This window comes from Cohnella thailandensis, assembly GCF_014212135.1.
In the GTDB taxonomy this organism is placed as follows: domain Bacteria; phylum Bacillota; class Bacilli; order Paenibacillales; family Paenibacillaceae; genus Cohnella; species Cohnella thailandensis.
The window spans coordinates 115,344-170,863 of the sequence record NZ_JACJVQ010000002.1 but is presented as its reverse complement, the minus strand read 5'-3'; the positions used below and the strand labels follow the sequence as shown (position 1 = coordinate 170,863).

The 55,520-nt window shown below is 55.4% G+C and carries 68 protein-coding genes (2 of these 68 cut by a window edge); 53 read left to right on the top strand and 15 right to left on the bottom strand.

The window, feature by feature from the left end; translation table 11 throughout:
* The 23 genes from H7B67_RS01340 to H7B67_RS01230 all read left to right on the top strand — a co-directional run.
* On the top strand, positions 1–504 hold the 3' portion of the coding sequence (locus tag H7B67_RS01340; protein WP_185118002.1) for an SU10 major capsid protein. 444 nt of this gene lie to the left of the window's left edge; the window shows 504 of its 948 coding nt (coding positions 445–948); its start codon lies beyond the left edge, outside the window; its stop codon occupies positions 502–504.
* A 45-nt stretch (positions 505–549) separates the two neighbouring features.
* Positions 550–726 (top strand): hypothetical protein, encoded by a 177-nt coding sequence (locus H7B67_RS01335; RefSeq protein ID WP_185118001.1) that lies wholly within the window; start codon positions 550–552, stop codon positions 724–726.
* A gap of 4 nt (positions 727–730) precedes the next feature.
* Positions 731–1,081, top strand: a complete 351-nt coding sequence (locus H7B67_RS01330; RefSeq protein ID WP_185118000.1) for a hypothetical protein — start codon at positions 731–733, stop codon at positions 1,079–1,081.
* A complete protein-coding gene (locus tag H7B67_RS01325) occupies positions 1,068–1,460 on the top strand; it encodes a DNA-packaging protein (protein WP_185117999.1) in 393 nt (130 codons plus the stop codon). The genes H7B67_RS01330 and H7B67_RS01325 overlap by 14 nt, the downstream gene beginning before the upstream one ends.
* 3 nt (positions 1,461–1,463) lie before the next feature.
* A complete protein-coding gene (locus tag H7B67_RS01320) occupies positions 1,464–1,856 on the top strand; it encodes a DUF6093 family protein (RefSeq protein ID WP_185117998.1) in 393 nt (130 codons plus the stop codon).
* Complete coding sequence (locus H7B67_RS01315) at positions 1,856–2,287, top strand: HK97 gp10 family phage protein (protein ID WP_185117997.1); 432 nt, start codon at positions 1,856–1,858, stop codon at positions 2,285–2,287. The genes H7B67_RS01320 and H7B67_RS01315 overlap by 1 nt, the downstream gene beginning before the upstream one ends.
* A gap of 4 nt (positions 2,288–2,291) precedes the next feature.
* On the top strand, positions 2,292–2,723 hold the full coding sequence (locus H7B67_RS01310; protein ID WP_185117996.1) for a phage tail terminator family protein: 432 nt from the start codon (positions 2,292–2,294) through the stop codon (positions 2,721–2,723).
* Entirely contained in the window at positions 2,720–2,896 is a 177-nt protein-coding gene (locus tag H7B67_RS01305; protein ID WP_185117995.1) for a hypothetical protein, read from the top strand. The genes H7B67_RS01310 and H7B67_RS01305 overlap by 4 nt, the downstream gene beginning before the upstream one ends.
* Positions 2,897–4,213, top strand: a complete 1,317-nt coding sequence (locus H7B67_RS01300; RefSeq protein ID WP_185117994.1) for a phage tail sheath family protein — start codon at positions 2,897–2,899, stop codon at positions 4,211–4,213. It abuts the gene before it with no gap.
* A 13-nt stretch (positions 4,214–4,226) separates the two neighbouring features.
* Positions 4,227–4,694: a phage tail tube protein gene (locus H7B67_RS01295; RefSeq protein WP_185117993.1), complete on the top strand. Its 468-nt coding sequence runs from the start codon at positions 4,227–4,229 to the stop codon at positions 4,692–4,694.
* 13 nt (positions 4,695–4,707) lie between these two features.
* Positions 4,708–5,118, top strand: a complete 411-nt coding sequence (locus tag H7B67_RS01290) for a phage tail assembly chaperone (RefSeq protein WP_185117992.1) — start codon at positions 4,708–4,710, stop codon at positions 5,116–5,118.
* A 233-nt stretch (positions 5,119–5,351) separates the two neighbouring features.
* Complete coding sequence (locus tag H7B67_RS01285) at positions 5,352–5,702, top strand: membrane lipoprotein lipid attachment site-containing protein (protein ID WP_185117991.1); 351 nt, start codon at positions 5,352–5,354, stop codon at positions 5,700–5,702.
* Between the two features lie 69 nt (positions 5,703–5,771).
* Positions 5,772–7,853, top strand: a complete 2,082-nt coding sequence (locus H7B67_RS01280; protein ID WP_185117990.1) for a tape measure protein — start codon at positions 5,772–5,774, stop codon at positions 7,851–7,853.
* Positions 7,850–8,539: a LysM peptidoglycan-binding domain-containing protein gene (locus tag H7B67_RS01275; protein ID WP_185117989.1), complete on the top strand. Its 690-nt coding sequence runs from the start codon at positions 7,850–7,852 to the stop codon at positions 8,537–8,539. Before H7B67_RS01280 ends, H7B67_RS01275 begins: the two co-directional genes overlap by 4 nt.
* Positions 8,532–9,497: an XkdQ/YqbQ family protein gene (locus H7B67_RS01270; protein WP_185117988.1), complete on the top strand. Its 966-nt coding sequence runs from the start codon at positions 8,532–8,534 to the stop codon at positions 9,495–9,497. The genes H7B67_RS01275 and H7B67_RS01270 overlap by 8 nt, the downstream gene beginning before the upstream one ends.
* On the top strand, positions 9,497–9,790 hold the full coding sequence (locus H7B67_RS01265; RefSeq protein ID WP_185117987.1) for a DUF2577 domain-containing protein: 294 nt from the start codon (positions 9,497–9,499) through the stop codon (positions 9,788–9,790). The genes H7B67_RS01270 and H7B67_RS01265 overlap by 1 nt, the downstream gene beginning before the upstream one ends.
* Positions 9,787–10,185: a contractile injection system sheath initiator gene (locus H7B67_RS01260; protein WP_185117986.1), complete on the top strand. Its 399-nt coding sequence runs from the start codon at positions 9,787–9,789 to the stop codon at positions 10,183–10,185. The genes H7B67_RS01265 and H7B67_RS01260 overlap by 4 nt, the downstream gene beginning before the upstream one ends.
* 277 nt (positions 10,186–10,462) lie before the next feature.
* The gene (locus H7B67_RS01255; RefSeq protein ID WP_483417629.1) at positions 10,463–11,257 is read left to right on the top strand and encodes a baseplate J/gp47 family protein; all 795 of its coding nucleotides are present in this window, start codon (positions 10,463–10,465) and stop codon (positions 11,255–11,257) included.
* Entirely contained in the window at positions 11,250–11,834 is a 585-nt protein-coding gene (locus H7B67_RS01250; RefSeq protein WP_185117984.1) for a putative phage tail protein, read from the top strand. Before H7B67_RS01255 ends, H7B67_RS01250 begins: the two co-directional genes overlap by 8 nt.
* On the top strand, positions 11,831–12,118 hold the full coding sequence (locus H7B67_RS01245) for a ketopantoate hydroxymethyltransferase (RefSeq protein WP_185117983.1): 288 nt from the start codon (positions 11,831–11,833) through the stop codon (positions 12,116–12,118). The genes H7B67_RS01250 and H7B67_RS01245 overlap by 4 nt, the downstream gene beginning before the upstream one ends.
* Positions 12,118–14,613, top strand: coding sequence for a pyocin knob domain-containing protein (locus tag H7B67_RS01240; protein ID WP_185117982.1), 2,496 nt, complete (start codon positions 12,118–12,120; stop codon positions 14,611–14,613). Before H7B67_RS01245 ends, H7B67_RS01240 begins: the two co-directional genes overlap by 1 nt.
* A gap of 61 nt (positions 14,614–14,674) precedes the next feature.
* Entirely contained in the window at positions 14,675–15,139 is a 465-nt protein-coding gene (locus H7B67_RS01235; RefSeq protein WP_185117981.1) for a phage holin family protein, read from the top strand.
* The gene (locus H7B67_RS01230) at positions 15,126–15,887 is read left to right on the top strand and encodes a glucosaminidase domain-containing protein (RefSeq protein ID WP_185117980.1); all 762 of its coding nucleotides are present in this window, start codon (positions 15,126–15,128) and stop codon (positions 15,885–15,887) included. Before H7B67_RS01235 ends, H7B67_RS01230 begins: the two co-directional genes overlap by 14 nt.
* 46 nt (positions 15,888–15,933) lie before the next feature.
* On the opposite strand, the gene H7B67_RS01225 is transcribed toward H7B67_RS01230, so the two are convergent.
* From H7B67_RS01225 to H7B67_RS01210, 4 genes are read right to left on the bottom strand one after another with little or no spacing between them, the layout of a single operon-like run.
* A complete protein-coding gene (locus H7B67_RS01225) occupies positions 15,934–16,377 on the bottom strand; it encodes a hypothetical protein (protein ID WP_185117979.1) in 444 nt (147 codons plus the stop codon).
* A gap of 1 nt (position 16,378) precedes the next feature.
* A complete protein-coding gene (locus H7B67_RS01220; RefSeq protein ID WP_185117978.1) occupies positions 16,379–16,699 on the bottom strand; it encodes a hypothetical protein in 321 nt (106 codons plus the stop codon).
* Between the two features lie 6 nt (positions 16,700–16,705).
* Positions 16,706–17,143, bottom strand: a complete 438-nt coding sequence (locus H7B67_RS01215) for a hypothetical protein (RefSeq protein ID WP_185117977.1) — start codon at positions 17,141–17,143, stop codon at positions 16,706–16,708.
* Positions 17,140–17,760: a hypothetical protein gene (locus H7B67_RS01210; protein ID WP_185117976.1), complete on the bottom strand. Its 621-nt coding sequence runs from the start codon at positions 17,758–17,760 to the stop codon at positions 17,140–17,142. The genes H7B67_RS01215 and H7B67_RS01210 overlap by 4 nt, the downstream gene beginning before the upstream one ends.
* A 248-nt stretch (positions 17,761–18,008) precedes the next feature.
* Here H7B67_RS01210 and H7B67_RS01205 point away from each other — a divergent pair, with 248 nt between their 5' ends.
* Positions 18,009–18,209, top strand: a complete 201-nt coding sequence (locus tag H7B67_RS01205; RefSeq protein WP_185117975.1) for a hypothetical protein — start codon at positions 18,009–18,011, stop codon at positions 18,207–18,209.
* Positions 18,206–18,622, top strand: coding sequence for a YhjD family protein (locus tag H7B67_RS01200; RefSeq protein WP_185117974.1), 417 nt, complete (start codon positions 18,206–18,208; stop codon positions 18,620–18,622). The genes H7B67_RS01205 and H7B67_RS01200 overlap by 4 nt, the downstream gene beginning before the upstream one ends.
* A 360-nt stretch (positions 18,623–18,982) precedes the next feature.
* Here the strand turns inward: H7B67_RS01200 and H7B67_RS01195 are convergent, their stop codons facing one another.
* A complete protein-coding gene (locus H7B67_RS01195; RefSeq protein ID WP_185117973.1) occupies positions 18,983–19,207 on the bottom strand; it encodes an alpha/beta-type small acid-soluble spore protein in 225 nt (74 codons plus the stop codon).
* 84 nt (positions 19,208–19,291) lie between these two features.
* On the bottom strand, positions 19,292–20,275 hold the full coding sequence (locus tag H7B67_RS01190) for a permease (RefSeq protein ID WP_185117972.1): 984 nt from the start codon (positions 20,273–20,275) through the stop codon (positions 19,292–19,294).
* Positions 20,276–20,765: 490 nt separating this feature from the next.
* Between H7B67_RS01190 and trpS the strand changes: the two genes are divergently transcribed.
* Positions 20,766–21,770, top strand: a complete 1,005-nt coding sequence (gene trpS, locus H7B67_RS01185) for a tryptophan--tRNA ligase (RefSeq protein ID WP_185117971.1) — start codon at positions 20,766–20,768, stop codon at positions 21,768–21,770.
* A 32-nt stretch (positions 21,771–21,802) separates the two neighbouring features.
* Here trpS and H7B67_RS01180 read toward each other — a convergent pair whose 3' ends face one another.
* On the bottom strand, positions 21,803–21,976 hold the full coding sequence (locus H7B67_RS01180) for a DUF5325 family protein (protein WP_185117970.1): 174 nt from the start codon (positions 21,974–21,976) through the stop codon (positions 21,803–21,805).
* A gap of 98 nt (positions 21,977–22,074) precedes the next feature.
* Between H7B67_RS01180 and H7B67_RS01175 the strand changes: the two genes are divergently transcribed.
* A complete protein-coding gene (locus tag H7B67_RS01175; protein WP_185117969.1) occupies positions 22,075–22,299 on the top strand; it encodes an alpha/beta-type small acid-soluble spore protein in 225 nt (74 codons plus the stop codon).
* Between the two features lie 123 nt (positions 22,300–22,422).
* On the opposite strand, the gene H7B67_RS01170 is transcribed toward H7B67_RS01175, so the two are convergent.
* A complete protein-coding gene (locus H7B67_RS01170) occupies positions 22,423–23,406 on the bottom strand; it encodes a metal-dependent hydrolase (RefSeq protein ID WP_185117968.1) in 984 nt (327 codons plus the stop codon).
* Between the two features lie 89 nt (positions 23,407–23,495).
* On the opposite strand from H7B67_RS01170, the gene H7B67_RS01165 reads away from it, so the two are divergent.
* Positions 23,496–23,777, top strand: a complete 282-nt coding sequence (locus tag H7B67_RS01165; RefSeq protein ID WP_185117967.1) for a hypothetical protein — start codon at positions 23,496–23,498, stop codon at positions 23,775–23,777.
* Here H7B67_RS01165 and gerQ read toward each other — a convergent pair.
* A complete protein-coding gene (gerQ, locus tag H7B67_RS01160; RefSeq protein ID WP_425353905.1) occupies positions 23,767–24,291 on the bottom strand; it encodes a spore coat protein GerQ in 525 nt (174 codons plus the stop codon). The genes H7B67_RS01165 and gerQ overlap by 11 nt on opposite strands.
* A gap of 338 nt (positions 24,292–24,629) precedes the next feature.
* On the opposite strand from gerQ, the gene cyoE reads away from it, so the two are divergent.
* Complete coding sequence (gene cyoE, locus H7B67_RS01155) at positions 24,630–25,487, top strand: heme o synthase (protein WP_185117966.1); 858 nt, start codon at positions 24,630–24,632, stop codon at positions 25,485–25,487.
* 6 nt (positions 25,488–25,493) lie between these two features.
* The gene (locus H7B67_RS01150) at positions 25,494–26,192 is read left to right on the top strand and encodes an SCO family protein (RefSeq protein ID WP_185117965.1); all 699 of its coding nucleotides are present in this window, start codon (positions 25,494–25,496) and stop codon (positions 26,190–26,192) included.
* A gap of 92 nt (positions 26,193–26,284) precedes the next feature.
* Here H7B67_RS01150 and H7B67_RS01145 read toward each other — a convergent pair whose 3' ends face one another.
* The 3 genes from H7B67_RS01145 to H7B67_RS01135 form a co-directional block, all read right to left on the bottom strand.
* Positions 26,285–26,641 (bottom strand): ribonuclease M5, encoded by a 357-nt coding sequence (locus H7B67_RS01145; protein ID WP_185117964.1) that lies wholly within the window; start codon positions 26,639–26,641, stop codon positions 26,285–26,287.
* 161 nt (positions 26,642–26,802) lie between these two features.
* The gene (locus H7B67_RS01140; RefSeq protein WP_185117963.1) at positions 26,803–26,901 is read right to left on the bottom strand and encodes a sporulation protein YjcZ; all 99 of its coding nucleotides are present in this window, start codon (positions 26,899–26,901) and stop codon (positions 26,803–26,805) included.
* Positions 26,902–27,020: 119 nt separating this feature from the next.
* Positions 27,021–28,226, bottom strand: coding sequence for an MFS transporter (locus H7B67_RS01135; RefSeq protein ID WP_185117962.1), 1,206 nt, complete (start codon positions 28,224–28,226; stop codon positions 27,021–27,023).
* 163 nt (positions 28,227–28,389) lie between these two features.
* On the opposite strand from H7B67_RS01135, the gene H7B67_RS01130 reads away from it, so the two are divergent.
* From H7B67_RS01130 to H7B67_RS01055, 16 genes are all read left to right on the top strand, one after another.
* Positions 28,390–28,806, top strand: a complete 417-nt coding sequence (locus tag H7B67_RS01130) for a GntR family transcriptional regulator (RefSeq protein ID WP_245363766.1) — start codon at positions 28,390–28,392, stop codon at positions 28,804–28,806.
* A gap of 8 nt (positions 28,807–28,814) precedes the next feature.
* Entirely contained in the window at positions 28,815–29,540 is a 726-nt protein-coding gene (locus H7B67_RS01125) for an ATP-binding cassette domain-containing protein (protein ID WP_185117961.1), read from the top strand.
* Positions 29,540–31,117 carry a hypothetical protein gene (locus H7B67_RS01120; protein ID WP_185117960.1) on the top strand — a complete coding sequence of 526 codons (1,578 nt, stop codon included), beginning with the start codon at positions 29,540–29,542 and terminating at the stop codon, positions 31,115–31,117. Before H7B67_RS01125 ends, H7B67_RS01120 begins: the two co-directional genes overlap by 1 nt.
* Positions 31,118–31,202: 85 nt before the next feature.
* Positions 31,203–31,658 carry a hypothetical protein gene (locus tag H7B67_RS01115; RefSeq protein WP_185117959.1) on the top strand — a complete coding sequence of 152 codons (456 nt, stop codon included), beginning with the start codon at positions 31,203–31,205 and terminating at the stop codon, positions 31,656–31,658.
* Entirely contained in the window at positions 31,655–32,776 is a 1,122-nt protein-coding gene (locus tag H7B67_RS01110; protein WP_185117958.1) for a transglutaminase domain-containing protein, read from the top strand. The genes H7B67_RS01115 and H7B67_RS01110 overlap by 4 nt, the downstream gene beginning before the upstream one ends.
* Positions 32,777–32,824: 48 nt before the next feature.
* On the top strand, positions 32,825–34,900 hold the full coding sequence (locus H7B67_RS01105) for a peptidoglycan D,D-transpeptidase FtsI family protein (protein ID WP_342592571.1): 2,076 nt from the start codon (positions 32,825–32,827) through the stop codon (positions 34,898–34,900).
* Positions 34,901–35,038: 138 nt separating this feature from the next.
* Positions 35,039–37,033: a peptidoglycan D,D-transpeptidase FtsI family protein gene (locus tag H7B67_RS01100; RefSeq protein ID WP_185117956.1), complete on the top strand. Its 1,995-nt coding sequence runs from the start codon at positions 35,039–35,041 to the stop codon at positions 37,031–37,033.
* Positions 37,034–37,358: 325 nt separating this feature from the next.
* Positions 37,359–39,059: an ABC transporter substrate-binding protein gene (locus H7B67_RS01095; protein WP_185117955.1), complete on the top strand. Its 1,701-nt coding sequence runs from the start codon at positions 37,359–37,361 to the stop codon at positions 39,057–39,059.
* A gap of 83 nt (positions 39,060–39,142) precedes the next feature.
* Positions 39,143–40,078 carry an ABC transporter permease subunit gene (locus H7B67_RS01090; protein WP_185117954.1) on the top strand — a complete coding sequence of 312 codons (936 nt, stop codon included), beginning with the start codon at positions 39,143–39,145 and terminating at the stop codon, positions 40,076–40,078.
* Between the two features lie 3 nt (positions 40,079–40,081).
* Entirely contained in the window at positions 40,082–41,011 is a 930-nt protein-coding gene (locus tag H7B67_RS01085; RefSeq protein WP_425353906.1) for an ABC transporter permease, read from the top strand.
* 26 nt (positions 41,012–41,037) lie between these two features.
* Positions 41,038–42,045: an ABC transporter ATP-binding protein gene (locus H7B67_RS01080; protein WP_185117953.1), complete on the top strand. Its 1,008-nt coding sequence runs from the start codon at positions 41,038–41,040 to the stop codon at positions 42,043–42,045.
* Positions 42,042–42,998, top strand: coding sequence for an ABC transporter ATP-binding protein (locus H7B67_RS01075; RefSeq protein WP_185117952.1), 957 nt, complete (start codon positions 42,042–42,044; stop codon positions 42,996–42,998). Before H7B67_RS01080 ends, H7B67_RS01075 begins: the two co-directional genes overlap by 4 nt.
* Positions 42,999–43,199: 201 nt before the next feature.
* Positions 43,200–43,946 (top strand): Cof-type HAD-IIB family hydrolase, encoded by a 747-nt coding sequence (locus H7B67_RS01070; protein WP_185117951.1) that lies wholly within the window; start codon positions 43,200–43,202, stop codon positions 43,944–43,946.
* Positions 43,947–43,952: 6 nt separating this feature from the next.
* The gene (locus tag H7B67_RS01065) at positions 43,953–44,435 is read left to right on the top strand and encodes a DUF456 domain-containing protein (protein ID WP_185117950.1); all 483 of its coding nucleotides are present in this window, start codon (positions 43,953–43,955) and stop codon (positions 44,433–44,435) included.
* Between the two features lie 26 nt (positions 44,436–44,461).
* Entirely contained in the window at positions 44,462–45,181 is a 720-nt protein-coding gene (locus H7B67_RS01060; protein WP_185117949.1) for a ThuA domain-containing protein, read from the top strand.
* A gap of 9 nt (positions 45,182–45,190) precedes the next feature.
* Positions 45,191–46,846 (top strand): putative polysaccharide biosynthesis protein, encoded by a 1,656-nt coding sequence (locus H7B67_RS01055; RefSeq protein WP_185117948.1) that lies wholly within the window; start codon positions 45,191–45,193, stop codon positions 46,844–46,846.
* Here the strand turns inward: H7B67_RS01055 and H7B67_RS01050 are convergent.
* Positions 46,832–48,118 (bottom strand): DUF2515 family protein, encoded by a 1,287-nt coding sequence (locus H7B67_RS01050; RefSeq protein ID WP_185117947.1) that lies wholly within the window; start codon positions 48,116–48,118, stop codon positions 46,832–46,834. The genes H7B67_RS01055 and H7B67_RS01050 overlap by 15 nt on opposite strands.
* Positions 48,119–48,210: 92 nt before the next feature.
* On the opposite strand from H7B67_RS01050, the gene H7B67_RS01045 reads away from it, so the two are divergent.
* The 3 genes from H7B67_RS01045 to H7B67_RS01035 all read left to right on the top strand — a co-directional run bounded on the left by H7B67_RS01045 (position 48,211) and on the right by H7B67_RS01035 (position 51,724).
* Positions 48,211–49,821, top strand: a complete 1,611-nt coding sequence (locus H7B67_RS01045) for a stalk domain-containing protein (RefSeq protein ID WP_185117946.1) — start codon at positions 48,211–48,213, stop codon at positions 49,819–49,821.
* 60 nt (positions 49,822–49,881) lie between these two features.
* The gene (locus H7B67_RS01040) at positions 49,882–50,235 is read left to right on the top strand and encodes a thioredoxin family protein (protein WP_185117945.1); all 354 of its coding nucleotides are present in this window, start codon (positions 49,882–49,884) and stop codon (positions 50,233–50,235) included.
* 175 nt (positions 50,236–50,410) lie between these two features.
* Positions 50,411–51,724, top strand: coding sequence for a hypothetical protein (locus H7B67_RS01035; RefSeq protein ID WP_185117944.1), 1,314 nt, complete (start codon positions 50,411–50,413; stop codon positions 51,722–51,724).
* Here H7B67_RS01035 and H7B67_RS01030 read toward each other — a convergent pair.
* Positions 51,721–52,110: a winged helix-turn-helix transcriptional regulator gene (locus H7B67_RS01030; protein WP_185117943.1), complete on the bottom strand. Its 390-nt coding sequence runs from the start codon at positions 52,108–52,110 to the stop codon at positions 51,721–51,723. The genes H7B67_RS01035 and H7B67_RS01030 overlap by 4 nt on opposite strands.
* A 247-nt stretch (positions 52,111–52,357) precedes the next feature.
* Here H7B67_RS01030 and H7B67_RS01025 point away from each other — a divergent pair, with 247 nt between their 5' ends.
* The 3 genes from H7B67_RS01025 (at position 52,358) to H7B67_RS01015 (ending at position 55,040) form a co-directional block, all read left to right on the top strand.
* Positions 52,358–53,314 (top strand): COX15/CtaA family protein, encoded by a 957-nt coding sequence (locus tag H7B67_RS01025; RefSeq protein ID WP_185117942.1) that lies wholly within the window; start codon positions 52,358–52,360, stop codon positions 53,312–53,314.
* 164 nt (positions 53,315–53,478) lie between these two features.
* Positions 53,479–54,189, top strand: a complete 711-nt coding sequence (locus H7B67_RS01020) for a Cthe_2314 family HEPN domain-containing protein (RefSeq protein ID WP_185117941.1) — start codon at positions 53,479–53,481, stop codon at positions 54,187–54,189.
* A 41-nt stretch (positions 54,190–54,230) separates the two neighbouring features.
* Entirely contained in the window at positions 54,231–55,040 is an 810-nt protein-coding gene (locus H7B67_RS01015; protein WP_185118172.1) for an SDR family oxidoreductase, read from the top strand.
* 93 nt (positions 55,041–55,133) lie between these two features.
* Here the strand turns inward: H7B67_RS01015 and H7B67_RS01010 are convergent, their stop codons facing one another.
* Positions 55,134–55,379 (bottom strand): NifU family protein, encoded by a 246-nt coding sequence (locus H7B67_RS01010; RefSeq protein ID WP_185117940.1) that lies wholly within the window; start codon positions 55,377–55,379, stop codon positions 55,134–55,136.
* Positions 55,380–55,465: 86 nt separating this feature from the next.
* Here H7B67_RS01010 and H7B67_RS01005 point away from each other — a divergent pair, with 86 nt between their 5' ends.
* Positions 55,466–55,520 carry the beginning of a YuzB family protein gene (locus H7B67_RS01005; RefSeq protein WP_185117939.1) on the top strand. The gene runs 212 nt beyond the window's last position, so only the first 55 of its 267 coding nucleotides appear in the window; its start codon is at positions 55,466–55,468; its stop codon lies beyond the right edge, outside the window.

The following is a 55,520-nucleotide window of genomic DNA, read 5'->3' as shown; positions in this document are numbered from 1 at the left end:
TACCAAATCGCCACGGCCGCAAACGTGCCTAACAAGACCCGCGGCATGTACCAAGCGGCGGGAACCACGATCGACGCGGCTGGCGTTCGGCTCTCGAAGCCGCTGCTCCAGCAGTTGTTCCGCGAAATGTACGCCAACGGAGCGATTTTCTCGAATGTTGTCCTCTGGCTGAACGCCTTCAACAAGCAGATTGTGTCGGATATCTACGGTTATGCGCCAACCGATCGCAATATCGGCGGTGTGAATATCAAGCAGATCGAGACCGACTTCGGGAACATCGGTATCATGCTGAACCGCTTCAACCCGACGACGTCGCTGCTTGTAGCTGAAATGTCCGTCGTTGCTCCGGTGTTCCAGCCAGTACCGGAGAAGGGCAATTTCTTCTTCGAAGAACTGGGCAAGAAGGGAGCTGCGGACGAAGGTCAAATCTACGGACAAATCGGTCTCGATCACGGTCCGGGCTTCATGCATGGCAGCATCACCAACTTGGATGATGGAGAGTAAGAGAGGGGCTGACCCTCTCTTTTCTCTTTCAGAGGAGGCGCAGACATGGAAGAACTGAAGCAGCAAATCGAGCAAGCGATCGGAATCGCTCCGGAGCTCCGTCGGCTGCTGATCCAGATTGTGGACGGTGTAACGACGTACAACAATACGACTAGCGGGCTGACTGCTACGACGGTGCAAGGCGCCATCGATGAGTTAGCTGCGGCATCGGCAGGAGCGTGATTATATGATTTTCAAATCCGACAAAAAGTCGCTTATCGTCTGGGATAAAGAAGCAGGCAAGCAGCTTGCAAAGTTTGTGGACGGCGAATTCCGTTCCACTGAAGCATCGGTGATTCAGAAGCTTCAGGCCGCGGGTTACTCCGGATCCTCGGAGCCGGAAGACGAGGATGAAGTTGATACAGAACTCGAACAACTGCGGGAACGGGCGCGGGAGCTCGGCGTCGCCAACGTAGAGCGTAAGGGAGCGAAACGGCTCCGCGAGGAGATCGCAGAGGCTGAGGCAGCCGCCACAGGCGGCGGGGGCGGCGACATGGAGCCTGGCCAAGAGAGCGGCAAAGGCAATGGCGACGCTTGATATCGCCGATGCGGTCGAAGTGCGGGAGACGGTAAAGGCTCGGTTCCGCATCGCAAATAACGACTTGGATACGCTGATAGACTCCTACGTACGGGAGATCGGCCGGCGTATTCGGCATTATTGCAACATCATCGATATCCCTGACGATCTTAGCGATGTTTGGGCATCGATGGTCATGGATGCGCTCCGGGTCGAGCAGTCCGACGTACCTGGTATCGCTGAAAACGTGCCTAACAACATGAGCGTGAAGATCGGGGACACATCGACGGCGCCTGCCGGGAGCTCCGGAGAGATAACCGCGACGAATAAATCTGTCATCGATGCGATCGTGCTGAACTATAAGGCTGATCTTCACGCTCATCGAAAGCTGAGGTGGTGATCAATGGTCAACCTGACCGGACATCGCCAAGCAATCGAGCGGTTGTACACGGACCGGGCGACCGTTTACCGCTACATGAGCGTCAAGGATCCGGTGACCCACGAGACAAAGCAGGAAGCGCAAGCAATCTACTCGGATCAACCTTGCCGGATTTCGCAGAAGGCGCTCGCTCAGAACAGCCAGACAGAGGCGCAGAACGACGTTCTGTATGAGACCAAGTTGTTCATCGCACCGGAGCTCGAGCTGCGGCACGGTGACATGGTGGAGGTTATCCGGGGGCGAATCGCGCCGACCGGATGGGAACCGATCGCGGCCCCGAGGAAATATGCAGCCGGCGAGCCGTTCCTCTACTCGACCCACCAAGAGGTCAGCATCCAGCGCAAGGAGTGGGCGTGATGGCCAAGTGGGGAAGCTTCGATTTTGGCGAGCTAAAACGTATGGCCGGCGCCTTCCAGAAGGCTCTTGACGAGCGCGTCATCGAGCGGTTTATCCGTGACTTTTTGCTCGAGATGGCGATGAGGTCCCTTCGAAAGATTAAGAAGCGGACCCCGGTCGATTCCGGGGACCTTCGCCGCAATTGGCAGGTCGGCCGCGTAGAGCGCCAAGGCGACGCCTACGTTGTCGAGATATACAACAACACGGATTATGCCCAGTTCGTCGAGTTTGGCCATCGGACGGGCGCCGACCTCACGCAATGGGTCGAGGGCCGCTTCATGATGACGATCAGCATGCAAGAGATTGAGCGAGAGTTGCCGCGGTATCTGGATAAGCGCATGGCTGAGCTTCTGAACGACCTCATGAACGGGCGACCGCCGAAGAAAGGATGATACGATGCCGCAGGTAACCATCAATGACGTGCGATACGCCGTCAATGCCGCCCTGAACGCAGCGTTCCCGGATGTGCCGATCTTCGGCGAAGAAATCAAGCAGCAACTGAGCCCGCCGGGCTTCTTCGTGCGGCTGCTTGAACCAGCTCACACCCAGGAGCTAGGACGGCGCTATCAGCGGACCCATCCGTTCGACGTTCACTATTTCGCGCCTGAGCGAAAAAACGATGATATGTACGCGATGGCCGAGCAGCTGACGTCCGCGCTGCAGGAAATCCATGTCGCCGGCCGTCCGGTCCGTGGGACGGGAATGAGGTTCGAAGTTGTCGATGAGGTTCTCCACTTCTTCGTTAATTACAATTTTCAAGTTTGGGCGTCGCCGCCGGATGTTCCGGCTATGCAGACCCTAAACGTACGGGAGGAGATTAAGCTTTGACTGCTAAGAAGCAAGCCGAGGCGACCTATACGAAAGCGCAGTTCCTCGCGTCGAAGCAGTTTACGCCGGCGCAGAAGGACGTACTCCGGGCTCTGATGCCTGATGGCGAAAGCCTTACGGTTGATCAGGCCCAGAAGTTGATCAGCGATTACGCGAAGAGGAAGGTGATATAAATGGCAGGAGGAACATGGACGAGTCAAAACAAAGTCCGGCCTGGCGTCTACATTAACACGGTAAGCGAAGCGAAAGCGTCCGGAGCGATCGGCGACCGGGGCGTCGTGACGATGCCGCTCTCGCTCTCGTGGGGACCGGCCAAACAAGTCGTCACGGTTAATGCCGGCGAAGATACCTTCGAGACGCTTGGGTATCCCATCACAGATCCAACTCTGCTACCAGTCCGGGAGGCCCTGAAGCGCGCCAAGACGGCGCTGATTTATCGCCTTGCCGGAGGCACGGCGGCAACCGTGACGGTAGATGTTCTGACCGCGACGGCTAAATACGGCGGCGTGCGCGGTAACGACCTCAGCATCGTCATCCAGTCCAACATCGACGATGGCACCAAGTACGATGTAAAGACGCTGGTTGCCGGCGTCGAGCAGGATGCACAGACGGTCGCAACTGCGGACGAGCTAATCGATAACAATTGGGTCATCTGGTCCGGGACGGGTGCGCTGACGGCATCCGCTGGAGCTCCGCTCACGGGCGGCGCAGACGGGATCCCAGCCGCGCAGGACTATCTCGACTACCTGGAGGCGATCGAGGTCCACGACTTCAACACGCTGGGACTGACGGTGACCGACGCTTCGACGAAGTCGGTCGTTGCTACGTTCGTGAAACGCATGCGGGATGATGAGGGCAAGAAGATCCAGGCCGTCGTCGAGAACTATCCTACGGCCGACCACGAGGGCGTGATTAGCGTCAAGAACGGGGTGGTGCTTTCGGACGGAACAACGCTCACAGCAGCGCAGGCGGTCGCGTGGGTGGCCGGAGCGACGGCTGGGGCAGCTGCGAACCAATCGCTAACCTATGACGCTTATGACGACGCGGTAGACGTGACGCCGAAGTACACGAACAGCCAGATCGTATCGGCGCTGCAGGCTGGTGAGTTTTTTTTCACGGCCAACAATGGTAGAGCTGTCGTCGAACAAGACATCAACACGCTGCACACGTTCTCGCCAACCAAAGGCAAGGCGTTTTCCAAGAACCGAGTCCTGCGCGTCGTGGACGGCCTGGAGAACGACTATATGCGCGTGTTCGCCTCGTCGTACATCGGCAAGGTAGGCAACAACGCAGATGGCCGAAACCTGTTCAAGGGCGAGATCATCAACCTGACGAACCAGTACGTGGGGATCGGAGCCATCCAGAACTTCGACAGCCAATCGGATCTCGAAGTGCTTCCCGGTGCCGACTCCGACGCGGTGGTCGTCAATCAATGGATTCAGCCGGTTGACTCGATCGAAAAAATCTACATGACCGTAACGGTCCGCTAAGGGGTGAGACAATATGGCTTTCATGCGCGAATCTGACGCGATCAGCGGCAAGCAGGCGAAGGCATACGCCACGATCAATGGTCGGGTCGAGGAGTTATTCTACGCGAAATCCATCGAAGCCACGATCGAGAAGAATAAGGTCGATGTCCCGGTTCTGGGAAAGACGAACACGGGGTCTCGGTCCGCGGGCTGGAAGGGTTCCGGAACGTTGACGGTTTATTATGTGACTTCGGTTTTCCGGCAGCTCATGAGGAACTTTGTAAAGACTGGACAAGACTTCTGGTTCGACCTCCAGATCACGAACGAAGAACCGAATTCCGGATCCGGCAAGCAAACGGCCATGCTGATGGGCTGCAACTTGGACAGCATCATAGCTGCCAAGTTCGACGCGACCAGCGACGACATGCTTGACGAAGAAATGCCGTTCACCTTCTCGGATTACGACTTGATTGACCAATTCAACGCCATTACGGGCGCATAACCAGGAGGACATTATGAGTACATTGCAGGATTTTCTGAACGCCAATCCAATCGACGACGTGAGGGACGAAGTCGTCATTTCCGCTCGCTTCCGCGATAAAGACGGCAACCCGATGAAGTTTACTATCCGGGCTATGACGAACCGGGAGTTCGAAGACGTTCGTCGGCGGTCTACCGAGGTCAAGAAAGGACGTAAGGTGGAATTCGACGCTCAGAAGTTCAATACGGCGGTCATTATCAACAATACCGTCGTGCCTGACTTCAAGCACGCGGACAGCATCGCGAAGATGGGCTGCCGAACGCCGGAGGAGTACCTGAATAAGGTGCTGCTGGCCGGGGAGATCGCGGCGCTCGCGGAGCACATCCAGAAGCTCAGCGGCTTTGATGTCGATATGGAGTCGTTGGTCGAAGAAGCAAAAAACTGATCTTGGAGGGCGACTCGGACGCGAATTATGCGTACTACGCTCTCCACAAACTGCGTATCCTCCCGGGACAGTTCATGGACATGCCTCGGGAGGAGAAAGCTTTTGTCATGGCCGCAATCGATGTGCGGATCGAGGCAGAGAAGAAGGAAACTTCTAAAATGAAACAGAAATGACCCTCCCTCGTAATTCAATGGTATAATATAGGCGATTTTGTCAAAAGGGGAGGGTCATTTTTGAAAAAGTTCATTGTTCTTAGTCTGCTAGCAATTTTAGTTCTTGCCGGATGTTCGTCTAAATCAGAAGAAAGTATTATAGCCTTGGACGATTATATCAAGGCCTATTCTGACCAGGGGATTCCGGTGGATCCGGAAGAGAAACCAATGTATGAAATGGCTCAAGCTATTAATGGCGTTATTTTCTATATTGATAATTCCCCGGTAAAAATATACGAGTATGAAAGCAACAAAGATAGGAAAAATGCCGTATCAAACGACCCAACAATGAAAGACTGGCCATCATCCGGAAGGTTCATTCTTGAAACGAACAGCCAAAAGGCAAAAGAAATATTCGAGAGTGTTAAATAAGAAAATTCAAGCATCCCACACTGGGGTGCTTTTTTATATCCAATTATCGCTGAAAGGGGGAGAAAATGAATGACAACGGTGTCCTCGACGCTTAAGCTGTTCGACTCTATGACGAGACCCATGAAAAGCATCACCCAGGGCATGAACATCATGATTAATACCATGCGGCAGCTGGAGAGCGTAACGAGTCAGAACGTGAACGTCGACAAGGCTCTCCTAGCTGCTCAGCAGCGTATTGCCCAGGCTGAGGCGGAGATTAACCGCCAGATTGATCAGTCGAAGAACTCGCAGGATCGCTTTAACCAGTCCATCCGGCAAGGCGAATCCGCGTTTAAGTCCATGGGATTCTCAATTATTGCCCTTAATCAAGGGCTCGAGCTAGCTAGAAAAGGCTGGGACTTCATATCGCAAGGAATGGGTTTGGCGGATGAGGTACTGGGAGCGAATACCCGGCTTTCTCTTATTAACGATGGCCTACGCACGCAAGCCCAACTGCAACAACAAGTCCTAGATACAGCTAATGAAACTCGCGCAAGCTATTTGGCAACTTCGGATCTTGTCTCTAAGCTCGGGATGTTTACTGAGGGAGTATTTAAGGACAACGACCAAATGCTCGCATTCGCCGAACGATTTAATAAGCTGCTGGTAGCTGGTGGGGCCAATACGGTTAGCCGGGAAATCGCAATTCTGCAGATGAGTCAAGCACTCGGTAGCGGTCGCCTGCAAGGTGACGAGCTTCGGTCAATCAGCGAGGCCGCGCCGTTATTGTTGAAGACGTTGTCGGAAGGCATGGGCGTTGCTAGGGGACAGCTTAAGCAATTAGGTGCCGATGGCAAGCTTACGGCTGACGTTATCGTAAAGGCTTTCGAAAAACAAAGCGGCGAAATCGATAAGATGTTTAACCAGATGCCCATGACTTTCGGCGGCGCGATGACCGTTCTAAAAAACTCGCTGTTAACATGGGTCGGAACCTTGAATCAGGCGGACGGACCTTTAAGGAATATTACAGCACAAGTCGAGAAGCTGACGGCATACATCCAGAGCGACAGCGGGCAAAACCTACTCAACGGATTAGCGAGTGGAATCTCGACTGCGGTGTCGTGGTTGGTCTATATGGCAACGCTGATTGCACAGATATACGATTTCATGTCGAATAACTGGCCGACAATCGAACCCATCGTCTGGGGGATCGTGGCCGCGTTCACGGCCTGGCTAGTAGCTACGAAACTGGCCGCAGGAGGCCAGTTTCTCGCATCGGTCTGGACTGGCATTCTGACGGCGGCAATCTTCGCCCAGACCCTCGTGACACAGGGGCTGACAGCAGCATGGCGAGGTTTGAACGCCGCTCAAAAAGCCAATATATTCATTTTCCTTGTCACGCTTATCGTCGGGCTTATCGTATGGCTTGTTAAACTCTGGCAGACCAACGATCAATTTGCGGCGGCACTGATCCGAGGATGGAACAATATACTGAACTTCTTCGATCAGATCCCTATATTCTTTCAGATTGTAGGGAACGGGATTGTAAATGGTTTTCAGTGGGCGAAAGTAGAATCTCTGAAGCTGATGGAGGGACTCGTTAACGGGTCTATCGATAGAATTAACAAACTGATTAATAAATTGAACAAAATTAAAGGTGTACATCTGGACACTATTGATGATGTAGAATTTTCGGCATCTGCGGCAGCTGAAGCCGAAGCAATCAAGCAAGCGGGCAAAGAAGAAGTTAAGGAAATGAAGAAGGAAGCAGCAGAAAACGCGGCAAAACGAGAGCAGAAGGTTCTCGACATGTTGAGCTCACGGGAGGAGAAGCGTAAGAAAGATGAGGATAAGCTGAAAGAGACCCTTGCGGCGCCTTATTCCGGCGTGTCGATGTTCTCACCGGGCGAAGGAGCGAACAACATCAACAAGGTCAACGAGGTCGGTAAGATCAACAGCACCGTCGACATTTCGAGCGAAGACCTTAAGATGATGCGCGAGCTGGCCGAGATGAAGAACATCCAGAACTTCGTGACGCTACAGCCGAACTTCTCGTTCGGCGATACACACGTCAGGCAGGACGGCCGCTCGGTAGACGAGATCATCGCAAATATCGGCGAGCGCTTAAATGAGACAATCGCCTCGTCGGCCCAAGGGGTGTATGTGCTATGACCTATGGAATCTGGCTCAGCTGGAACAACCAGCAGGAGGGCTTCGAGCTTCCAATCCTGCCCGCGGAGATCGGGGCGAGCACGGGAGGCGATGGCGCCAGCCACGACGTTTTCGGCCTTGGCAAAATCAATGTGATCAAGGACCACGGCCTGGCGGAGTATACAATCGAGAGCTTCTTCCCTGCTAATACCAATCCTTTTATCACGGCCGCGATCGTGCTTGAGCCTATGGCTTACGTCGATTATCTCATGCGGTGGTGGGAGACCAAGAGACCGATCCGATTCGTGTACACAGGGAGCACGATGGAGGTCAACATTCCAGCCAGCATCGAATCTTTTGAATGGCGCGAAAAGGCTGGGGCGATCGGCGACATTGAATACACCCTGAAGCTGAAGGAGTATCGCTTCTACGCCGCCCAACAGGTTAAGGTGACGTCGGTCCAATCGACAAACGCAAAGGCTACGGTAACCAAATCTGCTCCTAAGCGTGCGGACGATCGAGTCCCGCCCAAGACGTACACGCTGGCAGCGGGCGATTCACTCTGGACGGTGGCACAGAAGACGCTTGGCGACGGATCCCGCTGGAAAGAGATTCAGACGCTTAACAAAATCAGCGACGCTCAGACCAAGACGTTGAGGGTTGGGCTGGTACTCAACCTCCCGACATCAGGTAAGGCCTATGCTTGAGGTAGTGGTCGTTAATAAAAACGGCCGCGTCTGGGATGTCTCCACGATCAGCGGAAAATTATCCTGGACGACGACGCGAGTCGGAAAGCCGGCATCGATCGAGTTCACCATGATCAGCAGCGGGGTCTATCAGGATCCGTCATTTTCGATCGCCAATGGCGACGTGGTCCGGGTCCGGATGAATGAGGTCAACGTCTTCTACGGTTACGTATTCAAGCTGAAGCAGAACCAGGACGGAGAAATCAGCGTCACGGCATACGACCAGATCCGCTACCTACTCAACAAGGATACGTACGTTTTCAAGGACGTGGAGACGGGCGACGTGATTAAGCAGATTGCGGCCGACTTCAAGCTGAAGGTCGGCACGATCGACAGCACCGGATACCGCATTCCGTCGTTGGTTAGAGACGGTCAAACGCTGATCGATATCATCGAAGAGGCCAACACGAAAACCATTAGCAACGCTGGACAGTTCTTCGTGTTCTTCGACGACTTCGGCGCGCTCTCCCTCCGGCGAGTAAGCCAGTTCTTGGCCGGCTTTTACGTCGGCGACGGCAGCTTATTGACCGGCTTTGATTACGCCGAAGACATTGACTCTGACACGTACAATCAGATCAAGCTCTATAAGGACAATAAAGAAACGGGTAAGAGAGAGATTTATCAGGCCCAAGACAGCGTAAATATTGCAAAATGGGGCGTATTGCAGCTCTATCAAAGCGTCGATGAAAACATGAATGCGGCGCAGATCAACCAGATGCTGACACAGCTCGCATCCTTGAAGAATCGCGAGCAGCGATCGCTGAAGCTCGAAGCCATCGGCGACATCAGTGTCCGCGCTGGAATGTATTTGCCGATCATGATTCAAGCGCTCGGCATCAACCAACCGATGCTCGTCGACGAGGTAAAGCACAGCTTTGACGGAGAACATACCATGTCGATTACGTTGAAGGTGATCTAATGATAGACGCGATTAAGCAAGCGGCATTGGCCGCCTTAGAGGCGTCATGCCCGGTCATCGTCCAGTACGGGACAATTACAAATCCGAATCCGCTCGAAGTGAACGTAGATCAACGGTTCACGCTTGATGCGGATTTTTTAATTCAAACTGAAGCGACTACGGAGCTGAAGGCGACGATTGCGGGCGTCGATTACGTGATCCGTCCCGGGCTCCAGGCAGGCGACCAGGTCGTGCTCGTCCGGCTCCAGGGCGGGCAGAAATATCTCATCTTGGATAGGGTGGTGGAGACGTGATCCCAATAACTGGCCAGGATATTTCGAACACCGTGGAGGTCACACAGCCTTCGCGGACATGGCTGCTCGACTTTGAACGCGGCCGTGCTGCGACGCTGGTCGATAACCTTGACGCGGTCAAACAGGCCGTATATAAGGCGCTCCAGACCGAGCGGTTCGCTTATCTCATTTATAACGCTGATTACGGTGCCGAGCTATCCGGGCTCACAGGGAAAAGCTCCGGCATCGTCGAGTCGGAGTTACGCCGCCGGATCCGCGAGACGCTCCTGCAGGACGATCGTATCAGCGACGTCGTCAATTTTGCCATCGCGTTCGGAGGAGACAGCGCAACAGCCACGTTTACGGTGATTTCGATATTTGGCTCAATTCAGGGGGAGGTGACGGCCAATGTATGAATCTCAGACCTATGACACGATCCTCCAGCGGATGCTGGACCGGGTATCGGATGACATCGATAAACGGCCCGGTTCGGTCATCTACGACGCATTAGCGCCGGCAGCCGCCGAGCTTGCTCAGATGTACATCGAGCTGGATATCAATTATAACCTTTCCTTTGCGGACACGGCTTCGGGTGACGACCTCTCGCGGCGCACAGCGGAGTTCGGGGTGAACCGGGAGCCAGCAACACCCGCACATCGTGAGGGTCGATTCTACGGCGCTGGTGACGTGTTAATGGATGTGCCGATCGGTGGCCGCTATTCGATCAACGATGTCAATTACGTCGTTTCATCTAAGATCAGCACGGGCGTCTTCTCGCTGGAGTGCGAGACGGCCGGCACCATCGGCAATCAATATTTCGGCACGCTGCTTCCGATTCAATTCGTCGCCGGCTTGTCCCGCGCGGATCTCGGAGCCGTTCTGGTACCCGGGGATGATGAGGAGACCGACGACGCGCTTCGGACTCGCTACTACGAAGAGGTCAATAACCCCTCCTTCGGCGGCAACGTAGCGGATTATAAACAAACGATAGGACGGATGGACGGCGTCGGCGGCGTAAAGGTATATCCCGTCTGGCAGGGCGGCGGCACGGTCAAATGTACGATCATTGCTTCCGACTGGTCCATTCCCTCTGCGCCGCTTGTGGCCGAGGTTCAAACGGCTATGGACCCAACGGTCAACAGCGGAACAGGGATCGGGATGGCGCCGATCGGGCATAAGGTCACCATTGCTGGCGTGAGCGCCATGACGGTAAACACCGTGACGACCGTCACGCTCGCCTCCGGCACCACTGTAGGCCAGGTTCAGGCACCGATCGAGACAGCCATTGGCGAGTATATGCTCGGGCTCCGGAAGTCTTGGGCGGGGCAGGAGCAGCTTGTCGTACGCGTGGCGCTGATCGAGGCAGCAATCCTGACAGTGCCCGGCGTGGTCGATGTTACCGGAACGACGCTGAACGGATCCGCAGCCAATCTTACGCTTGGCCAAGACCAGATTCCGATGCGCGGGACGGTGACGATCAATGGCTGACCATATCTTTCGATATCTGCCGTCCTACTATCAGGAGATTAAAGACTTTACCGAGCTCGCGGCGACAGAGGATGCCGAGCTGGATAGCTTAGCTGAGGCCGTTCAGCGGTTGCTGGATGACCAGTTTGTCATGACTGCTTCATCCCCGGCGATCGCTCGCCGCGAAGCGATGCTCGGAATCCAGGCGGATCCGTCGGATACACTTGACTTCAGGCGCCTGCGGATCCTAAACCGATACCAGACTAAGCCGCCGTTTACGGTCCGTTACCTTCAGCAGCAGCTCGACAAACTGGTCGGCCCCGGGATGACGATCGTGTCGGTGGACGTGCAGCAGTTTATCCTTTACATCACGACGACTCTCGAGAACGCGAGCGTGTTCCGTGAAGTCATTCACACGGTGGACAAGATCAAGCCGGCCAACATCGTTTATCAGCAGAACACCTCACTGAACGATACGATCGAGCTGGAGAACTCAATCTCCAAAAAGTCGATGACCTGGAATTACAAATTGGATGGCTCATGGACGCTAGGCGCGAAGCCGTTCGTGACGCTCGGAGCGGAGGTGCCGGTTACGTGATAAACCAAACATTTTTGAACGATATCGCGACATACGTCAACGGCCGAGTCGCGAAGGTCGTGATCAACGGCAGCTATGAGATCACGGACTTCGTGGTCAAACAGGTGACGGAGAGCACCATGGCACTCAATTACATTGTCCCGGTGTCGGATGTGCAGCTCATCACGCAGATTGAACTGAAGGATTCCGGCGGAAAAATGCTCACCAGCTCCCCCGTGAACATTCCGGTCTCATCGGACATCCTTATGCTGCAGTCCATCATTGTTAAGGAGGCGACCACTTAATGGCAAAAACAAACTGGACGATGTCCGATACCGTTCTACCTTCGGATATGAATTCGATGGGTGAAGAGATCAACGACAGCATGACCGTGCTGGCTGCGGCGACATCCGCAGCGACCGCCAGCACGGTCATGCAACGGGATACATCTGGCCGCGCGAAGGTTGCTGCGCCTGCGGCCGCTGACGATATCGCTCGGAAGGACACCGTTGATGCGCTTCTCGAGAGCCCGTCCTTCACTGGTGTAGCGACGTCCCCTGCATTCCAACTCGGATCAACGGCAATTAGCAAGCAAGTCGGCCTGTTTAGTACGTTGGCTAGCACCTCGAACCAAAAGATCGATCTTTACTTCACGGGAGCTTTCTATGGATATTTCGACATTGAAATCACCGGAGCGTGGAACGGGATCAATAATAACGGTCTTCTGCGCAAACGCTTTGCCCTTGTTGTGCAGCCGACTTCAACGATCAGTAATCAAGTTTCGAGATACGAGGAAGTCATCGGAGGGATAGGGAATACAGTCGCTATTTCTGACGTCACTTGGGACTCTACTAATAGCAGATGGCGCATTCAAATTGTTATACGTCAGAGTTCGTCCTTCGCTGAGCAGTTTGCCGTTATGTTAACAGCTTTTACTCAGGGAGGAAATAATTCGCAATGGATTAACAACATCGCGGGGATGAAACTGGGAACAGTCTACACGACCGATACGACCTCGTTCCCACTTGCAACTGTCCAAATCAAAGCTCCGACAACAGTGATGAGCGAGATGACTATGAGTACGCAGCTCCGTATGGCGTCTATTGCGGATACAGCGAGTCAATGGTCTCGCGCTATTTACTTCGACGCGACGAATTCGAGCGGCACTAAAACTACTAATAATTATCTTCAAGCGGATTCGTCGAATGACCTTCGCTACGCAAAAGCCGGAGGAACTCCAAACCTCGTTTGGACAGCTGGGAATGACGGTTCCGGAAGCGGTCTTGACGCGGATAAGTTAGATGGTTACGACGTTGGTACGACAGCTTCGACTGTCGCAAACACGATACCAGTCCGCGACTCTACAGGCGAGATTATGGCTCAATCATACAGCACCCTTAACCCCGACAACGTAGCAGCTTCTGCTAGGTTAAGTTGGCAGGGCAACACCCCAAGAATCCGTATCGGGGGGAGCGGAACCGGGACAACAAGCGGATTCGAGATTCAAGGACTGAGCGACGCTAAGCTTTTCAGAGTCGATAATGTCGGACAAGTTACCAACTACGCACCGTCGGGAACGGCCCCATTCGTTGTGACTTCTTCAGCGAAAAATGTTAACTTCCAAGCGGATACCGTAGACGGACTTCATGATACCGACATTATGACGATCACAGGGCAATCTTCTACTCCTGTCGATCTTAATACCATTGTCAAAGCAGGCTCGTATCGTCTCGGTAACAATCACACGAATGCGCCTAGTGGATATGCGTACGGAAACCTTCTCGTAGTACGAGGGGGAGGGGATACAATTACGCAAATTCTCACCACGTATAATACAAATATCACGTATGTTAGATCGGGGAATCCGACCAATGTTGGCGGGACGGGAACGTATAGTGCTTGGGCGAAGATATGGACGGATGCAAACGCCGGACCGGGAAGTGGTCTTGATGCAGATTCGGTGGATAGTTATCACGCCGCTGACATGGTTATTCCGATTCAAACGACGGCTGGGACAAGCACAGCCTATACGGCGACGTTTACGCCAGCGTTCGCGAAGGTTAACGGCCGGACGGTTCGAATCCAAGTGCATACGGATAGCGGTTCTTCACCGACGCTTAACGCAAACGCGACCGGCGCGGCCCCAATCAAAAAAGCAAATGGCACGGCCGCCACGTTGAAGTCCGGTGGCATTTACACTTTGACATACTCCACGGCCGCCGGGGCTTTTATCTTACAGGGTGAAGGGGGGGAGTATGGCACAGCTGCAGCAGCTCAAGTCCTGACTGGATACACGATCGGGACTGATAACGGATTAGTCAACGGGTCCATGCCGAATCGCGGCGCGGTCTCAATTACGCCGGGGACGACGGCGCAGACGATCGCATCCGGTTACCATAATGGCAGCGGAACCGTCGCCGGGGATGCCAATCTGATTCCGGCGAACATCGTTGCAGGAAAGAGTATATTTGGCGTGGCAGGATCGGCGATCGTCGGCAGGCCCGTCGCAACTGGAACGGCGATATCCGAGAACACCTCAGCCACGTCGAAGCATGTCGTTGTTACGGGAATCCCGTTCGTACCGAAGATCATCATCGTGGAAGCTCCCGGCGGGGGCTCTCTCGTACAGCGGATGGTTTACTACGCAGATACAGGTGATGGCCGCTTGAACACCGTGCAATATGAGTACCGCGATGTGTCCTATGGCGAGGCGGGATTCACCGTGACTAGCAATGGATTCGACGCTTTTATGTATAACATCGCTCCGGCGGCCCCGTGCCCTTGGATCGCGATCGGATAAGAACTCGAGGTCGGGCCAAAGGCTCGGCCTCTTTTCTATATAACTGAGGGGAGAGAAGAAGATGAATCAAACGATGAACACGATCCTGACGGCAGCCGCGGCGTCGTCGGGCAAGGAAGCGGCATGGGGTGGATGGGTAGCGGCGGCGGGACTTGTGCTGTCTGCTTGGCTAGGAGGATGGGACGAAGCGCTCCAGATCCTTGTTTATTTGATGGTTGCCGATTACATTACCGGCGTTCTCGGAGCAGTCAAGCTTAAGAAGGTCAACAGCGACATCATGTTCTGGGGCGGCATCCGCAAGGTAACCGTCCTGTTCGTCGTCGGACTGGCTGCACTCCTTGATGGCTGGATTCAACCCGGGGAGCCAATCTTCCGGACGATCGCCATTTACTTCTATGTTGGCCGCGAGGGGCTGAGTGTCGTCGAGAACTTGGGTACGCTCAATGTGCCGATGCCGAAGAAGCTGAAGGAACTCCTCGAACAGCTGCAGGAGAAGGGAGGCGGGAAGACGGATGGCAACCTATAAGAAGTATACCAAGCCCGATTTCTTCTCTTTGATCGCTCCGATTGTCATGCAGGTACACAAGGAGGGCGGCCGGCTGCTGCCCTCTGTTCGGCTTGCTCAGGCGTGGCTCGAGACGGGAGGCAGCGTACCAAGCTGGAACAACCTCGGCGGTTATAAGGTCGGCAGCGGAACGCCAACGGCCTACTGGGACGGCTCCAGTGTCAATACCGCAACCAGAGAGGTATACAACGGCGTAACGGTCAGCACGACGGCCAACTGGCGGGCGTACAAGTCGATCTATAATTACTTCAAGGATCAGGATCTCTTGTTTGATAAGAGCAGGTACTCGGCCGTCAGAGCGGCCAAGACTCCGCAGGAGCAATGCGCGGCGCTTAAGACATGCGGATATGCGACCGATCCGGATTACGCTGGCAAACTCATGTCGGTTATCACGGCCAACAACCTGATCCAATATGACGCTGCGCCGGAGCCGGAGGGCGCCAAGGTCGTCGTAAACGATAAGCTAGTCGGTTATGGCCGTGTAGAAGATGGGCGTGTATTCTTGCCGCTTCGGCAGCTCGGAGAAGCATTGGGCATGACGGTTCATTGGGATAACGACAATAAGATTCCATACGTAGATGGCCGAACAGTCGAGATGTTCTCGATTATCGACGGGACGGTATATGTAGGCGTCCGGGCCGCGGCGGAAATGCTCGGGGCTCAGGTGAGCTGGAGCGGAGGAGTTAAAAAGGTGTTTATTTTCCAATAATAAATCAAAGAAGCCCGAAAGCGTATGCTTCCGGGCTTGCTTGTTTTTAATTATTATATACCGAATAAAGTTGGTTACCTGTAACTTTGATTAACTCACTATACTTAAATCCAAAGTCGGAGTCCTGCACGAATTCTTTATAAAGATTATCCTGTAGGGACCAGCTTTGATCAAATGGAACATATTCACCTGACCAAGAAAGCAATAATTTATTTAATATAGAAATATTATATTTCGCTTCAAACATTGTAATAAGGGGCGTAATTTTTTGAAGCGCTGTGGTCAATTTATTGTTCAATTCATGCTGAGAGTCAAAAGTGATTGCAAGCTTAATCCCACCATTACTTCCAATAAGTAATTTGGCTGACTCCAGGTCTCCGATATAACCTAATGATGTTTTAGTCAACGGAATTTGAAGTAGTGAGGTGAATTCCGTGAGGTCGACATTGTAAAAAGTGTCAGTTGTTAACTGAGCAATCACTCTGCTCACCTCACTCACCCTTTCCCTTCATAATATCTCGTTTGACTATCCCACTGTAAATTTTCGCAAATGAAGCTCTTTGTTCAATTGTATCATATGCGCGAGCTTTTAATAAATGCTCCATCTGAGCAGCATCATTTTGTACAATTTCATACTCCCAAGAAACGGAATCAGTTTTTCCGGCTAAGGTGGATTCCCTTTTATAATTATCAACAATTTGGTGTGAGTGCGCAAGTGCTTTAGACATTGCTGTTTCATCAAATCTTTCTAACATGTTTATTAGATCTTGCGCTAAACTTGCAATTTCGTTGTGTTTTTCATTTGAAGACACCCTTGGTCACATCCGATATCCAGAATAAGAACGTCTTAATTCAGTTCTTAAATCGATAATTGACTCAATAATTAATTGATCTTGAGTCTTGGAATTTACTGTATCTGAATTGGTGGTTGACGTGGCAAATGTATATATATTATTTATGATATGATTGACACTATCATTTGTAAACAGTAATTGGAATTGATTCTTACTTATAGACTCAATTACTTTTTGAAGGTTAATTTGATGCGTTCTCCCCAATTTGTTTTTAGTTTCATACTCAGCAAGCTCATTTAAAAGAGGAGAAAAAACTTTTTCGCCTAGTTCTTTTATCGCAAAATCGTGTTTTTTGGATATGATTTGTTTTCTATTTTCGACATTCAATAATATATACGCAGAAGTAATTGATAATGCTGATCCGAATACGACCTTCAAGACATCAGAAAATATTGCATTCATATGGATTTGACTGATGAGTTATTGAAGTTTGAATTTTCCACGCTTTCAGTCATGGTTTTGGCGAATTCATTCATTTTTAAAATAAACTCTTTAAAGTTGTTTAAGTCAATTGTATTGCCGCCCTTTTTATACATATTGATGATAACATCCATGGTATTCCTTGCCAACAATAACGCTATATTTAAGTCTAATTCAACGGTTAAAGAACTCCCATCATTTCTAGAAACACTTAGGTTTGTAGTAGCCTGCTCAAGGCTTCCGGTATAGGATAACGTATCAACAAAATAGGGACGCATAAATTTAAGCAATGATTCTTGTAGTAATGGTCCATAAAACTTTTTGAGGTTATTGAGCTTTGCTAGTGGTTCTCTCAGAGATTTATTAGCTATCGAATTAATTTCACCTTCAGCCATGAAATAATGAAAAAGACCATTACCAATTTCGTCACCGAAAAGTCTAAGTAGTGCTTGCATTAGTTTGTTGGTGTCACGCTCAAGAATAAATATATCCATGGACTTTTCTAAATTAGCAAATGAATTTGTGGATCTTAAAGAATCAAGAACCTTATTGAAGTCGATGTTAATTACTTTTTCTTCGTTTTGTTGCAAATTCTCCATAATTGTAACTCCTTGTCCGATGTATTCATCTGTTATTACAAAATATGATAAATACCTTTATTTTCTATCATAATACAACTTGAGATAGTATGCATATCACATTTTAGGATTTTTTACATTTGACGATTGATATAAAGGAAGAGGATGTAGCAAAAGTTTGGTCATAGATGCTATTGTTTTTCTCTTGATGGGAATAAATGTTCGCATTATAATACAAGAACAAACGTTCTTATCTGGAGGCGAGTAGGATGTCCATCGAGACGTACATCGGTCGTCGTGTAGAGGTCATTTACCAAAACGGCAAAGGTGAAATGTCGCAGAGAGTCGTTACCGTCCACTCCGTGAGCGGCGTCAGCGCCCGTGTGTTTGACTGCGCCAAGCAGGCGTTCCGTACCTTCTCGTTGGACCGTATCCTCGCCGTCATGCCTGCTGCTAGGAGGGTGTCATGAGTAAACCATTGGTGCCGAAGATTGGTCACCCAAATGAAGAAGAAATGTACATGCTCCGTGAATCGATTTTATTGCCTGCCATCTTGCAGATGCTGGATAGAAAGCTAAAGCAAACAGAATGGTCAACTGATATGCTTAAGACGCTATATAAACGCGCGATCGAGCTCCTAATCGATCGAGTGCTGCAAGATCATATTACAGTACGGAAGAGTCTTCGTGAAAGAAAGATCAAAACCTGGGATGGAGACAATACAGATTTTGCGATTTACGTTAACTACAATTGCCGGGGATACGACGGGAATTTCTTCGTGACACGAGATGTTGCGAGAGCAGAGATCAGCGTAAGGCTCGGCAAGTATATTCAGGATGCGTTCACGCCGATGAGCAATCAATCAAAATGCTTTGTAAATTAAATGAGTCAGGTAAGCCCCGGCATGATTAAAGGCCGAGGCTTTATTTAGTTTGATTTTTGTACAATTGACCACATTTTGCCCACTTGTACATGAAAAATGATGAATTCACATGATAAGTGAAAATTGTGGAAAGCCTTGATAAACCAACAATCCCCCTAAAAATGAAATGATATAAAATCAATAATTAATCCGAATCCAACTACAATATGGCGAACCTGTTTTTCCGATTGCAGCCGAAGAATCGGGATCGTCGCGACGTGGCGAACGAGTAGGCATACATAGACGCGAATATAGGGCGGCTTCGGACTCAGGTCCGCGCCGCCCTATCGTTCATTCCGCTTCATTATGGAAGCCGAGCGATTAAAATCCTCTTCCCGCCAGCTGCTGTTCGGCGATTTGAACGAGCTTGCGAGTGATATGTCCACCGATCGAGCCGGTATCGCGGGTAACCATGTTGCCGTAGTAGCCGTCTTGAGGAATTTGGATCCCCAGCTCTTGAGCGGCTTCGAACTTCAATTGCTCCAGAGCTTGGCGGGCTTGTTGCACGACAAGCTGATTGCTGTTGCTGTTGTTGGAACTTGCCATGGTGCTCACCTCCTTTGAAGGTTAGTATGGCTGAATTGGGAAGACGTATGCATACAAAGAAATCGTTTCCATCGCCTGGGCGAATCATATCCAATTCATTCGTTCGAAGATATGCGAGCCAAGCAGGACAAGCCAAGCGGTCAGCAGCCCGTAGACGAGAACGAACCGGGTGCGGAAGACGGACAGCATCATCAGAGTGCCCTTGAAGTCCACCATGGGGCCCAATACCAGGAAGGACAGGAGGGCGCCTGCCGGGAACAGATGATCGAAGGAAGCCGCGACGAAGGCGTCCGCGGTGGAGCAGAGGGACAGCACGTACGCGAATCCCATCATGAAGAGATGGGAGAGGAGGTCGTTGCCCGCGATCGCGGCGAAGGCTTCGCGGTCGATCGTCGTCTGCACGACCGCCGTGATCAACGAGCCCGCCAGAAAGTACTTGCCCATGTCCCACAAGTCTTCGGCCGCGTGCCCGGGGACTTCCTTGAGCTTCGTTTGCCAATTGCCCTGATGGTGATGATGGTGATGGCCGTGAGAATGCTCGCGCTCGCCGGAACGCTCGGCGCGCAGCGGGCTGCTACGGATGATTAGGGTCAGCAGGAGACCCAGGGCGATCGCGACCGCCAGCGCGAGCAGGAACCGGGCCGCGGCGAGCTGAGGGGCATGGCGGAACGCCGAGAACGTGGAAGCGATCACGATCGGGTTCAGAACGGGACCGGCGGCGAGATAGACGAGTCCGATATAGGCGGGAAGCCCTTTGCGGATGAGCCTTCGGATTACGGGAACCATCCCGCACTCGCAGAGCGGCACGACGAGCCCGAGGAGACTGCCGAACAACACCCCGTAGAGCTTATTGCGAGGCGCGTATCTGCGAACGTGCTCGTCCTTTATGTAGATATGCAAGAGCGCGGAGACGAACGATCCGGCAAGCAGAAAAGGCAGCGCATCGAACAGGATGGAGGCGAACGTATCGAGAAGCTTGACCGCATAATCGCCGTCGTGGCTTACGAAGAGGAAGAACAGTACGATCCCCGAGGCCGCAAGAACCCATTTTCCTTTTTTTTCGAACAAGACGGACCACCTCCAAGCGACGCTTCTTTAGCCTATGCTTGGCCCATTCCCGAGAGAACGGGCAGCTCGAAGCGGGCTCGGTTGACTTGTCGGCGGGCAGGGGTATAATAGGAGAATCGACATGCTGCATTCAGATCGGCTGTGAAGAGAACAAGTACGTTTAGCGGGGTGCTCCCAGAGAGCCGGCGGTTGCTGAGAGCCGGTACTCCTTGCTAGGCCGAATGGAGCTCGGAGCCGGGAGCGAAACGATATTGTTTTCATGAACGGAAGCAATATCCCATTCTCCCCGCCTGTTCCCCGTTAACGGAACCTAAGGCTTGGCCCGGTAATGCCGTTCGAAGGCATACCTCGCCAGCGAATAAGGGTGGCACCACGACCTCTTCGTCCCTTGAGACGGAGGGGTCTTTCTGTTTTTTGGGGTGCTCTGCCGGTGGCGGGCGATCGGGATCGGCGGCCATGTAAATAAGAGAAAAGGAAGGCGGTCTAGACAATGAGCAAGCCATTAAGAGTTCTATCGGGAATCCAACCGAGCGGGAAGCTGACTTTGGGGAATTACATCGGAGCGATGAAAAATTTTGTCGCCCTGCAGAACGAATACGACTGCTACTTTATGATCGTGGATCTGCATGCGATCACGGTGCCGCAGGAGCCTGCCGCTCTTCGCGAGCAGACGGAAGCGGTCGCCGCTTTGTTCATCGCGGCGGGCATCGATCCGGCCCAAGCGGCGGTATTCGTTCAATCCCACGTGCCGCAGCATGCGGAGCTGGGTTGGATCATGACGACGCTGTCCTATATGGGCGAACTCGAGAGAATGACGCAGTTCAAGGACAAGTCGGAAGGCAAAGAAGCGGTCGGAGCCGGACTGTTCGTCTATCCTTCGCTCATGGCGGCCGATATCTTGCTATACCAAGCGAATCTCGTGCCCGTCGGCGACGACCAGAAGCAGCACCTGGAGCTGACGCGCGACCTGGCCGGCCGCTTCAACTTCAAGTTCGGGGACACGTTGACGGTTCCGGAGCCTTATATTCCGAAGGTCGGCGCCCGAATCATGTCTTTGGACGACGCGAGCAAGAAGATGAGCAAGAGCAATCCGAACGTAGGCAGCTACATCGCGCTGTTGGACACGCCGGACGAAATCCGCAAAAAAATATCCCGGGCCAAGACGGACTTGGGACGGGAAATCGCGTTCGACCCGCAGAACAAACCGGAGATCAGCAACTTGATGACGATCTATTCGAATTGCGCGGGAATCTCTCTCGATGAAGTTCAAGCCCGATTCGAAGGGCAAGGCTACGGCGCCTTCAAGAAGGATCTGGCCGAGCAAGTCGTGGCGACGCTGGAGCCGCTGCAGCAGCGGTACCGCGAAATTCGCGAATCCGGAGCGATTCACGATATCCTTCGCGATGGCGCCGAGAAAGCAATGGCGGTCGCCGAAGCGACGACGCGGCAAGTGAAGGAAGCGATGGGCTTCCTGCTGCCGGCCTCGAAGCGTTAATCCGCTTCGGCCGGCAGAGGCGAGGCTCGTTCTTATGCGCGGCTCTTGCGGAGACGGGCCTTCACCATAAAGCCTAGCCCGATGTTCGAGATGCAGAGCACGAAGAACAGCAGAGCAAGCCAGCCGTTATAGTCCAGCGAGATGGCCGTAGCGGTCATCCAGACCATGGAAGTGACGGCAAACAATAATCCTAGAGATTTGTTCATCGATTTGATCTCCTTAAGCATATTTTTCTTTCGCCTTTGCATACTAGAGAAGCAAGCTTGCAAACCACACTACAGCAAGGCGAAAGGAGCATTGAGGCATGGCAAACGATAATTCCGGTTCCCGTAATCAGGTGTTGGTTCCTCAAGCGAAGGCTGCTCTCCAAAGCATGAAGATGGAAGCTGCTCAAAACTTGGGAGTTCAAGTTCCTTCCGACGGCTACTACGGCAATGTGACATCCCGCGATGCAGGTTCGCTCGGGGGCTATATCACGAAGAAGCTGGTTCAAATCGCTGAGCAACAACTTTCCGGCGGCGGTCGCTAAGAGGTCCTTAGCGTCCCGACCGAAAGCCCGAGGATTGCCCTCGGGCTTTTAATATTGTCAACAAGTATTGTCCCTTAAAAGAAGCCCCCAAGTCAATAGGGGGCTTCTTCGCGCGGGCTTGATTTAATACGTATTCATCCGCAGCCGCTTCTGCAGCCGATCGTCGCTAAGCCAGCCGACGTAAGATTGAAGGGCTTCGTAATTCCGGTCCATCATGACGACGGCGACGAACGGATATTGCCGTCTATGCCGATAGCGAATATCGAGCCAGCGCACCTCGTAACCCCAGGAATGGGAGGTCACCTGTCCGCATGGGAAAGGGGTCAAGGCAAGAAAGGATTGAACGTCCTTGTTGGTCTTGGAAGCCTCGATGGCGGGATGCTGAGCGCAGGATGTCGTTTCCAGCCAGATCAGCTTGCCGTTCTCGTACTCGCCGATCCCGAATTTGCAGTCCTTGGATTCCCGGATGACATTCCATCGGTGCAGCGACAACGTGGGCAGAAGAAAGTAGCGATCGCCGGGCCGATGCTGCTCGTCCTTGCCTTGCAGCTTGGACTCGATCCGGTGATGAACCCAAGTTCTCCATCCGTAATAGACGGCAAGAATCCCGTAAAGCACGGGGAAGATCGCCCGGGGCTCCGCCCAACCGGTCGCCCAGAGCACGATGGCCGCCAGATGGGACAGGAAAATAAAGGGGTCGAAAATATGGATGATATTCCAGGCGATCCAACGCTTCGAGACCGGTCTTGCCGCCTGGGTTCCATAGGAGTTGAACAGGTCGGTGACGACGTGGACGACGACGGCGAGCAGCACCCAAGCGCCTAGATGAAGCCAAGAGACATCGGGGAAGACGACCGCCAGGGCGAGAGTGATGAGTACGGCCCACCCGAGCACCGCGGGAATAGAGTGAGACAAGCCGCGATGATTCTTGATATAATCGGCATTGCTCTTGAAGCGAAGGAGCGTATCGATATCCGGCGCCTGGGAGCCGAGGACGGTGCCGATCAAGACGGCGATAGGGCCGTAAGGGTGAGAGGCGATAACGGGATCGGTAAGAGCCAAGCCCCCGAGTCCGAGACCGAATACGAGATGGGTACCTGAATCCATAGGTTGCCTCCAGTCTGTTCGTTGGGTTGCGGAACTTCATAAAGTATGGGCGGCAAAAGTGGAAATTATGAGCGGGGAGGCGAAGCCGAATGGTCGTGTTCTGCGAATACGTCATCCTGAACGAGCATCGGGACGAGTTCTTGCAATGGGTAAAGTCGCAGCCGGAGCGATGGCGGAATGTCGAACTGATGGAGAATACGGCGCAGCCGGGCGTTTTTGTGGAGTGGCGGAGAGCCGCCGGCGAGGAGGAAGCCCTTGCTATAGAAAAAGAACGCCGCGAGGGGCGTTCCGGATGGCGAGAGATGGAATCGTGGGCGAAGAAAGGGGCCGAGGGCATCCGGGTGTGGATTTTCCGTCCCGTTACCTTCTAGCTGCTTGACCCGTGCCGAACGGCAGGTTGTAATTGAGCGGCTCGTCAAAGGTAATGTAGTCCAGATTCAAAGTGAGGAGGAGGAACCGCTTGCCGGTGACGGGATCGCTGATGATGATGTGATCCCTGCCCGCGGCTTCGAGCACTCCTTTGAACACTTTAGCGTTCCATTCGCTGTTGTTCTCATAAGTCATGTAAAGCGTGGCGACCTTGCCGAGGTTCATCCGCAGGATGTTCTCGACATAGGATTCTTCCCTGGGCGGAGGGGCGAACACCGTTCCCATCGGAGAAACCATCGACCCGGCAGGCACGGGCGGGACGAACGTCGTCACCGGCAACGCCGCGGACGGCATGTTCGCCGATGGCATGTTTGCTATCGGCATATTCGCCGCGGGCATCGTCCCCATCATATTCATGTTGGCGGGAGATACGGCTTGCTGGGTAGCGGGGGATGCGACGGGTTGAGTCGGCGTTGCGGACGTTTGGGCCGGGGGCCAAGGCATTTTGTTATACAAGGATAATCCTCCTTAATGATGGCTTGCGCCAAATTAACGAACTCGGGTTGTTTGAATGACGGTTATGCGGGAGTAACCTTTCCCTAGGCAGGGATGAACCTGCGCCCGCCAGCGGCCGAGAGGTGCTGGGCGATTGTCACCATACAGTCTATTGTGATGTTCCCGATTTTGTGACTGCTTTTCGGCCGGAATCGGTTGTATGATCCTGTTGAATGTCCGGGAACGATGCCGCACATTGTCAACCTTCTAATAGTTGGGGTATGATTTAGAGATGACAGCGCGTCGTATCCGCGGCTTTGGGGTTTATATTGGAGGATATGTTTTAGAGGAGGAGCTATGTGTTCAAAGATCTTGTCGCCTTGACCAAGCCTGGCATCATTCGATTGAATTTGTTCGCGGCGTTCGGTGGCTTCTGGGTGGCTTCCCGGTGGGACATCGATTGGCCGCTTCTTATTTGGATGCTGATCGGCTCCACGTTCACGATGGCTTCCGCCTGCGTCTTCAATAACTATTTGGACCGGGAGATGGATACGAAGATGGCCCGTACGCAGAACCGGGCGCTGCCGACGGGACGGCTTCAGCCTTCGTTCGTTCTCGGCTACGCCGTCGTTCTGGGGATTATCGGGTTGACTGTCTTATTCGCCGGGGTTAATGTATTATGTGGGTTTCTGGGTCTATTGGGTATCTTCGTGTACGTTGTCGTATATACCATGTGGCTGAAGCGAAGCTCGACCTGGAGCACCTCGATCGGAGGGGTATCCGGAGCGATGCCTCCGGTGATCGGCTATTGCGCGGTTGCCGGCAAGGTGGACGAGGGCGCGTGGCTGCTCTTCGCTCTGCTGTTCCTCTGGCAGCCCCCGCACTTCTGGTCGCTGGCGATTCGCCGGGTGGAGGAGTATCGCGCGGCAGGCTTCCCCGTGCTTCCCGTCGTGAAGGGCGTGCTCCGAACCAAAATCCAAATGATTCCGTACATAACCTTGCTGCTCGCCGCTTCGATCCTGCTGTATGCTTACGATTATGTCGGCCTTGTTTTCCTCCTGTTGTCCGTCGTTATCTTGGCTGGATGGCTGTTTCACGCCTTATCCGGTTTCCGTGCCAAAGACACGGTCAAATGGGCGAAGACGGATTTTCTGTTCTCGGTGAATTATTTGCTCGTTATGTTTATCGCGATGATACTAGACACGAACGGAGTGTAAACGGTTATGGATGACAAGAAACAAGACGTGAACGCAACGAATCAAACGGTGGAGGGAGGCGTCGTCGCTCCTCCCGTTGCCGCCGATAAGAGGTCTTTCGGCAAGCGCTACGCTTTCCCGATGATCCTGTTCGGATTGTGCATCATTCTCGCCGCCTTCCTGCTCTGGTCGAACAGCAAGGACGAGACGAAGCTGGCGGATCAAGGCGAAGCCGCCGACTTCACTTACCAGGACATCGACGGCAACTCGGTTACGCTAAGCGATTCGGACGGCAAGGTCCGGCTCGTCTACTTCTTCTTCTCGAATTGTCCGGACGTTTGTCCTCCGACCACCTTCATGATGTCGCAGGTTCAGGATATGCTGAAGGCGGACGGCGACTTCGGAACGAAGGCGGAATTCCTGTCGATCACGATCGACCCGGTACGCGATACGCCGGAAGCGCTTAGGGCGTTCGGGGATAAGTTCAACGCGGATTACTCCGGCTGGAAGTTCCTGCGCGGAGACGAGGCGGAGACCGCCGAACTGGCCAAGAAATACCAACTGGCGGTCGTCAAGGACGAGGAAGGCAACTTCGGCCATTCCAACCTGATCGTCGTCGTCGACAAGAAAGGCCGCATCCGCGACTTTATATCCCCGGAATCGAACGGCAGCCCGAGCGACGTATCGGCGGATGAGCTGTATAAAGAGATCAAGAGCTTGATGTAATCGGCTTATTTGTTAAGTTGATTGAAGAACCTCCGTTGCCATTCGGATGAATGGGACGGAGGTTCTTTTGGTGTGCATGAAAGTTCCATAGCTTACTCCGGCCACGAAGGAATCGGCTCGGGATAGACGATATAGGAATCGAGCCCGGCCTTCTCAAGCTGCTGGATCAAGTACTCTTCGGGGGTTCCTTCGACTCCGTTGTAGCCTCTGCGGGTATAGATATTCTCCGCGTCCGGGAACACGTCGTGAAGGATGCCGCGGATCCGCCTGCCCGAGGAATCCGGATCGGTGAACAGGTACACCTGGCGGTCTCCGACGGCCTTGCGGAGGGCTTCGATTCGTACCGCGTTCAAGGTGCCGAAGGTGCAATGGATGGGGACTTCTGGCGAGAGCACGCGGGACAGGCGGCTTTTGTCGTTTTTGCCTTCTACGATGATGGCGATGTCCAAGGAAGCTGCACCCCCTGAGCTTAAGCGTATGGATCGTGGATGGCTTTATTGTATCACAAATAAAAGACCTTCCCTATCGAAGGTCCGCATGCCTTGCTATCCGGCCTCTTGGTCGAGGCGTTCCGTTCTCTGCGTTAGGCGTCGGGAGCGAGCGCGCTCCTTCATGGAAGCTTGAGGACGATGACGAGAAGGATGAACAGAACGATGATGATGGCGGTTGATACGTCGTGCCTGTACCCGGCGCCGTGCGATTGCGACATTCGGATTCCTCCTTCAAGGGCGATGATTCGGCCGGCGTTCCGTTCCCGCGACCGGGATAACGCCTACCTCATTGTATGCAGGCGCCCTCCTCGGCGCAGTCGCGGGACCCATAGTTGGGCTAATGCCCTGCGTGCGGAGGCGGTTCGGCCTTGCCGTTCCAGCCGATCGAGTATTGCGGGCGCGGCATCAGCACGATCAGGCTCAGCATGATGACGAAGAAGGAGATAAAGAACGGCGACATATGCTCGCGGACCAGACCGGCAAGGACCGGGCCGAGGAACGATCCGACCGACAGCGCGATCGACATGAACGAGAACGTTCTTCCGTATCGCGAAGTGCCGCTGAGCTGGAGCATGAAGGACGTCATCGCCGGGAAAACCACCCCTTTGGACATGCCTACGACGAATAGAAGAGCGGCCATCGGAACCGGCCAATCGGACGCGAGTCCGTAATAAGCCAGCGCCATCAGCAGCAGGCCGGCGATGTTCCGGGCGTAAGGGAGGTACCGCTGCAGGAACAGCAATCCGAGCGTCGACAGCGCGCCCAAGCTTACGATGGAGAACAGAATGCCGGTCGTCAGAACGTCCGCGGAGGATTCCGCGCGCAGCGGGAGCTCGAAGGAGAGAATTCCTTGGGCGCACGAAGTGGCGATCGGCAGCAGAAAGACGACCCAAGGGAAATGGGAGTTTTGCTCGGCTACCGGCTTGGAAGAAGCGATCGGGACGGCGGGATCTTGACGTTTGGCGGACGGAGCCGGTTCGCCCGACAGCGGAACGACCTTGGGCTCCCGAATGAACAATAAAGACGCGATGCCGGTCGCCAGCAGGATCCAGCCGAGGATGGAGAACGATTGGGCGAAGCCGATTTTGGCGGCCAGCCAAGCTCCTGCCGCGGGAGAGACGACGGAAGCGATCGTGTGCACGAGGCCGTTGCCGGCCATCAACCGACCTTGCTGAATGTGATCCCGGGCCAGCTTGGCAAGCAACGACAAGCAAGCGGGGGACAGGAAAGCAAGCACGAAGCCGCTGGCCGAGCGAATGTAGAGCAGGTGCCAGGGATCGGTGACTTGAGATTGCAGCAGCAGCAGAACCCCCGCGCCCGACAGGCTCGCGGCGATGAATAAGCGGCTGCCGAATCGATCGACCCCGTAGCCCGCGAGCAGATTGCCCGGCAGATGGGTGAGCGAATACATGCCCATGACAAGCCCGATGAAGGAAGGAGCCGCGCCGAGCGAGACGGCGAAAGGCGTCAGCATCGGGTATTGGGCATGCAGGTCGAAGAACGCGACGAACAGGAACAGGTACAGCCACACGGCCATTTTCAAGGGAACATCGCCTCCGGGGAAGTCGGCGGAGCGGGAGCATGGTCGCCGGCTTGTTCTCTTCCTACTTGTACGTTGGACGGCCCCTCAATATGCCCCTTGAAAGTGTATGGCGATGTGTGGTACACTTCTTCCATGAACTAGTGTATGGTGTGTAGCCACACACATGGCACATTTGAAGGAAGGCCGGGTGTTGCCGATGCCGCCTATCCGATTGTGGAGCATCGAAGATTTTCAGATCGACCCCTCTAGGCCTCTGTACGAGCAATTCGTCGAGCAGATCCGGGCGATGATCGCAAGGGGCGAGCTGGAGCCGGGAACCCGACTGCCCTCCGTCCGGGAGACGGCAGCCAGCTTAAGGGTCAACCCCACGACGGTCATGAAGACGTACCAGGAGCTGGAGAGACTGGAGCTGATCGTCACGTTTCGGGGGCAGGGGACATTCGTTACGCAAGCGGAGGAAGCGATCCGCCAAACCCGCATGCAGTTGGCGAAGGAAGCCGTTCGAAGACTGGAGGAGACGGCGAGATCGATCGGGCTGTCGCTCGAGGAGCTTTGGGAGTTATCACGCGAGAAGGAGTGAAGGGGTTCATGAATTCGAAGGGCATGGTTACAAGCAAGGGCCGTTCGGCCGTTCGCTGCGAAGAAGTGCAAGTCGCGATCAAGAGGAAGCCGATCCTAAGCCGGGTCAGCTTCGAGATTCCCGTAGGCAGCCTGACCGGGCTGCTCGGGCCGAACGGAGCGGGCAAGTCCACGCTGATGAGGCTGCTGACAGGGCTGCTTGAGCCGGATGACGGGGTCGTGGAGCTGTTCGGACGTCCGGCGGGATGGGAGCGGCTCGGAGAGCTGAGCTTCCTGCCGGATCGGGGCCAGCTTCCCGCGCATCTGACGGCGGGGGAATGGCTGAATCTGGCTTCGGGCATCTACCCGGATTGGAACAAGGGGAGAGAGGCGGAGCTGGCTCGAGAGCTCGGCGTCTATCGCGAGAAGAAGATCGGCACGATGTCCAGGGGCGAGGAAGCGCGCTTGCAATTGCTCACTTGCTTGTCGAGAGAAGCCCCGCTTATCATCCTCGACGAGCCGTTCGCGGGCGTCGATATGATCTCCCGGGAGCGCATCTCCTCCGCGGTCGTCTCCGAGATGGCGGACGGCGAGCGAACCTTCCTCATCGCGACTCACGACATTCGCGAGATGGAGCAGCTGTTCGACCGGATCGTGCTGATCGGCGGCGGAACGATTCAAGGCGAGTTTGACGTGGAAACGCTCAGGATGAGCGGCCGTTCGGTCGAATCCTGCTATCGGGAAGTGTTCTCATAATGCGCGCGCCCGGCAGCTTGTTCGAGTTGGAATGGAGCCAGCTTCGTCCTTATCTTCCTTACGATGCGCGAGGCCGGATCTTCTGGATCGGCGTTCCGATCCTCTTGATCGTATGCAGCGCGATCTTCCTGGACGAGGCGACGACGGCGCGTTCCGTGTTCGCGATCGGGGCCGTGCTTGCGGCGCTGGCGGCATGGACGGTCGGCACGCTCAAGACGGCTACGATCTGGGAGAGCTCTTTTAAGGATTGGTGGCTCTCGATGCCGCAGCCGCGCGAGAAGCTCATGAGGGCGAAGGCGGCTGCCCTCATCCGGTTTCAAGCCTATATATCGCTTGCGGCATGGGCGACTTGCGCCGCGAGCGGCCTCGTTCGGATCGCGCTTGGCGTACTGGATCCGGAGTCGTTCTCCATGGGAAGCTTCCTTCTGGACGCGGCTGCCTACCTTGTCTTGTACGCGGCGGTCGTTCCTATCTTTATTTGCGCGGGCCTTGCTTTTATGGGCATGTACGGCGGACGGCGAACTTGGCTCAACGTTCCGTTCGTTCTCCTCTTCGTCGTCCTCATCTCCGCATTCCCGGCGATCGGGGACCATTCGATCCCGATCGACCGCTGGCTCCGGGCGGATGCGACAGCGTTGTACGCGCTGGCCGCTCTGGCTCTCGCCAAGCCGCTCTACTCGTGGACGATTCGGTTCGTCTCGGTCTATGGCCTTAGGGATCTGGCCGCGCACCGTCCCGGCGGATCCGGGACGAAGAAGAAAGAAGCCGCTCGGGAAGATGTCGCCAAGATCAGGTACCGCGCGGCCAAAACGGGGTTCGCCGCTCTTTATGCGCTGGAAGATTCCAGATATAAAGACTTTCTCTTCAAAAAGACCATTCGGATCATTTGGGGGATCCTGGCTGCCGCGACCGCCGTTGGGGGATTCTTCGCGTCGACCGGGCACGATAATTTGATCGGCATTTTTCAAACCATCCTTATGCCGACCTGCTTGGTGCCCGCGATCATTCTCGTTACGCTTAACCAACACGAAGCGAACAAGAAGCGGCTGAGCTGGTGGCTCTGCTTCCCGTACGATCGCCGCAAGCTGCTGTTGTCCCGGTTTCTCGCCGTCTGGGGCGCCTCTCTTCGCGTTCTGGCGAGCTTGCTTCTTGCCTACGCTGCCGGCTGCTTCGCGCAGGAGCTGACGCTCGGTCAATCCGCCTTTAACGGAACGACGGATGTCAGAATCATGCTCTACTTGCTGCTTGTCTATGTCGGAGGCGGATTTATCGTAAGCTGCGTGCTGCTAGGGCAATCCTTGACGTTCCGCAGCAAGGCGTTGGCGTGGATATACGGTCCGCTGGCGGGACTTGTCTATCTGCTTCCGATGCTCGTAAACAATAAGTTCTTCCCCGAGGAGGATTACGAGACGGGTGTAAGATCCGGTCATTGGCTGGGGCTCGCGCTCAGCGCCGTCGTGCTGCTGCCCGCCGCCTTCGCCTGCTTCCGCGCGGGAGCGAAATGGATGCACCTTTATCTTCTGAATACTCAAGAGGATATCGCGCGCAGACGCCATCACGGAGCCAAAGGGAAATAATAGTTTCTCTATACGTTTTACTCCGGCTAAATAGGTACAGTATAATAGAGTAGGATAAATGCGAAGCTTGCATGGAGGATACCGAATGAATCTCGATATCGAGGCCTGGAAGCAGTTTGCTACAGATCACTGGGTTGTGATCGCGATCGCGCTCGTCGCGATTCTCGTCGTCGTCAATGTCGTAAAAACCGTAGCCAAATGGGCATTGGCCGCCGTCATCGTCATAGCCGTCCTTGTTTATGGCGGCTACTCGGTGAACGACCTGAAGGAAGTCGGCAGCAAGGTGTCGGAGGTCGGCAGCAAGGCGACGGCCGCCCTGCTGGACGAAGCCATCACGTCTATGGCAGGGGAAGCGAAGGACGCCGAATACACGCTGAACGAAGACGGCAGCTACACGGTCAAGACCAAGAGCATTACGTTGTCCGGAATCGCGAATTCCGGCAAGGTCAAGGTGACCTATAAGGGCGTCACCTTCCCCGAAGTTCCGCTCGACGGCGCGGTACGCGAATTCGTCGTCGCCGCGAGGGAAGCATCGCAATGAAATCGCTGGACACCAACCTCGTCACCTTAGCGCTGCTGGCCGTCGTGGCGGTGTCCTTGCTTCAAGGCGTATGGAGAGGCGCTTCAGGCTCCGCGAAGCGCCTTTTCTTGTTCGTCGCGGGTACCGCGATGACGCTGTTGTCCGTCGCGCTGGCGGCATGGGCGGCCTCGGCTTCCTCGCTGCCCGTGCAGAGGTGGCTCCTTAAACAGGGGTGGGAGCCGCCTTCGCCGGACTCTTCCGGATTCGCCCAACTTGGCTACACGCTGTTCTCCGGGGTCCGGGATTTGCCGCTGCTCCGGTTCGCCGCTTTGTTCCTGCTTTATTATCTCGTGCTCCGTTTCGTCATCGGCAGGGTCGGCTCTCTCCTTGCGAAGGTCGGGGCTTTGCCGTTCGCCCTCGTTCCGAGCGGCGGCGCGGTCAGCCGCGCGTTCGGAGGCTTGATCGGAGCGGCGCTGGGCTGCGGACGGGCGATCGTGCTGACCGCCGTCTTGTTCGCGTATTGCTCCCTGGTTCCGCAGGGGCCGTACGTGGACTATGTCGGCCAATCCAGCCTGTATCGCGAGGCGGCCGCCCAGATCATCGAGCCCGCCGCCGGAGATCTGCTCGAATCGCAATTCCCCGTCTTCGCGAAGAAGATGCAGGGAGAGCTCGATCAGCTCTGGCAGAAGCGGTACGACATCATCGACGCGGAGCTCCCTTCCGGCATCGCGCTGGCCGCCCAAGAGATCGTGGAGGGTCAGACGACCGCGACCGGGAAAGCCCGGGCTTTATACGACTGGGTAGGCACGAGGATCGCTTACGATTATGATAAAGTAGAAGCCTATGAAGAGAGAGGCGAATGGCGGGAGCAGACTCCGGCGGATACGTTCGAGACGCGCCTCGGAGTGTGCATCGACTACTCCCGGTTGTACGCGGCGATGGCCCGTTCCGTCGGCCTCGAGGTGCGGGTGGTGACCGGATTGGGCTATGACGGCCTCGGCGGGTACGGTCCCCATGCGTGGAACGAGGTCTACCTGCCGGAGGAAGACCGCTGGCTGCCCTTGGATTCGACTTGGGCCAAGGCGGGCGACTGGTACGATGCTCCCCGTTTTCAAGATACTCATGTCAGGCAAGCATAGATGGATTTAACGATCAGATTATGAATGAGCACCAGGAGGAACACGCAAGTGAGCGATGATCGGACCGAAGAGGCCCAGAAAAGGGAGCTGCGCAACCGCCGCAATTTCAGCTTCCGTCTGAATTTATTTTTTTTCGTCACTTTTTTTGTCTTCTCGACGTTGATTGTCCGGCTTGCGTACCTTCAGTTCGTGGAGGGCGCCTCCTTGAAGGAGAAGGAGCACCAGATCGGCACCCGGGACGTCTCGATCCCGCCGATTCGCGGCAATATCTACGACTCCACCGGCAAGCCGATCGCCTATTCGACTTCCACGCAATCGTTGTACTACACGTTAGAGCCGGGTACGAAGGAAGCGGCCGGCCGGGAGCTCGCGGAACGTCTCGTCGCCGTGTTCAACGAGCACGGGGACAAGAGCGCGACTCCGCTAACTGTGGACGACGTGTTCGAGGACATGGACTTCGGCGGCAAGGTTCATCTTCCGTTCCAGCAGCGCCGGATCAAGTCGGGGCTCACCCAGGAGGAGATCGCCTACTTCAGCGAGCATAAGAGCGAGTTCAAGGGCATCGACATCGTGGAAGAGAGCATCCGGCAATACAGCTCCGACCAAGTCGCCGTGCAGCTCGTCGGTTACATGAAGCAGCTTCAGGGGGCGACATCCCTGGATTACTACAAGGATATCAATAAAGACCAGGACGATCCGACTCTGAAATATTTGGACTCGGAGGACGTCGGCTTCGACGGCATCGAGCTTATGTACCAAGAAGAGCTGCGCGGCCGCAACGGCCTCAAGACGTATCCGGTGAACAGCGAGAGCCGGATCATCGGGCCGATGGAGCTGACGAAGCCGGTCAAGGGGAACAATCTGTTCCTGACGATCAACAAGAACGTTCAGCTGGCTACGCAGAACGCGATCACGACTCATCTGGAGAAGATCCGGACGTCGACGCTCAAGGCGGAGCGGGCTCCGAACGCCAAGACGGGCTACGCGGTCGCCATGGAAGTGAAGACGGGCAAGGTCGTCGCGATGGCCAGCATGCCGGATTACGATCCGAACCTGTGGCAGGGCGGCATCAGCTCGAAGGATTACGATGCGGTCAAGTACTTTATGGGCAACGGAGCGATCCGCGAGGTGCAGGCTCCTTACGAGGACGACAAGGAACGGCTTAAACACCCGTCCTCGCTCGTCAACCTCGGTTCGACCCAGAAGCCGCTGACGATTCTGCTCGGCTTGAACGAGCACCTGATCAGCACGAACTCGACTTACTCCGATCACGGATACTTCCAGTTCGGCCGCAAGGGCTACGAGACGAAGGTCCGCAACTCGCAGAGCGAGGCGAACGGCTTGCTGACCCCTTCGCGCGCGATCGCGAAGTCGTCCAACGCCTTCATGGCCGCGATGATCGGGAACGCCTTGTACCTGCGGGACGGCTCCGACGGCCTGGACGTCTGGGACAGCTACATGAAGCAGTTCGGCCTCGGCGTCACGACCGGCAGCGGCCTGCCCGGAGAGTCCAAAGGCTCGGTCAACTACTACGAGGAAGAGAAACGAGGCAGCGCCCAGTCCGCTCTCGTCTACGCTTCCTTCGGCCAGCAGGGCCGTTATACCGCCCTTCAGCTCGCGCAATACGCGACGACGCTGGCCAGCCACGGGACGAGGCTGAAGCCGCAGTTCGTCGACCGCATCGAGGATGCGGACGGCAATCTCGTCCAACCGTACCAGAAGGAAGTCCTGAACACGATCAGCTACCCGGATGAATATTGGGATACGATCGAAGCCGGGATGTCCCAGGTTAAAGTACAAGGCTTCGCAGGCTTCCCGTACGACTTCTACCGGAAGACGGGAACCTCGGAGCAGGACGTCGGCGGCGGACGGGTCGAGAACGCCGTGTTCATCGCATACGCGCCGGCCGAAGACCCGGTGCTCGCGGTCGCCGTCGTCGTGCCGGAAGGCGGCTTCGGCGGCTGGGGCGCGGCACCGATCGCGCGCCAGATCTTCGACGCTTACGACGAAGCGGTAGGCTTGACCGGCACTCCGCGCAAGTCCGCGACGTCGTCCGACGCGACCGATACTCAGGCAGGCGACGCCGTTGCCGCTAACGCGGGGGTCGCCTCGGAGAATCCATGATTCGAATCGCTATCCGTTCCTTAAGATTCGTTAAACGATCTTGGGGAACGGATTTTTTTGCGTCCAATGGATTGTAAAAAATGGTAGTATATTCATGAGAAGTCATAGCACTCGTGGAAAGGGGAGAGGTTCCGTCCTATGAGCGATCCGAAAACGGAAGAAGCACAGAAACGAGAAATCCGAATCCGCCGCAACTTCAGTTTTCGCCTGAATTTATTTTTCTTCGTCACCTTCGGCTTGTTCTCGCTGCTTATCGTCCGATTGGCTTTCCTTCAATTCGTGGAAGCGGCGGAGCTGAAGGACCGCAAGAGCACGCAAGGAACGGCCGGAGGCTCCATCCCTCCGATCCGAGGGAATATATACGATTCGGAAGGCAAACCGATCGCTTATTCGACGTCCACGCAGTCTCTTTATTTCACTTTGGGCTCCAAGAGCGAGGACGAAGTCAAACGGCTTGCCGAGCGTCTTATCGACGTCTTCGAGAAGTTCGGCGACTCCGCCGCTCCCGAGATCACGGAGGAAAAGCTGCTCGAGCGCATGGATGTTAAATCGCGGAAAAACTATTCCTACCAGCAGCGGCAATTGAAGACGGGATTGACCTCCGCGGAGATCGCTTACCTCAGCGAGCACCGCGACGAATACCCGGGCATCGAGATCGTGGAGGAGAGCATCCGGCAATACAGCGACGACAAAGTCGCGGTCCAGCTTATCGGCTACTTGAACAAGATGAAGGGAGCGAAGGAGAATCTCGACTTCTATAAGAAGATCAACGAGAACCAGACGGATCGCACCCTGAAATACCTTGACGAGGAGTACGTCGGTTACGACGGACTCGAGCTGATGTACCAAGCGGAGCTTCGGGGATTGAACGGTTATAAGTCGTATCAGGTGGATAATCAAAGCAGAATCATAGGCGACATGAAGCTGACCAAGCCTGTCAAGGGACAAAATCTGCACTTGACGATCAATCGCAAGGTCCAGCTCGTCACCCAGCAGGCGATCATGGACCAAATCGACAGCATTCGGCAATCTACGACCAAGGCGGAGAAGGATGCCGAACCGACGACCGGCTACGCGGTGGCGATGGAAGTGGACACCGGCAAGGTCGTCGCCATGGCCAGCATGCCGGATTACGACCCGAATATCTGGCAGGGAGGGATTACGACCCCGGAGCTAAAGCAGATCACGCCGTTTATGGGCAACGGAACGATCCGGGAGGTTTATCCGCCTTACGAGAACGATAAGGAGAGAGCCCAGCATCCGACCTCTCTCGTGCCGCTGGGCTCGACGCAGAAGCCGCTGACCATCCTGGTCGGTCTGGCCGAGAAGCTGATCACTCCGACTTCTAAATGGAAGGACCCCGGGTATTTCCCCTTCGGAGCGAAGGGGCACGAGACGGAGATCCAGAACGCGAGCAGGGCGGCGAACGGCGAGCTCACGCCTTCCAAGGCCATCGCGAAGTCGTCCAACGCGTTCATGGCCGCGAACGTCGGCAACGCGCTGTATCTGCGCGACAAGAAGGCTGGGGTCGAGGTTTGGGACTCGTACATGAAGCAATTCGGACTCGGGGTGAAAACGGAGAGCGGACTTCCGAAGGAGAGTCCGGGCATTATCGAATATTTCAATAAGGAGAGCGGAAGCGCCCAGGCTGCGCTGATCTTTGCTTCCTTCGGCCAGCAGGGGAAGTATACGACGCTGCAGCTGGCCCAATACGCCGCGATGCTGGCGAACCGCGGGCAACGGATGAAGCCGCTGTTCGTCGACCATATTACGGACTCGGAGGGCCGGGTCGTGAGTGCCTCCGAGCCGGAAGTGCTGAATACGGTCGATTTACCGGACGCCTATTGGGAGACGATCGAGGAAGGCATGGGCGCCGTTCAAGTTCAAGGCTTTGAAGGAGTATCCTATTCGTTCCGCAGGAAGACGGGGACCTCCCAGCAGCAAGGGGTCGGCAAACGGAAGTTTGTCGAAAACGCGGTGTTTATCGCGTATGCGCCCGCCGACAAGCCGAAGCTTGCCGTCGCCGTCGTCGTCCCGGACGGAGGATACGGAGGCTGGGGAGCCGCTCCGATCGCCCGCAAAATATTTGATGCATACGATGCGGAAATCGGCTTGACAACGAAGAAAAATTAGGATGTAAACGGTATCATTTCCCAAAATACGTTCAAGAGGCCTAAAAAAACAAAAAATACATGAATGAATATTATTACATTTGTATCTATATATATGCACGAATGTTCTTGTACCAACGGTCATAAATCCGCGAAATGAAAGGAATTTTAGAAATCGGCTTTTCAGATTAAAATGAGTTAACATTGTATACCGTTCCTTTTTACGTTTTTTTTACGTTTCCTAGTAAAATGAGGACATTGACTATTGAAATTTTCGATGTTATAAATGTTTACATCCGTTCATGGATGTATTTATTCTGTATTTATTTTGAGAAGGAGTTGATTCTGTGAAGGTAGACAAAAAGAAGGGGTTATTGCTTCCGCTCGTCGTCGTTATGATGCTGGCAGCCGTTTTGTCCGCGTGCTCCAACAACAATAACGGAAACAACGCGGCTCCGTCCGGATCCGCAAGCAGCAGTCCATCCGCATCCGCATCCGAATCCACAGACGTCAAGAAGGGCGGAGAATTCCGCTTTACGCTGGCGAGCGAACCGCCAAGCCTTGACCCTGCTCTTATGACGGACGCTCAATCGTCCATCGTAGCGGCAGGCCTGTACGAAGGTCTTTATCGTTTGAATTCCGCTGGCGAACCAGAGCCTGCGATCGCTACGGGCGATGAAGTTTCCGATGACGGCTTGACTTATACCTTCAAGCTTCGCGACGACGCGACTTGGAGCAATGGCGACAAGGTAACCGCCAATGACTTTGTATACGCTTGGAAGCGCGCGCTGAACCCGGAAACGGCTTCCGAATATGCATATATGCTGTTCTACATCAAGGGCGGCGAAGAATACAACTCCGGCAAGGGATCCGCTGACGACGTTGCCGTCAAGGCTGTCAACGACACGACTCTGGAAGTGACGCTGAAGTCCGCGACTCCGTACTTCCCGAGCCTGGTTTCCCACTATACCTACCTGCCGGTTCACCAAGCGACGGTTGACGCCAACCCGGCTTGGGCCGCAGACGCTTCGACGATCGTCTCCAACGGACCGTTCCTTCTGAAGGAATGGGCGCACGAAGACAAATTGGTCCTTGAACCGAACCCGACTTACTTCGACAAGGACAAGGTTAACTTCAGCAAGGTAACGATCAGCCTGGTCGAAGACGAGAACACGGTTTACAACCTGTTCGAGACGGGCGACATCGACTGGATCGGCGCTCAAGCCGGTTCCGTTCCGACGGACCGCACGGCTCAAGTTATCGCCGACGGCAGCGCGGAAGTACAAGCGATCGCTTCGACTTACTACTACGTGTTCAACACGCAGAAGGCGCCGTTCAACAACGTTAAGATCCGCAAGGCGTTCTCGATGGCGATTGATCGTCAATCGATCATCGACAACGTAACGCAAGCGAACCAAACTCCGGCTTACGCTCTCGTACCTCCGAGCATCGCGGGCACGGACGGCAAGCTGTTCCGCGAAATGTATCCGGACACCGGGTTCTTCTCGGAGAACGTTGAAGAAGCGAAGAAGCTTCTTGAAGAAGGCCTGAAGGAAGAAGGACTTACCGCACTGCCGAAGATCACTCTGCTGTACAACACGAGCGAAGGCCACAAGGCTATCGCCGAAGCGGCTGCAGACATGTGGAAGCAGAACCTCGGCGTAGAAGTTGCCGTAACGAACCAAGAATGGGGTACCTTCCTCGAAACTCGCGACGCTGGTCAATTCGACATCGCTCGCGCCGGATGGGGAGCCGACTTCAACCATGCGATCAACTTTACGTACGACCTGATCCATCCGAAGTCCCTCAACAACGACGGCAAGTACAGCAACGAGCAAGTCGGCAAGTGGCTGGACGAATCCCTCGCCGCTACCGACGAGAAGGCTCGCCTGGACCTGATCGCCAAGGCTGAGAAGCAAGCGATGGACGACATGGCGGTTCTGCCGTTCTACTACTACACGACGGTAACGATGGTCAAGGATGATATCCAAGGCGTTACTTCCGACTACGCCGGTCACATCGACTGGGTATTCGGCAGCAAGAAGTAATTAGCAGTCAGGAGAACAAATAGCTCAAGGGTATATATAGATTCCCTATATATACCCTTGTTTTTGAGAGGCGGGTATTAACAGTGGTAGCTTTTGTGCTTCGTAAAGTCTCTTTCATGGTTGTCACCCTGTTCCTCTTGGCTAGTCTGACCTTCGTGCTGATGAATGTCATCCCAGGGAGCCCGCTGCAATCAGAGAAGGCGACCAGCGAACAGGTTAAGAAGAATTTGGAGGCCTATTACGGCCTTGATAAACCGATGTTCGAGCGCTATATCACGTACATGGACAACCTGATCCATGGCGATCTTGGCGTTTCCATGAAGAAGAAGTTCCAAACGGTTGAACGCATGATTTCGAGCTCTTTCCCCTATTCGCTTAGATTGGGACTTGTTTCCGTCGTCACCTCCGTCGCAGGAGGAGTCATATTAGGGACGTTGGCGGCGCTGTATCACCGAAGATTCCTCGACCACTTTGCCATGATCATAGCGGTCATAGGCTTGGCGGTCCCAAGCTTGATCATGGGTCCGTTATTGCAGTATATATTCTCCGTTAAGCTAGGCTGGTTCTCGGTAGCTGGGCTTAAGGGCCCGCTCGATTATATTCTGCCTACGATAGCTCTGTCCGCTTCTTCCATTGCGGTTATCGCGCGTCTCATTCGCTCGACGATGGTCGAAGTCATGAACGGCGACTTTATCAAGACGGCTAAAGCCAAGGGGCTGACCGGTCATATGATCGTTTGGCGTCATGCCTTGAGAAATTCCATGCTTCCTGTTGTTACGTATCTTGGATTCATGATCGCTAACGTTATCACGGGTTCGGTTGTCGTGGAACAGATTTTCGCGATCCCCGGACTGGGCAAGTTCTTCGTATCCAGCATTATCGACCGAGACTATCCGCTCATTATGGGCACGACTATTTTCTATGCGGCCATTCTGCTGGTCGGTAGATTTATCGCAGACATTGCCTACGTGCTTGTCGATCCGCGCATTCGCCTCAAGGGCGGAAAGGCAGGTGCTTAACGAATGAATACTCCAGATATGATGAGAGACGACAATCCCTTCGCGCCGCTTCGCAAAGACGCGACAGCCGGCGAGAAGATTACACGCAAGAGCTTAACGGCTTGGCAGGATATCTGGTACCGATTGAAGGGCAACAAGCTGGCTATGTTCGGCTTGTGGGTAATCGTTGCCGTCGTGCTGCTTGCGATATTCATTCCCGTGTTTTCCCCATTTAGTCACGATACGAACGAGTTGGCTAACAAGAACGCCGCCCCTTCCTGGACCCATTGGTTCGGAACCGACAATCTCGGACGGGATATGCTGGTTAGAACCATGACCGGCGCCCAGATCTCGCTATTCGTCGGCGTAATGGCCGCGATTATCGACTTCTTTATCGGGATTATCTATGGCGCGATCATGGGTTACTTCGGCGGCAAGGTCGACGAAATCATGAACCGCATCTCGGAGATTCTTTATGCGGTTCCCAACCTGCTCGTCACCATTTTGCTGCTCGTCGTCATGGAGCCTAGCTTAACGACGATTATCGTCGCGATGTCGATCACGGGCTGGATCAACATGGCCTGGATCGTGCGCGGACAGATGATTTCTCTTAAGAACCAAGAGTATGCCCTCGCTTCTCAAGTGCTGGGGGCCGGACATATGCGCATTCTGTTCCGCCATCTGATTCCGAATGCGATGGGACCGATCATCGTTACCGTAACGCTGAGCGTGCCGAGCGCTATCTTCACGGAAGCGTTCCTCAGCTTCCTCGGCCTCGGCGTTCAGTCGCCGAAAGCTTCTTGGGGCACGATGATCAGCGACAGCATCGGGGCGATGACGCTCTTCCCGTGGCGTCTGTTCTTCCCGGCCTTCTTCCTTAGCTTGACGATGTTTGCCTTCAACGTTCTGGGAGACGGCCTGCGCGACGCCTTCGATCCGAAGCTTAAGAAATAACGACACGAGGGAAGGAGTGAACGGATATGACAACCTTGCTTGAAGTAAAAGACCTCAGCGTCTCCTTCGACGTGTTCGGCGGGGAAGTTCAAGCGATCCGCAACGTCAACCTGGACGTGAAGAAAGGCGAAGCGGTCGCGATCGTCGGCGAATCCGGCAGCGGCAAGAGCGTTACGGCCCAGACGGTCATGCGTCTGATCGCGATGCCACCCGGACGGATCAAGAACGGCCAGATCCTATTCGAAGGACAGGATCTCCTGAAGCTGAGCGAGAAAGACATGCAGAAAATCCGGGGCAACAAGATCGGGATGATCTTCCAAGACCCGATGACGTCCCTGAATCCGACGATGACCGTCGGCAAGCAAATCTCCGAAGGCCTCATTAAACACCAAGGATTATCCAAAAGCGAAGCGAAAGAACGCGCGATCGAGATGTTGAAGCTCGTCGGGATTCCGACGCCGGAAGCCAGATACAAGCAGTATCCGCACGAGTTCTCCGGGGGCATGCGCCAGCGCGTCATGATCGCCATCGCGCTCGCCTGCAACCCGGCGCTGCTTATCGCGGACGAACCGACGACCGCTCTGGACGTGACGATTCAGGCGCAGATTCTTCGGCTGATGAAGAAGCTGCAGGAGCAGCTGGATACGTCGATCATCCTGATCACGCACGATCTGGGCATCGTGGCGGACGTCTGCGACCGGGTCATGGTCATGTACGCCGGCCAGATCGTGGAGAGCGGAACGAAGGAAGAAATCTTCGCGAATCCGAGCCATCCGTATACGAAGGGGTTGCTCAACTCGCTTCCTAAGCTGTCTCAGCGCAAGGACGAGCCTTTGATCCCGATTCACGGCACGCCTCCCGATCTTATCGCTCCGCCTCCGGGATGCGGCTTCTGCGATCGCTGCCCGTACGCGATGAACATCTGCGCGACGACGCCACCGGAAGTCACCGATCTGGGCGGAAGCCATAAGGTCAGATGCTGGCTGCAAGATCCGCGCGCTCAATCCGATAAGAAGACGGAGGTGGGCGTATGAGCAAGACTTTAGTAGACATTCAAGGCCTCAGCAAGCACTTTCAGCTAGGCGGAGGCCGCGTCCTTAAGGCCGTGCAGAACTTTACCCTCGACATCAAGCAAGGCGAGACGGTCGGCTTGGTAGGGGAATCCGGCTGCGGCAAGACGACCGCCGGCCGGACGATCATGCGCCTGTACGAGCCGACGGCCGGTTCGATGATATACGACGGCGTCGACATCACGAAGCTGTCGAAGAGGCAATTCAAGGCTTATCGCCGCCGCATGCAGATGATTTTCCAAGATCCGTACGCCTCGCTTAACCCGCGTCTGACGGTATTGGACATCATCGGCGAAGCGCTCGATATTCACGGCCTTACCCATAGCAAGGCGGAGAGAAAACGCCGCGTCGAGGAGCTGCTCGAGCTCGTCGGCCTGAACGCGGAGCACGCTTCCCGTTATCCGCACGAATTCTCCGGCGGCCAGCGCCAACGGATCGGCATCACGAGAGCGCTCGCCGTACAACCGGAATTCGTCGTCTGCGACGAACCGATCTCGGCGCTCGACGTCTCGATCCAAGCTCAGATCGTCAATCAGCTGATCGAGCTGCAGAAGAAGCTGAGCCTGACCTACCTGTTCGTCGCGCACGACCTGTCGATGGTCAAGTACGTGAGCGACCGCGTAGCCGTCATGTACCTCGGCAAGATCGTCGAGCTGGCGACTAGCGAGGAGTTGTACGACAACCCGCAGCATCCGTACACGCAGGCGCTGCTGTCGGCCATTCCGGAGCCGGATCCGAGCGCGGCCCGCGAGAAGGAGAGAATCGTGCTCTCCGGCGACCTGCCGAGCCCGATCAACCCGCCGAGCGGCTGCCCGTTCCGTACCCGCTGCCCGGCGGCGACGGAGAAGTGCGCGGCCGAAGTTCCGGAGCTTAGAGAGACCCGCAACGGCCATTGGGCCGCTTGCCATTATGCATAAGAGAGAATAAAAGGTTAGAACTGCCCCTTAGGTCCTTGTCGGACTTAAGGGGCAGCGTTCGTTTAGGCACTCTTTAGGCGCATGATCGCGGGTTGTGTGCGGGCTTCGTCGTGCTCCCATTCATTTTGTGATAAAATGGCGTTGGTATGTTTATCTGCATAAAGGGAAGCCATACAGAAAGAAGGAGTGAACGTTCGAACCTTGGGAAACTATCGACTTCTGGCATTGGACTTGGACGGAACGACGTTGAACGACCGAAGCGAGATCAGCGCCGCGAACCGGGAATGGATCGCGAAGGCGAGCGAAGCCGGAGTGACGGTATGCGTGTCGACGGGGAGAGGCTACGACAGCGCGCTGCCTTTCGCCGAGCAGCTTGGTCTCTCCGAGTCTCCGATGATCGTCGTGAACGGCGGGGAGATCTGGAGCAAGCCTAGCGAGCTTCATCGCCGAACGACGCTGCCCGCGGAGAAGGTCATGAAGCTTCACCGGCTGGCGGAGCGGCACGGCGACACGTGGTTCTGGGCTTATTCGACTCAGGGCATCTACAACAAGGAACGCTGGGCCGGGGACACGTACGACTTCGAGTGGCTGAAGTTCGGCTATTACAACGAAGATACGAAGGTGCTGGGGTCCATCCTTCAAGAGCTGCAAGGCTGGGAGGGTCTCGAGCTGAGCAACTCGTCTCCTTACAACATCGAAGTGAATCCGGCCGGCGTATCGAAGGCGACGGCGATCGAGGAAGTGTGCCGGATGCTGGGCTTCAAGATGTCGGAGGCGGTGGCGGTCGGCGACAGCCTTAACGATCTGGCGGCTATCCGCGCCGTCGGGCTCGGGGTCGCGATGGGCAATGCCCAAGACGAAGTCAAAGCGGGCGCGGATGTCGTCACGGGAACGAACCTGGAGGACGGCGTCGCCCAAGTCATTCAACAATACGTGTTAAAGGCGTGATGTGGCATGGATATTTTAGGCTGGATCATCATTGTGGCTTTGTTCGTCGTGGGGATGGCCGGCGCGGTATACCCGGTTCTGCCGGGAGTGTTCGCGATTTACGCGGCGTTCTTCGTTTACGGATTCTTTTTCTCCTTCGAGCCGTTCGGCTTCTGGTTCTGGGCCATCCAGACCCTCATCGTGCTCGCGCTCATCGTCGCGGATTACGTCGTCAATGCCTGGGGCGTCAAGAAGTTCGGAGGCTCCAAAGCGTCCGTCTGGGGCAGCACGATCGGCGTCATCATCGGTCCTTTTGTCATTCCGGCGTTCGGTCTGATCATCGGTCCGTTCGCGGGCGCCCTGCTGGGAGAGCTCATCGCGGGTTCCTCCTTCAACAAGGCGCTTAAAGTCGGCTGGGGATCTCTCGTGGGCTTGTTCGCGAGCACCTTCATGAAGATCGTCCTTCAGATCGTCATGATCGTTCTGTTCATCATTTGGCTTATCGTATAACGACAGCCGCCTAAGGAGGAGCCGCATTGATCAAAGTAACGGTCTGGAACGAATTCCGGCATGAGCACGTCCATGAGGAGGTTCGCGAGGTATACCCGGACGGCCTTCATCGCGCTATAGCGGAGGGCCTCGAGCAGGAGGAGGGCTTGAGCGTTCGCACGGCAACGCTGCCCGAGCCGGAGCACGGCCTGACCCAAGAGGCGCTGGACGACACCGACGTCCTGATCTGGTGGGGGCACATGGCCCATCATGAGGTCGAGGACGAGATCGTGGAGAGGGTGCATCGGAGAGTCCTGGAGGGGATGGGGCTGGTCGTGCTTCATTCGGGGCATTTCTCGAAAATTTTCAAAAAACTGATGGGGACGAGCTGCGACTTGAAGTGGAGGGAAGCGAAGGAGAAGGAGCGCATCTGGGTGGTCGATCCCGCGCATCCGATCGCTGCCGGACTTCCGGAGTTCTTCGAGATCAAGCCGGAGGAGATGTACGGAGAGCACTTCGATATCCCGGCCCCCGACGAGCTCGTGTTCATCAGCTGGTTCGAGGGCGGAGAGGTGTTCCGCAGCGGCTGCACCTACAAGCGCGGCCAAGGGAAGATCTTCTACTTCCGTCCGGGCCATGAGACGTATCCAACCTATTATCATCCGCTCGTGCGCCGCGTCATCGCCAATGGCGTGCGCTGGGCGGCTCCGTCGGGGGCGGCCAAGCCGGTCCGCGGCAATCATAAACCGTTAGAATCGTTGGGATGAGAAGCTGATATGGTAAAGAAAGATTCATTGGTCAAAGGAACGATCATTCTGGCCGGGGCGGCTCTCGCGGCCAGGGTATTGGGCATATTCCAGCGGGTTCCGCTGGAGTACGCGATGGACAAGAACGGGCAAAGCGCTTTCGGTCTCGCCAATAACGTGTATCTACTATTGCTCGTGTTCGCTACGGCGGGCATTCCGAGCGCCATCTCCAAGATGGTGTCGGAGCGGCTGGAGCTCGGCCGCGAAGCGGAGGTCAAGAAGATCTACCGAGCCGCTATTAGGTTTGGAATACTTATGGGCATTATCATGACGCTTGTTCTATTGCTTGTTGCGCCTTACTATGCGTCGTTCTCTAAGGTTCCGGATGGGGATCTCGCGGTTCGGGCTATCGCTCCGGCCTTGCTTTTCTTCCCCATAATCGCGATGATGCGGGGATATTTCCAAGGCCGCCAGTTCATGATGGCCGGCGGCGTCTCGCAAGTGATCGAACAAATTGCCCGGGTAATAACGGCGGTCGGTCTCGTCTTCCTTCTTCAAGGTCTTGGCTATAACAATCGAATTATGGCGGCAGGAGGCGCGCTCGGGAGCGTCTTCGGCGGCATAGCCGCGCTGGCCGTCATGCTGTGGTACGCACGCAGGTTGGAAGCAGGCGATCGCAAGTCGCCGCGAACGGAGTCGATCCCTTCATCCGTACAGGCTGGAGGCCCTCCGGTTCTGACGCAGACGAAGGATATCTACAAGGCGATTCTGAAGATTTCCATTCCGATCCTGCTAACGGCGATGACGGTTCAACTTATCTATTTTATCGATACTTCCCTTCTTGGGCCGCTATCCCACTGGAATTTCGATAAAGCTACCGTGGAATCCTGGCTGGCGGGTCTCGTCACGAATGCCCAATCCATCGCCGGCATTCCACCGGTTCTCGCGATCGCGCTAAGCACCTCGATCTTGCCGGTGCTTGCGGCGGCATTCGCGGCTCGCGACGACGAGAGGGTGCGAAGCCAAGGGATGCTGGCGATGCGGATCGCCATCTTCACCGGCATGCCTATCGTCCTCGTGCTCACGGTCGGCGCACATGCCGTCAACGGCTTGTTGTTCAGCAAGCCGTCGGAGAGCGAGATCGTCGCCATGCTCGCCGGGGGCACCATTTTCCAGATTACGATGATGACCTCGAACTCGATCCTCAACGGGATCAGCCGTCAGCGGACGGCGATGGCGCATACGCTGACCGGGATCGCGATCAAACTCGCGCTAAGCCTGGCGCTTACCCCGTTCTTCGGGGTATACGGCCTCGTCGCCGCGACGAGCGTCTGCTTCATCTTCGTGACGGCCTGGAACATGATCACGATCCGGAAGCTGACCGGCATCAAGGCGCTCGGCGATCGCTGGACAGGCTTCGCGTCCGCGGTGACCGTCATCGCGGGGGTCGGATCGGCTATCGTTTATTACGGATTGGAATGGACGGAGTCGCTGGGGGGCAAATGGCCGTATCTGATCGTAACGATCGTGCTCGGCATCTTCGTATGCGCGGCTTACCTGGTTCTGCTCGTTCTGTTCCGAGTCATCCGCTCGGAAGATTTAAGCGGCTATCCGGCGAGAATCCGCAAGGTACTCGGCCCGGTCGTTCGCGCGCTCGGTCGTTCCCGCGGCTCAGCTTCCGCCTAAATCCAGATAATCGCCGATTCGGACGGCCGCCTGCAGCTTGCGTTGTCCGAAAACATGCTCGCGAGTCATGTCGATGACGCGGGGCTGGCGCATTCTCTTGAGATAATCGAGCGCGGATAGATCCTCATACCAATCTCCTGCTTGGACAGGCCCCAGAGCCTGGTTGTCCCAAGCGTCGGTCAGGCGGGGACTGAACCAAGGAGGGGGTCCCAGAGCGGTGTCGAACCCGGAAATCCCGGGAACGGCATCGCTTTTTGGCTTATCCGTAAACAGATGGGGCCAATAATCCGCCCGCGAGCCCGTATGCGGCACCGCTTCGGCGAAGGCGAGCGCCCGCGCGTGCACCTTCGGATAGCCGAACAGGATCGAATAGAGATCCTTCCCGAATTCGATCCGCTCGTCAAGCTGCCCGAACCTCTCCAGCACTCTGCCGGCCAATCGGCGCACTCCCCTTTTTCCCAAGAGCGGCAGCAGCAGTTGATTGGATTGGAGCAGCGGCTGCGACCGGAAAGCAAGCGTGCTCAATATCTCATCGCGGTATAACGGATCCCGAACGACTCGCTTCTCGATGACGTTCTGCTCGTTTACGACCAGAGCGACGGTGAGAGGAACCGGATTCCGGCCCCGCCAGAACAGCTCCCAGAACGGCCGCATGAACACGGACACGCTCAGATGAGGCAGCAGCTCGAATATCGCATGTCCCTGTCGTTTGCTCTCCGAATAAAGCAGCAATTGAGGATAGGCATCGCGGAAAATCAAAGCATTGCAGGCTTCGAGCATACGGAAGGTCAAACGAATCGTTTCCTGGTCCAGCAGTTTCGGAAGCCACTCTCCGCGGAGGTCGGTCATGCTCCAGCCGCCGTTGCGGGAGACCAGATGGGCAAGCAGCGCCCAATGCAGCTCCGGATGCCGCCCGTACATCTCCAGATAGGCCGCCGTTCGAGTCACGTTGTTGCGATTGAGCCGTTCGGTCTCCTCCCGGATGCGGCGGACCAGAAGACGGCTGCTTTCCTTCAAGGAAGGCAATCCGCCATCCGGCGAACGAGGCTTCTCCTTCAGCTTCCCGTATAGCCAGCGCCATTCCTCCTCCGTTACGCTCAATGGGACGGCACGGGCTCGAAGGGGAATCGAACGCCACCAGCTTGTCGTTTTGGCCGCCATGCCTTCCCAGAAACCAATCGCCTTGGTTTGTTCTCTTCGAATATTGAAGCCCTCCGTCCCTAGAGCGTCCTCTACTGGAAGGATTTCCAAGCAGGGCGTCGAACTATCCATCAGGACCTCCTCCGCCGAATAGGAATCGCGCGAATTCGTTCGCTGACCGCACCATGAGGTCGATAATACGAAGATGGAATGGGGAGACAATAGTGGGCAAAGCGTTAAAAAGGTGGATCGTTCCTTCGATGGCCGTTCTGCTGGCCGCCGTGCCGGCGGGTTGCGAATCGGTAGGCGGACTGGATTTGAACAAGGTGCTCGTGGATAAGGCGGCGGAATCGGTCTCCGTCGAGCCCGAGCGGGTGACGTCCGCGACGATCGGGTTCGAGCTGGATTGGAACGAAGAGCTGTTGGAAGCGGATTTGCAGGAAGCGGAGCTGGAAGGCGAGGACGAAGCGTATATTGCCCGGCAGAAGAAGCTGCTGGATTGGCTGACTTCGGTGAGCTTTAAGCTTAATGAAATAAGGACGGACGAGAATGGGCGCGTTCTGGCGAGCGGCGCGCTGACGTTCGGCAAGGGGGATATCCCGTTCCGCCTGCACGTGGACGAGTCGAGCCTTCTGCTCGAGGTGGAGGGCGCGAAACGGCCGCTTGTCATTGACATAGGCGGGGTGCTCCCGATCGATGGCGGCCTTGCCGGCGGATCGCCATGGTTCGGCTTGCAGAACACGGAAGAGGGAGAGGCGCTTGTCCGTACGGTCGCTTCTTACTTCATTGGTCATCTTCCGAATCCGCCATCCATTGAGGCGAAGCTCTCCAGCGTCGATATTCATGGGACGAAGACGAACGTCACCCATGTACATGCCGAGCTGAACGGCAAGCAGCTTGGCGAGCTGATTCCGGCCTACCTTGACGCCTTGTCGAAGGACGAGGAGGGGCTGAGAAAGATGCTGAACGACGTGACGCAGTGGATCGAGGACCTCCCCCAAGAGCTGAAAACCGTTCTTGAAGTGGACGACGAAACGTTGCCTGCCAAGGAGGAGATCGAGGAGACGGTCCGGGAAGCCCTCGACGCCTTCAAGCAATTGCGCGAGGAGTTCGATGCGAGCAAGGAAGAGGCGGGAGAAGAGTGGAACGAAGCGTTTAACGAGAACACGACTCTCCTAACGGACCTATACGTCGATTCCGGCTTGAATATTCGCAAGCTTGCGGCCGAGCTTAAGGTTGATCTCCCTGAGATGGAGGAGGACTACGCGTTTATCCCGCTGGAGGGCTTTACTCTTCGCTTCGAGCAGGAGAACTGGCTGGAGGAGAACGCCGAGCCGATCCCGAACGTGGCGAAGCCGCTTCGCGCGCTGGGACTCGAAGACATGGAGAGCTTGTCGACTATCGGCGGATTGAGGTTGTTCGAGAACGATTCGCTGATCTACGACCTTCTGAAGAACGACTTCGAGATCGACGATACGAGCTTTATTCTTTATCCAAGAGAGGTGTGGGCTTGGGAAGCGCCGTATTATGTCGCCGAGAGCGGCGAGATCCTGCTGCCGGTTCGCCAGACCCTGGAGGGCTTCGAGGATAACGTCGTTTATCAAGGAGGGAAGCTGAGCTTCTACGACGAAGCTACTTATCAGGAGGCCGCGCTGACCGTAGGCAGCGACAAGATCAAGGTGAACGGAGCCGAGCAGACGTGGAACCATCCCGTCGTTGCGATCGACGGAGTCGCTTATGCCTACGCGGACGATCTGTTGGACCTGCTAGGCGCCGGTTATTCCCTGGTACCGGGCGACGAGAATGGCGGCCTGCTGATCGAGAGGGATTTGTAAGGCCGCATTCGAAGTCGTATAATGTTCGTTAACAACGACAGGTTCTGGGGAGGAATCCGAATGCGCAAAATTACGGAAGACGCGGCGTTCCGCGAGCAGACGGGCAAGTCCGAGCTTACGGTCGCCGTGTTCAAGACGACATGGTGCAAGGATTGCCATTTTATCGAGCCGTTCATGCCGGACGTGGAAAAGAAATACGAAGGTCGCATTGCGTTCATCGAGGTCGACCGGGACGATCTGGCGGATCTATGCAGCGAGCTCAACATCCTGGGCATCCCGAGCTTTATCGCTTTCCGGGACGGCAAGGAGCTCGTACGATTCGTGAACAAGCTGCGCAAATCCCGCGAGGAGATCGAGCAGTTCCTCGATCGCGCGCTGGAAGTGTCGAACGCTTTGCCTTCTTCGGCGCAATAATCGAATAACGGTTTTTAGCGGAGAGGCTGTCCCATAGCTTATGGGCGGCCTTTTTGTCGTTTCTGCTTACCGAATGGATACTCAGGCACCGAACGGGAACCTCCTGACCGGAAAGTGCGTACTGTTCAAACCCGGAGCGCATTGCTATTCTTGGTAAAAAGAAAAGAGGTGCGAGATGCCGAATAGTCAACAGCAATCATCGACGTGGGAGTGGGATTTGCAGCCCGGGGCTTATACGGCCCGCGAGGTCGTTCGCGAAGTGGGGACGCTTCTGGCAGCCATTGAGGTTCATCTGGGGGATGCCGCGGATGCTTGCTCGCTTCTAGATAATGTTCAAGCCAGCCTTGCGGTCGAAGGCCGCGAAGCGGTCCTTCCTCTTGGAACGCTGCGGTTCCAAGACCATGCCCGCAGAGAGCTTGCCGCGCAGGCGGTCAGGATCGGGGAAGCCATCGCGCGGCTGGCCCGCGAGCATCGCGAGAGTAAGACCGCGTTAAAGCGTTATGGAGCTTACAAGCTAAGCGGCTTAATGTTTCGCAGCCGTTGCGATTCGCATCTATGGACTCCCCAAGCGGCCGCATTGCTTACCGGGCCGAGCGGCGGACCTGTCGTCATGCAGTTGTTCAATGAATACGTTCATCAATTGATCCTGCTTCGGGATATCCTGCTTCCGTTCGACAATTGGGAGGAAGTGCGCATTGAGATTCCGGAGCATCGAGCTCGTTTAGGGCTTCGTCATGTCGAGCCGGCGAGAGAGCAGTTCCTCTCCGAACTAATGATCAAGCAGATCCCTCACCGGTCAATCGTTAGGTACGCCCAAGCCGTGCTCAGTCCGCAGCTGCCGGGAGAGGGATACGGCTTCCGATACCGCCTTGGAATCGTTCTGCCTTCGGGGATCGGAGAGTCTTCGTTGCCGTCTAGATACTTGCTGCGATGGCATGCTCCGGGAACGATCCTTAGCGGTTTCTCCTCTAGCGATGAGCCGGCCGTTATCGCCTATTCGGAGACGGATTACTATTCCGCGCCGAGAAGCGCGATCGGGCCGGGCGCGCCTGGCTCCGGCAACGGGAAGTCGGAGCCGAGAACGCCGGCGGCAACGGATGGGTTCGTGGCTTCCGAAGAGGCTGGACGAATATACGTCCACTTCCGGATTCGACTTGGCTCGCAGGAGTTTGACATCGATCTGGGACAGATTTCGAGAGGATATCGATATTCGTATGAAGCGATCGAGGCGAAACCGGAACAAGCGGACGGCAGGGGAGCACGGGCGGATTGGCACGTGCATGATGCCATAACGATACTCGGGCTTCCGGGGCTCGTTACGGCGGAGGAAGGGACGCACCTAATCCCGACAGGAGGAGACTCCTCGATTTGTTGGGCGCTTCTCGGCAAGCTCTATCCGGAGAACGTGATTCTGCTGCGCGAAGGGGAGGGAAGGAAGTCGATAGAAGGGATCGGCAAAGGCTTCGGCTCGACATTCTTGATTGATTAAGAGTCCGAAGCGGCAGGAGGAGTGCCGGATCCATTCGCCCTTTCCAAGCTGCGTTCGCCTTCCATCGCTTCGATATATTTGGCGCCGTAATCGCTTAGCGTATTTAGAATCGGCACCAACGAGCGACCGAGGTCCGAGAGCTGATATTCGACTTTCGGAGGCGATACCGGATAAACCTTGCGCGTAATGAGTCCGTCTTTCTCCAAATCCCTCAGCTGCGCCGTCAACATCTTCTGGGTCGTTCCGGGCATCAGCCGTTGAAGTTCATTGAATCGGAAAATATGGTTGTCCAAGTAGTTCAGGATAAGAGCCTTCCACTTGCCGCTAATGAGCTCGATCGCGATTTCGGAGGTACAGCGATAGGTCGATTGTCGAAATTGGAACATGTTCAAGCCTCCAATCCGTATTAAAATCAAAGTATTCCCGTTTGTTTATGCTTAATTGTATCAAGGAGAGAATGACGGCACAAGCGCCTTGCCTATCCGTTTCGAAACGAGTGCAGAGCCGGTCGAATTCCGTTTGCCAAACCGCCATCCAAACCGTCACACTTTGAACATGGTTTTGTTAGGAGGGGTTGGTTATAATGAAATTGGCCGTCTTGAGCTTACTTTCACATAGGAATCGGGGATAGGCATGACTTATAAAAGATATCGATTGCTGGCCTTATGGAGCTGCATCGGCATGTTTCTTGTTCTTATTGCCGGTGTCATCGTAACCAATACGGATTCGGGCCGCGGATGCGGAACCGACTGGCCTCTGTGCCACGGGAAGTTCATTCCCGCTTATACGCTAGAATCCATGGTTGAATATACGCACCGCGCGGTCAGCGGACTGGAAGGCATTCTGGTTCTCATTACCTTCATTGCTACGTTCAAGTTAAATCCCAAGCCTGCCGACAACGAGGCGTTGATCTACTCCGGCGGAGCTCTTCTGTTCACGATCGCCCAAGCGATTCTCGGCATGATGGCCGTTATCTGGCCGACGTCGGACGCGGTGCTCGCCATTCACTTCGGGATCTCGATGATCGCGTTCACCTTCACCTGGCTTCTGACCTCATGGGCGCGCCGAAGGGAGAAGGAGCTCGCAACCGGACAGACCGCGAAGAAGCCATCGTCCGCGCTGGCGCAAGTGCCGGTCTCGATCTTCCGCGCTGCCGTGGCCGTCATCGTCTATTGCTACGGAGTCGTTTACCTCGGCGCTTACGTTCGCCATACGGATTCGGCGGGGGGCTGTATCGGCTGGCCGCTCTGCAACGGAGAGTTCGTTCCCGAGATCAACGGGGCGACGGGCATTGTGTTTATCCACCGGGTCGCGGGCGTGCTGCTGTTCTTCTTCATTCTCTGGCTGTTTTTCTTCGTACGCAAGCTGTTGGGACAAACGCATGAATTGAGTCGAATCTCGCTGGTCTCCTTCCTGCTCGTGCTGTCGCAAGTGCTGAGCGGCTGGCTGCTGACGGCCACTCTGGACAACGAGGACGTCTACGTATTCACGAGCCTGCTGCATACGATCATCATAACGGCGTTGTTCAGTTCCTTGTGCTTGCTGATGATTCGAGCCTACCAGTTGGCGCGGCAGTCTAATCCCAACTAAATGTCTTGGAACCGAAGGTAGAGGCTGCCCCGAAGGGGTGGCCTCTTTGCCGTTCGACAGGTGCCTATCGTCGCAACATGCGGAAAAGCGCTTGCAAGATGAGTTGAGCCCCGGTCCCCGGTGAGTTACAATAAAAGAATGGATCTTTAGGCGGGAGGAGTAGCATGCTTCGATCGTTATTCGGCGAGCCTCCCCGGCAATGGGAAGGGGCGCCGCTGCAAGCGGTTCAAGCCATCGAGAAATTCATTAGGCAGCTTCGCGGGCATGAGCAGACGGACAGGGAACGGGTCGTGAAGTTCCGGACTTACGCGGTCTGGGCGGAGGGATTGCTTCGCTCTCTGGACGAACTGGAGCAAAGCCTGCATGCGGCCAAGCGATTCGGCCATCTCGTGAAGAGAAGCACGCTGGAGGAGATGTCCCCCGAGGAGCGGCAGGATTATTATCGGCACGTATACTTCGATAAGAATGCCTTTATTCGGGTGTTTTCCCTGCTCGATAAGCTCGGTACGCTGCTTAACGATCTGCTTGGCTTGCGCACCGAGCGGGTGAAGGCCCACTTTTCTTATTTCACGGTACTTCGTACCATGAGGCAGAAGGATAAATACGCCGACCTGGCGGTTCGGCTGAACGAGCTTAAAGAGAAGCACGGCGAAGCCATGAACCGGCTGCGCAAGCGGCGCAATCTGGAGATTCACCATATGAACTCGGAGCTTCAGGACGATTTGTTCCAGAGCCTGCATTCCGAGAAACAGAACATGGAGCCTTATTTGGAGAATATTACGCTAAACCTGCGAGATCTGGAGGAAGGCTGGGAGATGGTGCATGGATCCTTGGCCCTCTCGTTCCGGTACGCGCATTCGATCATAAGATCGTGACAGGACATGCTCTTGGGAGAAGGGGCGAACCGATCATGAGGCTGGAAGGAAGAACGGCGCTCGTTACCGGCAGCGCGAAAGGACTCGGGCGGAGAACCGCCTTGGAGCTTGCCGCTCTCGGCTGCGACGTCGCCATTAACTATGTGAGAAGCCGCTCGGAAGCGGAAGAGCTCGTCCGGGAAATTCAAGGCATGGGGCGCCGCGCCGCTGCGATTCAAGGGGATATCGCGATCGCGGAGCAGTCGGAGCGCCTTGTCGAGGAGACCGAAGCACGGCTTGGCGGGGTCGATATCCTCGTAAACAATGCGGGGCCGTTCATTCGGGAACGCAAGTTGTTCGCGGACTATAGCGTGAACGACATTCATTACCTGATGAACGGCAACCTGGTGGGCACGATGCTGCTCGATCATCGCGTGCTGCCGGGAATGAGGGCCAGGCAGTGGGGCCGCATCATCCACTTCGGATTCGGCCGCGCGGCGGAGACGAGATCGTGGCCGCATCGGGCGGTCTATGCCGCCGCCAAGGTGGGTCTGGTCTCGTTCACGAAGACGTTGGCGGAAGAGGAAGCGGGAAGCGGCATCACGGTTAACATGATTTGCCCGGGAGACATTCGCGGGGAATATAAGGAGAAGGGCATCGCGGACGTGCAGGGCATACTGGACGATGAATCCCTGCGAGGAAGACCGGGAACCGGGGAGGACGTGGCCCGCATGATCGGCTTCCTCTGCTTGCCGGAATCGGATTTCGTGACCGGCAACGCGATCGAGATCTCGGGAGGGTTCGATCCGATCGTCAGTCTCGTCAGACAGGCCGGCGGGCAGCGCGCGGAGAAGAGCGGTTCGCGGCCGTAAGAAAAAAAGCCTTGCCGAACGGTGTCCCGCCGGCAAGGCTCTCCGCATCGCCTGCTTGCGCAAGCGCCGCGATTGTATAGCCATCGTGAAGCATTAGAATACTTGCACGACTTCTTCGATACCTTCTACTTCTTCCAGCAGCGCGCGTTCGATGCCGGCCTTGAGCGTAATCGTCGAGCTAGGGCAGCTTCCGCAAGCGCCCATCAAGCGCAGCTTAACGATCCCGTCTTCAACGTCGACCAGTTCAACGTCGCCGCCGTCCCGCTGCAGGAACGGACGAAGTTTGTCGAGCACTTCGAGCACTTCATCATACATCGTGTCTTGTGCGGTTTCACTCATCGCCATCCCCTCCTTTCATAACCCTATTATAGTACACATTCGTTCGAATTAAAACGGACGTTCGGCAAAAGAAAGGACGATTCCCCATGAACATCGTGGAATTCTGCGTAAGCAACATGCATCACGGTACGGATAAGGTTC

Coding starts and splice junctions, on each gene's coding strand:
- H7B67_RS01040 (WP_185117945.1), top strand. CDS start 49,882: ATGCGCAAAATTACGGAAGACGCGGCGTTCCGCGAGCAGACGGGCAAG.
- H7B67_RS01035 (WP_185117944.1), top strand. CDS start 50,411: ATGCCGAATAGTCAACAGCAATCATCGACGTGGGAGTGGGATTTGCAG.
- H7B67_RS01330 (WP_185118000.1), top strand. CDS start 731: ATGATTTTCAAATCCGACAAAAAGTCGCTTATCGTCTGGGATAAAGAA.
- H7B67_RS01080 (WP_185117953.1), top strand. CDS start 41,038: ATGACAACCTTGCTTGAAGTAAAAGACCTCAGCGTCTCCTTCGACGTG.
- H7B67_RS01150 (WP_185117965.1), top strand. CDS start 25,494: ATGGATGACAAGAAACAAGACGTGAACGCAACGAATCAAACGGTGGAG.
- H7B67_RS01295 (WP_185117993.1), top strand. CDS start 4,227: ATGGCTTTCATGCGCGAATCTGACGCGATCAGCGGCAAGCAGGCGAAG.
- H7B67_RS01270 (WP_185117988.1), top strand. CDS start 8,532: ATGCTTGAGGTAGTGGTCGTTAATAAAAACGGCCGCGTCTGGGATGTC.
- H7B67_RS01275 (WP_185117989.1), top strand. CDS start 7,850: ATGACCTATGGAATCTGGCTCAGCTGGAACAACCAGCAGGAGGGCTTC.
- H7B67_RS01200 (WP_185117974.1), top strand. CDS start 18,206: ATGAGTAAACCATTGGTGCCGAAGATTGGTCACCCAAATGAAGAAGAA.
- H7B67_RS01020 (WP_185117941.1), top strand. CDS start 53,479: ATGCTTCGATCGTTATTCGGCGAGCCTCCCCGGCAATGGGAAGGGGCG.
- H7B67_RS01010 (WP_185117940.1), bottom strand. CDS start 55,379: ATGAGTGAAACCGCACAAGACACGATGTATGATGAAGTGCTCGAAGTG.
- H7B67_RS01215 (WP_185117977.1), bottom strand. CDS start 17,143: ATGAATGCAATATTTTCTGATGTCTTGAAGGTCGTATTCGGATCAGCA.
- H7B67_RS01205 (WP_185117975.1), top strand. CDS start 18,009: ATGTCCATCGAGACGTACATCGGTCGTCGTGTAGAGGTCATTTACCAA.
- H7B67_RS01050 (WP_185117947.1), bottom strand. CDS start 48,118: ATGGATAGTTCGACGCCCTGCTTGGAAATCCTTCCAGTAGAGGACGCT.
- H7B67_RS01230 (WP_185117980.1), top strand. CDS start 15,126: ATGGCAACCTATAAGAAGTATACCAAGCCCGATTTCTTCTCTTTGATC.
- H7B67_RS01120 (WP_185117960.1), top strand. CDS start 29,540: ATGCGCGCGCCCGGCAGCTTGTTCGAGTTGGAATGGAGCCAGCTTCGT.
- H7B67_RS01300 (WP_185117994.1), top strand. CDS start 2,897: ATGGCAGGAGGAACATGGACGAGTCAAAACAAAGTCCGGCCTGGCGTC.
- H7B67_RS01130 (WP_245363766.1), top strand. CDS start 28,390: ATGGCACATTTGAAGGAAGGCCGGGTGTTGCCGATGCCGCCTATCCGA.
- H7B67_RS01115 (WP_185117959.1), top strand. CDS start 31,203: ATGAATCTCGATATCGAGGCCTGGAAGCAGTTTGCTACAGATCACTGG.
- H7B67_RS01025 (WP_185117942.1), top strand. CDS start 52,358: ATGACTTATAAAAGATATCGATTGCTGGCCTTATGGAGCTGCATCGGC.
- H7B67_RS01195 (WP_185117973.1), bottom strand. CDS start 19,207: ATGGCAAGTTCCAACAACAGCAACAGCAATCAGCTTGTCGTGCAACAA.
- H7B67_RS01085 (WP_425353906.1), top strand. CDS start 40,082: ATGAATACTCCAGATATGATGAGAGACGACAATCCCTTCGCGCCGCTT.
- H7B67_RS01210 (WP_185117976.1), bottom strand. CDS start 17,760: ATGGAGAATTTGCAACAAAACGAAGAAAAAGTAATTAACATCGACTTC.
- H7B67_RS01265 (WP_185117987.1), top strand. CDS start 9,497: ATGATAGACGCGATTAAGCAAGCGGCATTGGCCGCCTTAGAGGCGTCA.
- H7B67_RS01110 (WP_185117958.1), top strand. CDS start 31,655: ATGAAATCGCTGGACACCAACCTCGTCACCTTAGCGCTGCTGGCCGTC.
- H7B67_RS01335 (WP_185118001.1), top strand. CDS start 550: ATGGAAGAACTGAAGCAGCAAATCGAGCAAGCGATCGGAATCGCTCCG.
- H7B67_RS01175 (WP_185117969.1), top strand. CDS start 22,075: ATGGCAAACGATAATTCCGGTTCCCGTAATCAGGTGTTGGTTCCTCAA.
- H7B67_RS01235 (WP_185117981.1), top strand. CDS start 14,675: ATGAATCAAACGATGAACACGATCCTGACGGCAGCCGCGGCGTCGTCG.
- H7B67_RS01315 (WP_185117997.1), top strand. CDS start 1,856: ATGGCCAAGTGGGGAAGCTTCGATTTTGGCGAGCTAAAACGTATGGCC.
- H7B67_RS01320 (WP_185117998.1), top strand. CDS start 1,464: ATGGTCAACCTGACCGGACATCGCCAAGCAATCGAGCGGTTGTACACG.
- H7B67_RS01290 (WP_185117992.1), top strand. CDS start 4,708: ATGAGTACATTGCAGGATTTTCTGAACGCCAATCCAATCGACGACGTG.
- H7B67_RS01250 (WP_185117984.1), top strand. CDS start 11,250: ATGGCTGACCATATCTTTCGATATCTGCCGTCCTACTATCAGGAGATT.
- H7B67_RS01180 (WP_185117970.1), bottom strand. CDS start 21,976: ATGAACAAATCTCTAGGATTATTGTTTGCCGTCACTTCCATGGTCTGG.
- H7B67_RS01125 (WP_185117961.1), top strand. CDS start 28,815: ATGAATTCGAAGGGCATGGTTACAAGCAAGGGCCGTTCGGCCGTTCGC.
- H7B67_RS01065 (WP_185117950.1), top strand. CDS start 43,953: ATGGATATTTTAGGCTGGATCATCATTGTGGCTTTGTTCGTCGTGGGG.
- H7B67_RS01075 (WP_185117952.1), top strand. CDS start 42,042: ATGAGCAAGACTTTAGTAGACATTCAAGGCCTCAGCAAGCACTTTCAG.
- trpS (WP_185117971.1), top strand. CDS start 20,766: ATGAGCAAGCCATTAAGAGTTCTATCGGGAATCCAACCGAGCGGGAAG.
- H7B67_RS01100 (WP_185117956.1), top strand. CDS start 35,039: ATGAGCGATCCGAAAACGGAAGAAGCACAGAAACGAGAAATCCGAATC.
- H7B67_RS01310 (WP_185117996.1), top strand. CDS start 2,292: ATGCCGCAGGTAACCATCAATGACGTGCGATACGCCGTCAATGCCGCC.
- H7B67_RS01165 (WP_185117967.1), top strand. CDS start 23,496: ATGGTCGTGTTCTGCGAATACGTCATCCTGAACGAGCATCGGGACGAG.
- H7B67_RS01055 (WP_185117948.1), top strand. CDS start 45,191: ATGGTAAAGAAAGATTCATTGGTCAAAGGAACGATCATTCTGGCCGGG.
- H7B67_RS01140 (WP_185117963.1), bottom strand. CDS start 26,901: ATGTCGCAATCGCACGGCGCCGGGTACAGGCACGACGTATCAACCGCC.
- H7B67_RS01240 (WP_185117982.1), top strand. CDS start 12,118: ATGGCAAAAACAAACTGGACGATGTCCGATACCGTTCTACCTTCGGAT.
- H7B67_RS01255 (WP_483417629.1), top strand. CDS start 10,463: ATGGATGTGCCGATCGGTGGCCGCTATTCGATCAACGATGTCAATTAC.
- H7B67_RS01030 (WP_185117943.1), bottom strand. CDS start 52,110: ATGTTCCAATTTCGACAATCGACCTATCGCTGTACCTCCGAAATCGCG.
- H7B67_RS01170 (WP_185117968.1), bottom strand. CDS start 23,406: ATGGATTCAGGTACCCATCTCGTATTCGGTCTCGGACTCGGGGGCTTG.
- H7B67_RS01280 (WP_185117990.1), top strand. CDS start 5,772: ATGACAACGGTGTCCTCGACGCTTAAGCTGTTCGACTCTATGACGAGA.
- H7B67_RS01325 (WP_185117999.1), top strand. CDS start 1,068: ATGGCGACGCTTGATATCGCCGATGCGGTCGAAGTGCGGGAGACGGTA.